Annotated in this window: 53 protein-coding genes (1 of these 53 running past the window's edge); 21 read left to right on the plus strand and 32 right to left on the minus strand. The window is 36.7% G+C overall.

Annotated features, from left to right (window positions below; all coding sequences use genetic code 11):
- The coding region (locus tag F4W09_RS13990; protein WP_151505107.1) for an acyltransferase family protein at positions 1 to 705 on the plus strand (705 nt) is incomplete at its 5' end.
- 7 nt (positions 706 to 712) lie between these two features.
- On the opposite strand, the gene galE is transcribed toward F4W09_RS13990, so the two are convergent.
- The 11 genes from galE to F4W09_RS14045 all read right to left on the minus strand — a co-directional run bounded on the left by galE (position 713) and on the right by F4W09_RS14045 (position 15,329).
- A complete protein-coding gene (gene galE, locus F4W09_RS13995; RefSeq protein ID WP_151505108.1) occupies positions 713 to 1,732 on the minus strand; it encodes a UDP-glucose 4-epimerase GalE in 1,020 nt (339 codons plus the stop codon).
- A 96-nt stretch (positions 1,733 to 1,828) separates the two neighbouring features.
- Positions 1,829 to 3,703: a polysaccharide biosynthesis protein gene (locus F4W09_RS14000; protein ID WP_151505154.1), complete on the minus strand. Its 1,875-nt coding sequence runs from the start codon at positions 3,701 to 3,703 to the stop codon at positions 1,829 to 1,831.
- A 1,502-nt stretch (positions 3,704 to 5,205) separates the two neighbouring features.
- Complete coding sequence (locus tag F4W09_RS14005) at positions 5,206 to 6,390, minus strand: DegT/DnrJ/EryC1/StrS family aminotransferase (RefSeq protein WP_151505109.1); 1,185 nt, start codon at positions 6,388 to 6,390, stop codon at positions 5,206 to 5,208.
- A gap of 10 nt (positions 6,391 to 6,400) precedes the next feature.
- Positions 6,401 to 7,003, minus strand: a complete 603-nt coding sequence (locus tag F4W09_RS14010) for a GNAT family N-acetyltransferase (protein ID WP_151505155.1) — start codon at positions 7,001 to 7,003, stop codon at positions 6,401 to 6,403.
- Positions 7,004 to 7,007: 4 nt separating this feature from the next.
- Entirely contained in the window at positions 7,008 to 8,048 is a 1,041-nt protein-coding gene (locus F4W09_RS14015; protein WP_151505110.1) for a GNAT family N-acetyltransferase, read from the minus strand.
- Positions 8,038 to 8,652 (minus strand): sugar transferase, encoded by a 615-nt coding sequence (locus F4W09_RS14020; protein WP_151505111.1) that lies wholly within the window; start codon positions 8,650 to 8,652, stop codon positions 8,038 to 8,040. The genes F4W09_RS14015 and F4W09_RS14020 overlap by 11 nt, the downstream gene beginning before the upstream one ends.
- Positions 8,653 to 8,654: 2 nt before the next feature.
- Positions 8,655 to 9,788, minus strand: coding sequence for a glycosyltransferase family 4 protein (locus tag F4W09_RS14025; RefSeq protein WP_151505112.1), 1,134 nt, complete (start codon positions 9,786 to 9,788; stop codon positions 8,655 to 8,657).
- A gap of 636 nt (positions 9,789 to 10,424) precedes the next feature.
- Complete coding sequence (locus tag F4W09_RS14030) at positions 10,425 to 11,300, minus strand: glycosyltransferase family 2 protein (protein WP_151505113.1); 876 nt, start codon at positions 11,298 to 11,300, stop codon at positions 10,425 to 10,427.
- Complete coding sequence (locus F4W09_RS14035; RefSeq protein ID WP_151505114.1) at positions 11,290 to 12,396, minus strand: EpsG family protein; 1,107 nt, start codon at positions 12,394 to 12,396, stop codon at positions 11,290 to 11,292. Before F4W09_RS14035 ends, F4W09_RS14030 begins: the two co-directional genes overlap by 11 nt.
- Positions 12,383 to 13,498: a glycosyltransferase gene (locus F4W09_RS14040; protein WP_171492439.1), complete on the minus strand. Its 1,116-nt coding sequence runs from the start codon at positions 13,496 to 13,498 to the stop codon at positions 12,383 to 12,385. Before F4W09_RS14040 ends, F4W09_RS14035 begins: the two co-directional genes overlap by 14 nt.
- A 313-nt stretch (positions 13,499 to 13,811) precedes the next feature.
- Entirely contained in the window at positions 13,812 to 15,329 is a 1,518-nt protein-coding gene (locus tag F4W09_RS14045; protein ID WP_151505115.1) for a lipopolysaccharide biosynthesis protein, read from the minus strand.
- 496 nt (positions 15,330 to 15,825) lie between these two features.
- Between F4W09_RS14045 and F4W09_RS14050 the strand changes: the two genes are divergently transcribed.
- Both F4W09_RS14050 and F4W09_RS14060 read left to right on the plus strand, forming a co-directional pair.
- Positions 15,826 to 16,932 (plus strand): polysaccharide biosynthesis/export family protein, encoded by a 1,107-nt coding sequence (locus F4W09_RS14050; protein ID WP_151505116.1) that lies wholly within the window; start codon positions 15,826 to 15,828, stop codon positions 16,930 to 16,932.
- A 273-nt stretch (positions 16,933 to 17,205) separates the two neighbouring features.
- Positions 17,206 to 19,389 carry a polysaccharide biosynthesis tyrosine autokinase gene (locus tag F4W09_RS14060; protein ID WP_151505117.1) on the plus strand — a complete coding sequence of 728 codons (2,184 nt, stop codon included), beginning with the start codon at positions 17,206 to 17,208 and terminating at the stop codon, positions 19,387 to 19,389.
- 211 nt (positions 19,390 to 19,600) lie between these two features.
- Here F4W09_RS14060 and pgi read toward each other — a convergent pair whose 3' ends face one another.
- Genes pgi through tviB form a run of 16 tightly spaced genes read right to left on the minus strand, consistent with a single transcriptional unit; the run spans position 19,601 to position 36,131 of the window.
- Positions 19,601 to 21,274, minus strand: coding sequence for a glucose-6-phosphate isomerase (pgi, locus tag F4W09_RS14065; RefSeq protein ID WP_151505118.1), 1,674 nt, complete (start codon positions 21,272 to 21,274; stop codon positions 19,601 to 19,603).
- Entirely contained in the window at positions 21,271 to 22,536 is a 1,266-nt protein-coding gene (locus F4W09_RS14070) for a nucleotide sugar dehydrogenase (RefSeq protein WP_151505119.1), read from the minus strand. The genes pgi and F4W09_RS14070 overlap by 4 nt, the downstream gene beginning before the upstream one ends.
- A 22-nt stretch (positions 22,537 to 22,558) precedes the next feature.
- Entirely contained in the window at positions 22,559 to 23,437 is an 879-nt protein-coding gene (galU, locus tag F4W09_RS14075; RefSeq protein WP_151505120.1) for a UTP--glucose-1-phosphate uridylyltransferase GalU, read from the minus strand.
- Between the two features lie 27 nt (positions 23,438 to 23,464).
- Entirely contained in the window at positions 23,465 to 24,085 is a 621-nt protein-coding gene (locus F4W09_RS14080) for a sugar transferase (RefSeq protein ID WP_016165669.1), read from the minus strand.
- Between the two features lie 7 nt (positions 24,086 to 24,092).
- Positions 24,093 to 24,929, minus strand: coding sequence for a glycosyltransferase (locus tag F4W09_RS14085; protein ID WP_151505121.1), 837 nt, complete (start codon positions 24,927 to 24,929; stop codon positions 24,093 to 24,095).
- Positions 24,929 to 25,972 carry a glycosyltransferase family 4 protein gene (locus F4W09_RS14090; protein ID WP_151505122.1) on the minus strand — a complete coding sequence of 348 codons (1,044 nt, stop codon included), beginning with the start codon at positions 25,970 to 25,972 and terminating at the stop codon, positions 24,929 to 24,931. Before F4W09_RS14090 ends, F4W09_RS14085 begins: the two co-directional genes overlap by 1 nt.
- Positions 25,973 to 25,983: 11 nt before the next feature.
- Entirely contained in the window at positions 25,984 to 26,919 is a 936-nt protein-coding gene (locus tag F4W09_RS14095; protein WP_151505123.1) for a glycosyltransferase family 2 protein, read from the minus strand.
- The gene (locus F4W09_RS14100; RefSeq protein WP_244948577.1) at positions 26,909 to 27,982 is read right to left on the minus strand and encodes an O-antigen polymerase; all 1,074 of its coding nucleotides are present in this window, start codon (positions 27,980 to 27,982) and stop codon (positions 26,909 to 26,911) included. Before F4W09_RS14100 ends, F4W09_RS14095 begins: the two co-directional genes overlap by 11 nt.
- A 31-nt stretch (positions 27,983 to 28,013) precedes the next feature.
- Complete coding sequence (locus F4W09_RS14105) at positions 28,014 to 29,189, minus strand: glycosyltransferase (protein ID WP_151505124.1); 1,176 nt, start codon at positions 29,187 to 29,189, stop codon at positions 28,014 to 28,016.
- The gene (gene wecB / locus F4W09_RS14110; RefSeq protein ID WP_244948578.1) at positions 29,186 to 30,250 is read right to left on the minus strand and encodes a non-hydrolyzing UDP-N-acetylglucosamine 2-epimerase; all 1,065 of its coding nucleotides are present in this window, start codon (positions 30,248 to 30,250) and stop codon (positions 29,186 to 29,188) included. Before wecB ends, F4W09_RS14105 begins: the two co-directional genes overlap by 4 nt.
- A complete protein-coding gene (locus tag F4W09_RS14115; protein WP_151505125.1) occupies positions 30,247 to 30,813 on the minus strand; it encodes an acyltransferase in 567 nt (188 codons plus the stop codon). Before F4W09_RS14115 ends, wecB begins: the two co-directional genes overlap by 4 nt.
- Complete coding sequence (locus F4W09_RS14120) at positions 30,810 to 32,189, minus strand: lipopolysaccharide biosynthesis protein (RefSeq protein WP_151505126.1); 1,380 nt, start codon at positions 32,187 to 32,189, stop codon at positions 30,810 to 30,812. Before F4W09_RS14120 ends, F4W09_RS14115 begins: the two co-directional genes overlap by 4 nt.
- 7 nt (positions 32,190 to 32,196) lie before the next feature.
- Positions 32,197 to 33,276, minus strand: a complete 1,080-nt coding sequence (locus tag F4W09_RS14125) for a DegT/DnrJ/EryC1/StrS family aminotransferase (protein WP_151505127.1) — start codon at positions 33,274 to 33,276, stop codon at positions 32,197 to 32,199.
- Position 33,277: 1 nt separating this feature from the next.
- On the minus strand, positions 33,278 to 33,856 hold the full coding sequence (gene wbpD / locus F4W09_RS14130; RefSeq protein ID WP_151505128.1) for a UDP-2-acetamido-3-amino-2,3-dideoxy-D-glucuronate N-acetyltransferase: 579 nt from the start codon (positions 33,854 to 33,856) through the stop codon (positions 33,278 to 33,280).
- Positions 33,853 to 34,803 carry a Gfo/Idh/MocA family protein gene (locus F4W09_RS14135; RefSeq protein ID WP_151505129.1) on the minus strand — a complete coding sequence of 317 codons (951 nt, stop codon included), beginning with the start codon at positions 34,801 to 34,803 and terminating at the stop codon, positions 33,853 to 33,855. Before F4W09_RS14135 ends, wbpD begins: the two co-directional genes overlap by 4 nt.
- A 32-nt stretch (positions 34,804 to 34,835) precedes the next feature.
- Positions 34,836 to 36,131: a Vi polysaccharide biosynthesis UDP-N-acetylglucosamine C-6 dehydrogenase TviB gene (tviB, locus tag F4W09_RS14140; RefSeq protein ID WP_151505159.1), complete on the minus strand. Its 1,296-nt coding sequence runs from the start codon at positions 36,129 to 36,131 to the stop codon at positions 34,836 to 34,838.
- 199 nt (positions 36,132 to 36,330) lie between these two features.
- Here tviB and F4W09_RS14145 point away from each other — a divergent pair, with 199 nt between their 5' ends.
- From F4W09_RS14145 to F4W09_RS14165, 5 genes are all read left to right on the plus strand, one after another.
- On the plus strand, positions 36,331 to 37,437 hold the full coding sequence (locus F4W09_RS14145; RefSeq protein ID WP_151505130.1) for a polysaccharide biosynthesis/export family protein: 1,107 nt from the start codon (positions 36,331 to 36,333) through the stop codon (positions 37,435 to 37,437).
- The gene (locus F4W09_RS14150) at positions 37,437 to 37,865 is read left to right on the plus strand and encodes a low molecular weight protein-tyrosine-phosphatase (protein ID WP_016165683.1); all 429 of its coding nucleotides are present in this window, start codon (positions 37,437 to 37,439) and stop codon (positions 37,863 to 37,865) included. Before F4W09_RS14145 ends, F4W09_RS14150 begins: the two co-directional genes overlap by 1 nt.
- A gap of 18 nt (positions 37,866 to 37,883) precedes the next feature.
- Positions 37,884 to 40,067 carry a polysaccharide biosynthesis tyrosine autokinase gene (locus F4W09_RS14155; RefSeq protein ID WP_151505131.1) on the plus strand — a complete coding sequence of 728 codons (2,184 nt, stop codon included), beginning with the start codon at positions 37,884 to 37,886 and terminating at the stop codon, positions 40,065 to 40,067.
- 223 nt (positions 40,068 to 40,290) lie between these two features.
- Positions 40,291 to 40,995 (plus strand): BamJ family beta-barrel-assembly machinery protein, encoded by a 705-nt coding sequence (locus F4W09_RS14160; protein ID WP_104441276.1) that lies wholly within the window; start codon positions 40,291 to 40,293, stop codon positions 40,993 to 40,995.
- Between the two features lie 217 nt (positions 40,996 to 41,212).
- Positions 41,213 to 41,902 carry a BamJ family beta-barrel-assembly machinery protein gene (locus F4W09_RS14165; protein WP_151505132.1) on the plus strand — a complete coding sequence of 230 codons (690 nt, stop codon included), beginning with the start codon at positions 41,213 to 41,215 and terminating at the stop codon, positions 41,900 to 41,902.
- A gap of 90 nt (positions 41,903 to 41,992) precedes the next feature.
- On the opposite strand, the gene murJ is transcribed toward F4W09_RS14165, so the two are convergent.
- Together murJ and ampD are read right to left on the minus strand one after the other, a co-directional pair.
- Positions 41,993 to 43,543: a murein biosynthesis integral membrane protein MurJ gene (gene murJ / locus F4W09_RS14170; RefSeq protein ID WP_171492440.1), complete on the minus strand. Its 1,551-nt coding sequence runs from the start codon at positions 43,541 to 43,543 to the stop codon at positions 41,993 to 41,995.
- Between the two features lie 84 nt (positions 43,544 to 43,627).
- Complete coding sequence (gene ampD / locus F4W09_RS14175; protein WP_044739759.1) at positions 43,628 to 44,203, minus strand: 1,6-anhydro-N-acetylmuramyl-L-alanine amidase AmpD; 576 nt, start codon at positions 44,201 to 44,203, stop codon at positions 43,628 to 43,630.
- Positions 44,204 to 44,351: 148 nt separating this feature from the next.
- On the opposite strand from ampD, the gene nadC reads away from it, so the two are divergent.
- Together nadC and F4W09_RS14185 are read left to right on the plus strand one after the other, a co-directional pair.
- Positions 44,352 to 45,197 (plus strand): carboxylating nicotinate-nucleotide diphosphorylase, encoded by an 846-nt coding sequence (gene nadC / locus F4W09_RS14180; protein WP_044739760.1) that lies wholly within the window; start codon positions 44,352 to 44,354, stop codon positions 45,195 to 45,197.
- A gap of 128 nt (positions 45,198 to 45,325) precedes the next feature.
- A complete protein-coding gene (locus tag F4W09_RS14185; protein WP_151505134.1) occupies positions 45,326 to 47,164 on the plus strand; it encodes an LTA synthase family protein in 1,839 nt (612 codons plus the stop codon).
- A 4-nt stretch (positions 47,165 to 47,168) separates the two neighbouring features.
- Here F4W09_RS14185 and F4W09_RS17155 read toward each other — a convergent pair whose 3' ends face one another.
- Together F4W09_RS17155 and rph are read right to left on the minus strand one after the other, a co-directional pair.
- Positions 47,169 to 47,330, minus strand: coding sequence for an ABZJ_00068 family colistin stress protein (locus F4W09_RS17155; protein ID WP_171284955.1), 162 nt, complete (start codon positions 47,328 to 47,330; stop codon positions 47,169 to 47,171).
- 157 nt (positions 47,331 to 47,487) lie between these two features.
- Positions 47,488 to 48,204 (minus strand): ribonuclease PH, encoded by a 717-nt coding sequence (gene rph / locus F4W09_RS14190; protein ID WP_016165692.1) that lies wholly within the window; start codon positions 48,202 to 48,204, stop codon positions 47,488 to 47,490.
- A gap of 193 nt (positions 48,205 to 48,397) precedes the next feature.
- Between rph and F4W09_RS14195 the strand changes: the two genes are divergently transcribed.
- Positions 48,398 to 49,024 (plus strand): TetR family transcriptional regulator, encoded by a 627-nt coding sequence (locus F4W09_RS14195; RefSeq protein ID WP_044739762.1) that lies wholly within the window; start codon positions 48,398 to 48,400, stop codon positions 49,022 to 49,024.
- Positions 49,025 to 49,104: 80 nt separating this feature from the next.
- On the opposite strand, the gene F4W09_RS14200 is transcribed toward F4W09_RS14195, so the two are convergent.
- Positions 49,105 to 49,722 carry a thiol:disulfide interchange protein DsbA/DsbL gene (locus F4W09_RS14200; protein WP_016165694.1) on the minus strand — a complete coding sequence of 206 codons (618 nt, stop codon included), beginning with the start codon at positions 49,720 to 49,722 and terminating at the stop codon, positions 49,105 to 49,107.
- Positions 49,723 to 49,899: 177 nt separating this feature from the next.
- Here F4W09_RS14200 and ubiG point away from each other — a divergent pair, with 177 nt between their 5' ends.
- The 10 genes from ubiG to ssuD form a co-directional block, all read left to right on the plus strand.
- The gene (ubiG, locus tag F4W09_RS14205; protein ID WP_016165695.1) at positions 49,900 to 50,616 is read left to right on the plus strand and encodes a bifunctional 2-polyprenyl-6-hydroxyphenol methylase/3-demethylubiquinol 3-O-methyltransferase UbiG; all 717 of its coding nucleotides are present in this window, start codon (positions 49,900 to 49,902) and stop codon (positions 50,614 to 50,616) included.
- Complete coding sequence (locus F4W09_RS14210; RefSeq protein WP_044739763.1) at positions 50,613 to 51,302, plus strand: HAD family hydrolase; 690 nt, start codon at positions 50,613 to 50,615, stop codon at positions 51,300 to 51,302. The genes ubiG and F4W09_RS14210 overlap by 4 nt, the downstream gene beginning before the upstream one ends.
- A 33-nt stretch (positions 51,303 to 51,335) precedes the next feature.
- Complete coding sequence (locus F4W09_RS14215) at positions 51,336 to 52,082, plus strand: YciK family oxidoreductase (protein ID WP_016165697.1); 747 nt, start codon at positions 51,336 to 51,338, stop codon at positions 52,080 to 52,082.
- A gap of 175 nt (positions 52,083 to 52,257) precedes the next feature.
- A complete protein-coding gene (locus tag F4W09_RS17160) occupies positions 52,258 to 52,413 on the plus strand; it encodes a hypothetical protein (RefSeq protein WP_171492441.1) in 156 nt (51 codons plus the stop codon).
- Between the two features lie 242 nt (positions 52,414 to 52,655).
- Positions 52,656 to 53,051 (plus strand): RcnB family protein, encoded by a 396-nt coding sequence (locus F4W09_RS14220; protein ID WP_016165699.1) that lies wholly within the window; start codon positions 52,656 to 52,658, stop codon positions 53,049 to 53,051.
- Positions 53,052 to 53,300: 249 nt separating this feature from the next.
- Positions 53,301 to 53,660, plus strand: a complete 360-nt coding sequence (locus F4W09_RS14225; protein WP_151505135.1) for an RcnB family protein — start codon at positions 53,301 to 53,303, stop codon at positions 53,658 to 53,660.
- Positions 53,661 to 53,794: 134 nt separating this feature from the next.
- On the plus strand, positions 53,795 to 55,147 hold the full coding sequence (argA, locus tag F4W09_RS14230; RefSeq protein WP_151505136.1) for an amino-acid N-acetyltransferase: 1,353 nt from the start codon (positions 53,795 to 53,797) through the stop codon (positions 55,145 to 55,147).
- 441 nt (positions 55,148 to 55,588) lie between these two features.
- Positions 55,589 to 56,554: a sulfonate ABC transporter substrate-binding protein gene (locus tag F4W09_RS14235; protein WP_151505137.1), complete on the plus strand. Its 966-nt coding sequence runs from the start codon at positions 55,589 to 55,591 to the stop codon at positions 56,552 to 56,554.
- A gap of 18 nt (positions 56,555 to 56,572) precedes the next feature.
- The gene (locus F4W09_RS14240) at positions 56,573 to 57,568 is read left to right on the plus strand and encodes an aliphatic sulfonate ABC transporter substrate-binding protein (protein ID WP_151505138.1); all 996 of its coding nucleotides are present in this window, start codon (positions 56,573 to 56,575) and stop codon (positions 57,566 to 57,568) included.
- Between the two features lie 27 nt (positions 57,569 to 57,595).
- On the plus strand, positions 57,596 to 57,671 hold the 5' end (the start) of the coding sequence (ssuD, locus tag F4W09_RS14245; RefSeq protein ID WP_016165704.1) for an FMNH2-dependent alkanesulfonate monooxygenase. 1,100 nt of this gene lie beyond the right edge of the window; the window shows 76 of its 1,176 coding nt (coding positions 1-76); the start codon lies at positions 57,596 to 57,598; its stop codon lies beyond the right edge, outside the window.

The following is a 57,671-nucleotide window of genomic DNA, read 5'->3' on the forward strand; positions in this document are numbered from 1 at the left end:
AATATAACACTATTATATGGTTTTTTAGCGCCAAGTGAATATATCAATGTGGGGGCATGGAGTATAGGCAATGAATGTGTTTACTATGCTTTCACCCCCATACTGATTATGCTGTACAATAAACGAAAATTATTCGGTAATTTAGCCCTCTTAGCGGCAGTTATAATCGGAATATATTTTGCATTTTTTGCCCTTGATCATCATTTAACACTCGCACAGCAGTGGAAAATTTATATTAATCCATTTAATAATTTATTTTTATATTTTAGTGGCTTAGCGTTGTATTACAATTTTAACGAATTGAAAATGAAGCTGACTGCACCTCTGCTGATTCTCATATCAATCTGCCTGCTCTGGTTTTATCCCGTTAGCGGAGATCAGATTGAAATTGTCACAAATTTTAATCGTATTATTTTCTCTATTGCAGCAGTGACCTTAACGCTTGGTTTTTATAAGCTAGAAATCATTACAATGCCCTCAAGTCTTTCAAAAATTCTATCGAATATTGGGGAAGCAACCTATGGCATTTATTTAATACATCCTGTCGTTTTTCTCTATATTACTCGCTTTTTTAATTTAAATTCTTATTTAAATATATTGCTCACGATTATTTTAACCCTATTGATTTCAAATCTTCTTTATTATTTTTATGAGAAGCCTTTTATCAAAATCGGTAAAAGGCTTACTACACGATCAGTCACTTAAACTGCAGTTATTGATCATACCCTTGCGGGTTCTGTTTTTGCCAATTCCAACTGTCGGCCAACATATCTTCCAAACCATATTGCGGCTGCCAGTTCAATTCTGTCACTGCACGAGTATTATCTGCGAATGAGGTGGCAACATCCCCCTCACGTCGTGGTGCAAATTCAAATGCAATCGCGATCCCATTGACTTGCTCAAAGGTATTTTTAATTTGCAAAACTGAGGCACCCTGCCCCGTACCGATATTCCATGCACGACAGCCTGTAGCCGCTAAACGATTATTCAATGCACATAAATGCGCATTAGCTAAATCCACTACATGGATATAATCACGAACGCCTGTACCATCTATTGTATCGTAATCTTGACCAAAAATAGCCAGTTTTTCACGACGACCCACAGCGACTTGCGTTACATAAGGCATCAAATTATTTGGAATTCCTTGGGGATCTTCACCAATTCGACCACTTTTATGCGCGCCTACAGGGTTAAAGTAACGCAACAAAGCAATCGACCAACGCTTATCTGCAACACTGAGCTTTTGTAGTAACTGTTCAACAATCAGCTTGGTATAGCCATAATTGTTAGATGGCATACCCGTCGGCATTTCTTCATTCAATGGCGAAGTATTTGCCTCATCATAAACAGTCGCAGAAGAACTAAACACCAACTTAAATACGCCAGCCCGCTCCATAGCTTTGACCAAATTCAGACTGCCCGTAATATTATTATCAAAATAAGTCAAAGGAATCTGCTGGCTTTCACCTACTGCTTTTAAGCCTGCGAAATGAATCACCGCATCAATTGTATACTGTGCAAAAAGTTGATCTAGTGTTTCACCATCTCGAATATCCCCCTCGACAAAATCGAGAGATTTTCCAGACAATTGTTGTACCCGCATTAAGGATTCAACCGAACTATTTGAGAGATTATCTAAAACCACAACGTCATGACCTGCGGTTAATAACTCAACACAGGTATGTGAGCCGATATAACCGGCTCCGCCTGTGACTAAAATCTTAGCCATTTTTTTTCCTTGCAAAACTTTCAGTAAGCCCTAAATTAAGCTATCAAATGAATCCTGTAATATCGAAATTATACTCATCAGGCAAATTTCTATAATTTAGTTAATTATAACTTGATTACTCCGTTTATACCCATCGACATAATGCTCAAGTTGAGTCAACAACCAATCTATATCTGGTTTTGCTGCATCCATTTGATTTATTCTATCAAAGACTATTTGTAGTTCTTGTAAGGGATAATCTTTTTCAAAGGAACGACGAATCCGCGCATGCTCTGTATACTCTGTATTCTCTTGGTCAATCAACAGTTCCTCATACAGTTTCTCTCCTGGACGTAAGCCACTATAGATGATTTCAATATCACCACTCAACGACCCAGTTTCTCGTACAGTGAAACCACTTAGTTTAATCATTTGTCGTGCCAAATTCTGAATGCATACAGGTTCCCCCATATCCAATAAGAAGACATCTCCACCTTGCCCCAGTGCACCCGCCTGAATCACCAATTGCGAGGCTTCAGGAATTGTCATAAAGTAACGAGTAACTTCTGGATGGGTCACAGTAATGGGGCCCCCTTTGGCAATTTGCTGTTTAAATAAAGGGACGACTGAACCTGAAGACCCTAAAACATTACCAAATCGAACAATACTGATATGTGTATTTTTCTGTATTGCAGCGACAGATTGACAATATAACTCTGCCATCCGCTTCGAAGCCCCCATCACATTGGTTGGTCGAACCGCTTTATCTGTCGAAATTAATACAAATGTTTCTACCCCTTTTTTTACTGCTGCATTGAGACTACATGCCGTACCAATCGCATTATTTTTCAATCCAGCAAGCGGATTACATTCAACTAGAGGCACATGCTTGTATGCTGCTGCATGGTAAACCGTTTGAACACCATACTGTTCAATCTCATACTCTAATTTGGCTTGATTCCGCACAGAACCCAAAACAGGAATGATTGTCACATCACAGTTCGAGTGTAATTCTTGATCAATGTTATACAGTGCGAATTCGTTCAGTTCATAAAGAACTAGTGCTTTTGGCTTATTCTTAATAATTTGACGACATAATTCAGATCCAATAGACCCACCTGCACCTGTCACCATCACAACTTTATTTTCAATATTCTTGGTCAATAAATGCGAAATCGGGGGAATAGGATCACGCCCTAACAAATCAATAATATCTACTTCCTGAATATCAGAAACGGTAATTTCACCATGAACCAACTGGGTCAAACCAGGTAGTGCCGTAATTTTTAAATTACACGGCTCAAGCTCATGAATAATCTCTGCTTTTCTTACACGCTCCACTGAAGGAAGTGCCAACAAAATTTCGTCGATTCTATCTTTCTTCAACCGTTGTAATGCTTGAGCAACTGGATAAACAGGGATACTGCCAATAATTCTTCCTTGTAAGGATGGATCATCATCAATAAAGAATACAGGTAGATACTGACCTGAACATTTAAGTGCCGCCTCAATTTGCTGACCAGCTGCACCTGCACCATAAATTGCAACTCTTTTACTGCCAATTTCAGCACAATATGAGGCTCTAACTAAAAAACGAATATATACCCTACTCAACCAAACCCATGTAAACATCATAAATCCGAATATAAATGGGACAGACATCGGAACGAATGTTGCAGTACTTGAACGCAGTACATATAAGGCGATCATCGTCATCGCGACAGCAAGTGCTAACTTCCATATCAGGATTTCTTCAAAAGTATGGACAATAAAACGATAAACTCCTGTGATCATCAAACTTAAGACTGCAATAAAACTGATCAAGATAATGCCATATGTCGCATCTGATATAATTGGAGTTTGAAAATCAAACAAACGAATCACATAGCACAACCATAAAATGACAGGGAAAGCCAATAAATCCAAAAAACTTAAAAAAACTTGCTTATATAATCTTGGCTGTGCAGCAAATTGATGAATTATATTTCTCACCATGATGATCCCCTTTACAGGATTGCATCTTTATACCCATTTTTATGTCAATAAAAATGCATGTTTAAATGGGATAGCCTTATGAGGACATCCTATTGTCCTTATTTGGTTGAACTTTTTATTACATCAATCGCCTACACAATCTTCTTAATTACATTCACGGTTTTTTAAAAACTCTTTTCTCTTAACATAGAGGTACCAAGAACATTAAATTTGCTTCACTTAGATATTGAGCATTCACTAGACGTACTTTAAGTCTCTAAGCAAACCTTCTGGATCAAGCAAACGAATGACATAGCACAACTATAGAATCACCACAAATGCGAATAAATCCCCAAAAATTGGTAAAATTGATAAATTAATATTTGTTTTTAATTAAATTGATACATTTATCAAAAAATATAATTATTTTATTAAATTAATCAGCGCTTAATGAAAAAGCATGACAAATTACAACTTTGAGTTCTAAACAAATTTAAACAATTACAATCCGGACAACTACTCACTGGTTAAACTTTTACTCTGAAGTCTCAGATTAAAGAGCGGACTGAAACGGTCTTAAATGCAGAGATTAAAAAATATCTGGACGTAAATCCTAAAAAATCAATTGTAGAAAGGGCTACTCTCGCAAAACCAAAAAGATTCTGGTTCATTTAAACTAGAAGTCCTACGTGGACGAACGAGCAATTTTCAGCCACAACTCGTTAAGAAAAATTAAATTATTTGAAGAAATCGGCAGTAAAGTTAGCTCCCTATTTATACCCGACAAACTATCGGAATATTTCGGTAGCATATTGTCCGTATTTATGGGTAATCCCAGTAAAAATAACATTGACCCTGGAGAGTATTCTCAACAGATAATCTCTCTAAATTATTAAAATATTCTTGTTGAAATGCGGTCAGACTTAACTCACTATTTTCAAAGTGTTGTCTGATTCGATTGTAGTAAATCTCAATATATACAAACTAGATATCATTGGTTCGTTTGCAAGTAGACAATACTCTGCCGTGTACCACATGAACTTTTGATACATGAATGAAACTTTTAGTTACTGTAATCCCAACAGTCTCTACGCATAAATATTATTTTAATTCAGTTAATTGTGTAATAGCACTCTAAAATCAGAGTACAGTCTCGTAAGTCTGAGAAGCACAGCTTCGCAAGGTCATAAACATAACAGCTGATAGATTTTCCTCGTGAACAGCACATACCAATTGACAGTTTATGTGTGGGCTAGTTTTCCAACCACGAATAAGATGACTAAATTAATTCAATATTACCCATGATTATGACTAGCCTTCTTTAATTCAAATAGAAGCCATGTTGACTGTCTAAATAGTAGAAATAGGCGATCCTATAAAATTTGCGTTATAAGCAAACGATAATTTGAATCGATTTACATGACTGGAACAATAATACTGTCCAAGATAGCCATCTGAAATTTACATTATTTTAAAAGAACTGTGTATACAATCTTTTGTCGAGGATCACCTTAATTGGTTTAATTTTTTATTGCATTCATCATCTGTATAACCTGCTGAATAGCATTCACAGTTTTTGTCAGATTATCTTCTGTTAAGGTCGGATGTACCAAAAACATTAAACTGGTTTCACCTAATTGTTGTGCGTTCACTAAGCGTGTTTTTGGTCTCCAAGGAGTACCATCAAATGCTTTTTCTAAATACACTTCTGAACAAGAGCCAATAAAACATGGCACACCTTGTGCATTTATTTCATTCAAAATACGGTCACGGGACCAACCTGTAGGTAATTGATCAATATTGACCTGTACATAGCACTTGTAGTTGGCATGTACATAATCTTGATTTGGATAATGTACGGAGAAATAACGACTATTTTGAAATACAGCCAATATACGCTGCGCATTCTGCGTACGTTTTTTTGTCCATATTGGCATTTTTTTCAGTTGCATGCGCCCGAGCACGGCCTGCATTTCCATCATGCGCCAATTGGTTCCAAAAGAGTCATGTACCCAATGGAAACCAGGTGGGTGTTGTTTATGGTAAATGCTGTCATAATTTTTACCATGGTCTTTATAAGACCACATTTTTTCCCATAAGTTCTCATCATTGGTGGTAACCATCCCGCCTTCACCACCAGTACTCATAATTTTGTCCTGACAGAAAGACCATGCCCCAATATGACCAATCGAACCCGCTGATTTTCCTTTATATTGTGCCCCATGTGCTTGAGCACAATCTTCAATGACAAATAACCCTTTTTCTTCCGCCAACTGCATGATTGGATCCATATCACACATCCAGCCCGCTAAATGTACACAAATAATGGCTTTGGTATTCGAAGTTAATACCGCCTCAATGGTCTTTCGAGAAATATTCTGAGAATCCAGCTCAACATCTGCAAAAATAGGATTAGCTCCTGCTGTAACAATACAACTGGCAGATGCAAGAAATGTTCTAGATGTAACAATTACATCATCACCAACACCAATATTTAAAGCTTTTAAAGCAACATCAAGTGCTACCGTACCATTTGTTAATGCTACGGCATATTTGGTTTGAGAAAATTGCGCAAATTCTTTCTCAAACTCGCGACATTCTTTTCCAGTCCAATAATTCACTTTATTTGAAAGTAGCAGATCTTTAACAGCATCTGCTTCTTCTACTGTGAAGCTTGGCCATGGTTCAAATGTAGTATTTAGCATCATTTTTTCCCTAAATATAATCTTGGGAATTGATATTCGGTGTGGTATCTACAGGACATACCGCATGGATAAACTCAGCTACATTAGGTAGAGCATCAAATTCATGCTTAAGAATTGCTATATCGTATACATCATGCCATTCTCCCTTACGAAAAATCGCTTCACGTTGTCGACCTTCAATCTTCCAACCACATTTTTTAACATAAGCACCCATACTTGGCCCATTGAAGTCTAAAACTGGACCATATAAACGTCTGAGTCCGACATTGTAAAATGCCCACGCCATGGTCAACATAATGACTTCTGTCCCAAAGCCTTTTTTATTTTTTTCTGGCAAGATTTTTATTGGCATATTCGCTGACTGATTATGCCAATCAATCTCCCATAACCCCGTGATACCAATTGCTTCATTCGTTTCATTATCTACAATAATTAAGCGATAATTTGAACTATTTGTATTTGACTGAATCCAATTATTTTGGGAAAACAGAGATACAGGAAATGACCATCCTGTTACACTTCCAGCCACAAAAGGATCATTCATCAATTTTTGCAATAAAATATCATCGTGTAACTCGATTGGTCTAAGCGACACATTTTTAGATTTAATCATGACATTATTTCCCATTTGGTTTCCGATAAAGCGGAAAGTATTCTGTTAACTGTCCAACCCTGCCATTTTTATTTAACAATTTGATATAAACATCAGAGTTCACGACAATACGATGCGTTTTAAATACATGCTCATTTGAACTGAATCCTTTTTTATACTCATATAATGAATCCAAACTTGCCCCAAAACCTCCGCCAAGATGCAAAATACTGTATCTCTTTTCACGCCCCCAAGCTCTTGCGATGTGTACAATCAGCTTAGCAGGTTGTAAATTTCGATAAGCATCAAGAGTACCGCCTAAATGATATTGGATAATTTTACTTTCTTGGCAATACGTAAAGATTGAAGCAGCTATCGGTGTTTCATTATCATAAGCAGTAATTAATAAAATTCTGCCTTTTAGATTTTTTGCTAACGCTATAAAATATAAATCATCAAATAAATAAAAGTCTGATGCATTTACATGCTTCATAGTTTCAAGGTAAATTTTAGAAAAGATTAAAGCATTATTTTCATTAAGTTCTTCAATCTTTGTGTATATAGACTGTTTTAATGCCTTTTTAATGCCTCGTTGATGTCTCTGTTGAGTTTCAGACCAATGTTCTTCTTCTGTTTTACTCAAATCTGAAGATAATGTTGGCCCATGCTCAACGATAGTGCCAAATTTACTATTCCATTCAATATTTAAAATTGGATGTAATCGAATAAACCAAGAAACACAATTGTGCTCCTTTAAAAAATTAATGGCATTTTGTAATAACTGATCAATCTCTTGATTTGTTAATACACTATCTCCTAATGGACCACCATAACCATATGGCGAGGTAGCATCCCAAAATATACTATCTATTCTCCTAATAATTAAAGGAAAAAGTAACTCATTATTACCAAACTTAATCATTAAGCCTTTAGCCTGACCATCATCTATTACTGCTGAAGATTTAAGCCATCCACTTAAATGATAGATATCAAAATTAAATTTCTTTACTGCAGTGTCCCATTCATCATCAACATCGACTAAAGAGCAGTTCACATTAGAATCCATTTTCATCACCCTGTTTATCCCCTGTAAATTTAGGCATAGAGTGACCTGATTCATCATTTACATTTTCTTTAATTAGAACAACTTTGATCGTTTTCAGCATAATTTTGAAATCCAGCCAAATGGATTGATTTTCAACATACCAAATATCAAGCTTCAATTTTTCATCCCAACTAATGGCATTACGCCCATTCACTTGTGCATGACCTGTCATGCCGGGGCGCACATGATGACGTTTGGCTTGTTCTTTACTATAAAGAGGTAAATATTCCATCAATAAAGGACGTGGACCTACAATACTCATATCACCTTTAATCACGTTCCATAATTCTGGTATTTCATCCAAACTTGTAGATCGCAATTTTTTGCCAAAAGGAGTTAAACGTTCAATTTCAGGTAAAGGGTTCCCTTGGGCATCAATAGCATCATGCATACTTCTAAATTTAATCATTTCAAAAGGTTTGCCATGTAACCCTGGACGAACCTGACGGAACAAGACAGGAGTGCCTAAATTCTTTTTCACCTTATATGCAACATATAAATATAATGGCGATAGTAAAGTGAGCGCAAAAGAAGCAATCACAATATCTAGGAAGCGTTTTATCATTTTCAGACTCCTAAAATATTTTGTAATCGTTGATTTACTTGTTCAACATCAAATTTATCGAGTGCGATTTTGTGGCTTTCATCTCCCATAAATCTGATTTGTTTAGGATTCTCAATGAAATAAATCATATTTTCAGCTAAAGCTTTGGAATCCCACCTTGGAATAATGAAGCCATTTCGATTTTGGATTACAGTTTCTCGGCAACCTGGGACATCTGTAGTAATAATTGCACGGCCTATTGCCATTGCTTCTTGTGTGCTGCGAGGTACACCCTCACGATAAGAGGGCAACACAAATACATGACTATTCGTAATCCAGTCTTTTACATTATTCACCCAGCCTAAATAATGTACAACATTGGAAGCAATCAAATCATCTAATTCTGATTGTTGCAGTGCTCCAATATTAAAAGTATCTATTTGTCCAAGAATCGTAAACTGTGTTTTAGGATATTGTTTTTTCACCAATTTAGCGGCTTGAACAAACTCATGTATTCCTTTTTCTTTAAGCAACCGACCAATGAATAAAAATTTAATAGGAAGTGAAATATCATCAACGGGTTGATATGGATATTCTTGTAAATTTAAACCTATTCCGCCTAGGATCACTACTTTTTTTACTTTTATAGAATATTTTTCCAATAAATCTTTAGGATCATCTGGATTTAAGAAAATAAGTTGATCCAGCATTGGCAATGCGATTTTGTAGAGAAAAACCTGAATGTATCGGATAAATTTAGTTTTGTGGCTTAGACCCTCTGGCTGCTCTGTAAAAGTGTAACCTAGCCCCTCAAGCATACCGATGACACAAGGTACTTTTGCTAGTTTCGCAGCTATAGTCCCAAAAATGACTGGCTTAGAAAAATATGAGAAGACCACATCAGGATTTATATGCTTTATTTTTTTAAAAAGTTGATAAGTTGCGACAATATCTGCCAGTGGATTTAATCCACCACGGTTTAAAGTATATGTAACAGGAATAGCACCTAGTTGTTCTATTTTATTTATATCTTCTGCATTGTATTGAGATGTAAAAGCATAGATTTGATGCCCCTGCTTTAAGAGGCTACGGATTAAATCTGCACGAAAATCATAAATGCTAGATGCTATCGTGCCAATAAACACTATCGTACTCATAATTTTTCAGCTTTTTTAGTTTTTTTTAAAAATTATTCTTTCCGTATTTAAGTGACAAACATAGAACATTTTTCTAATAATGTGTTCCAATTGCCACTTTTACATCTCTAATTAAAATCCTTTTTTTGATCTGTGTCTTTTAAATAATTCTCTATTTTGTTGCAAAAAGTTTTAAAAATTAAAGTTCAACCAAGTAACCAAATCCAAAATATGACTTAGTCATAAAGTCTATCTAAATTTTTCAAATTTATTCAGAATGGTAAATGAACATACATCTCATAAAACTTTGAGCAAAGTTAGCAACTCTTTGTAAAAAATTAAAATTTCAAATATATGCATTAAAAAGCATTGAATTTCGATACCAGACTAAACTGATTTACCCTTACCTAGCGTTAGGTTCGACGTGCTGCAAGCTTTGTAAGTCAAAGCACTAAAATTCTAGTGACTGATTCGGGGCTGATTGTAAACTCATCAATTACGAGTGCAATAATTTTTAGAATCAGGTTATCCATCAAAAAATATATTGATGAATAGCCCTTCAATAATGTCTTGCTGCAATCAAACTAATTTTATTAATTTGCATTTGATTGTGGTTATGGAAGTAGCTTATCTACTAAATTAACTTTATATAAGCTCCTACTTTCTATTCACAACTAAATTTAATACTTGTTGCATTTCCTTTGCATCATCATCAGATAAATCTCGATTTCTTCTCTTCGAGAGATTCTTCCCCAAGCCCAAAAAACCAATTGTATAAATAAAAAGATATTTCAAATTAAAATAGATAAAATTATAAACTTTATTATTCATTTGATAATAATTTCTTATTTTATGTTCATCTGAACATGTTTTCAAAAGATTATCGATAGAGATATTTCCAAATTCACGATAAAAAAGAAGTAAATCTGGAAGGATTGCTATTTTTAAATCATTTTTACCATATGCACGACACCACAGCTCAAAATCTTCAGCACGAGGATAGTCTAAACTATATAAATTTCTTAGATACCATTCTTTTCTAGCCATTACAGTTGGATGAGCTATATGAAACTTAAAAGGTTTAGATATTTCAGTAATAAGTGAATTGACACTTCTGAATCCACAGACTCTATTCTGATCATCTATAGAGACCAAACCCGTAGAAACAAGATCAACTTGATCATTTTCTAAAAGATATTTTAATTGTACTTCCAAGCGACTGGGATGCATAATATCATCCGCATCCATCCTTGCTATAAATTTACCTTCAGATTCCTTTATTAATTGATTTAGACGATTGGGTAGTTTTTTATTTTCACCATCACAGAGTACTTTAATCCTTCGATCACTACCTGCAAACTCTTTAGCAATCTTCAAGGAATTATCCGTGGATCCATCATCCACAAGAATTAACTCCCAATTTGTATATGATTGACAAAGTACAGACTGAATGGCAAAAGCCAAGAACTTTTCAGCATTATAAAATGGAATACCTACACTAATAGTAGGTGTATTTTCAGATTCATTTATCATAGAAATAAAAACCAATGTAAATTAGAATCAAGATTAAAACATAATGAATTTTTATTTTTTCCTTAACAAAAGGTGAATAAAATAATGGTGAAATTAGTAATGGAATAACACACCATGAAAACAATCCCCAACGATCGGAAAATGGCAGTTGAAATGCCATAAAAAATATAACACTTGCAATAATATAATAAGAAACAAGAATATTATATTGATAAGATAAATCAATATCAGTCAACTTATTTTTAACATACAGAGATACAAGTAGAAAAAAAGTATTAAATATTACAAACTGCGGCCTAAAACCTATGATGTAATCAGAAACTTCATCCGAAAAATAATCTGCATGTCTATCTTCACCTAAAAAATCTAAAAACACTGATGAAAAGTTTAAAAAACCATAATTAAAGTAAGATAAAATTATAGAAAATAAATAGATAAAAATTAGTAAATTAAAAGCTCTAATTTTACTCATGATAACAGAACAAACAAATATTAAAATTGGTATAATTGAGGTCAAATGAAAAGCTAATGATAAAAATATACACAATAAAATTATAATATTATTTTTCTTACCAACCCATAAAGAATAAGCTAATAACAGAAAGGCTAGTGATACACCTTGCCTGATCACATTAATACTCATACTTAAATAAAAGAAAAATGAAATGCATGCAAAGAAAGTAATAAGAAGATTTGATTCAAATTTTTCAGTATAGTTCTTTAATGCTTTGTAAGTAATTATATAAAATACGAAGGATATTAATAAAAGAAAATAAGTATAACCCAAATTGAAATATCTTAGAGTCGAAGCAATCAAACCGAATAAAATACCATCACTAAAATTCAACTCAGATGTTTCATTCCAAAGTATATCAAAATAACTAACTGTGTCAGCACCTACATCATATTCCCTAAGACCCACGAGTAATATTAAAAAAATTAAAGGTAAAAAAACTAAATATTGACCTAATTTATTCTGTAGTAAAACATCCTTCTTAATTTCATATGATAAAGCAGAAGCCAAGACCAAGCAGGCTGTACAAAAATAAATTAAATTGTATAAATTTAAAAAAGCAGTATTATCAATTAATATCATTAGAAATACTATCCATATTATTATACAGGGCTAAAAGTTCGACGGATTTTTGTTTTATATCAAAACCCTTCTTAGCAAGCACTTCGACATCACTACCAAACTGATTACTTACTGGATTTATATATTCAAACGCTTTAATCCATCCTTCAATGTTATTTAAGTCTTTAAAATCAATTAAGTTTACACCCAGATCAACTTCTTTTGATATCTTAGAGGATATTATAGACTTTAAACCAATTGCTTGACTTTCCACCAACACTACTGGAAATCCTTCATGTAATGATGGCATTAACATGACATCAGCACCAGCCATTAAGTTTGGTATATCATCTCTAATACCTAATAAATACACATTTTTATCTAAAGTGTAATCTTGTATCATTTGCCTAATAGAGTTCTCTAAAGGACCTTGACCTACAATCAAAAATCTAAAAGTAATATCTTGCTCTTTTAATTTTCTAGCAATTTCTAACGACAATCTATGGTTCTTTACCTCACTTAACCGGCCGACTTGAATAATTTTCAACCCTTGAATATCATGTTTAATGCTTTTCCAATAATTTTTATTTTTTTCTGCTATTTGTCTATATAATTTTAAATCGATAGCATTATTTAATAACCAAACATTTTCTGTTGTCCCAAATAAATATTCCGCTGCTTCTTTACCACAAGCTATTTTTTTTGTTGATAATATTTTATTTAAATATATTGCAAATTTTTCATATAAAAAAGCTAAAACTCCAAATTTACCATTACTTGTATTATGCGAATGTGAAATTCGATGCTGAATACCAGCCCTTTTTGCTGCTAATAGATGAAAAGCATTACTTAGCAACATATGTGCATGTACAATTCGATATTCAGAATGTTGCTTTAAAAAACTTGTTAGTTTAAACATACGTTCAATTGGATTCTCGGCAAGAATTGGAAAAATTCTGCCACCCAATTCTTGAATTTCATCATCATAATCACCTTGTTGAGTCGTAAATTTAATAAAGTCAAATTGAACTTGGGTGCGATCAATATGACGATATAGATTCATCAGCATAGTTTCTGCACCAGCACGATCCATTTGACCAACTATATGTAAAACTCTAATCACTAAAGATTCCTACCCATACATTTTAAAATTTTCGGTATTAATCTGATTTGCATTCCTGACAGGGATTTTATATATTCAGGATTTTGCTATTGTTATATTGCAACTGCAAAATCAGTCTCTTTATGTTCAAATTCAACAACAGTTCAATATTTATTCGAGCTATTTAATGCTAGTTTTTATTAGAAATCCTTATTATCCAGTATTAAAAAATGATGTTCTATAGAATAATCAATCAGCTAAAACATCAACGATTCAAGAAAACTATAGAATGAATCTAAGCTTATCAATTTTAATATCAGTTACTACTAAAATATCACTTTATCTTTGATTTTAAATAACTTTTAATCAATTCCTTATGCATTTTTTCGATACCTAAACCATATATTAGCGAAATTACTACTAAAGTTTCTAACACAAAAACGGTCAAAAATCCAACAAAACCACTTAAAACAACAAATTCAGCTATCACCTTGAGGACTAAAATAATTGTAACGGTAGTAATCATTATATTAACTAAAACCTTCCTTAAAAATTTAGATAGATCAAAATCAGTGATCAGTTTTTTTACTATCCATAAGTTTAAAAATGAAGCTAATGCAGTATTAATGACATAAATAATATAAGCATAATAATAGTTAAAACCAAATTTAAATAATAAATAAACCAATGGAACTGATGATAGAATGAGAGTACCAGTTAAAATGCTAAATTTTTTCAAATTACCAGTAGCATGGATCAACATAACAATTGGATAAAAAAACACCTCAATTAAACTTGAAGTTAGTACAAAAATAGTAATGACTTTAGTATAAGCAGGCGGAGATCCCAACCAAAACTTTAAAATATAATCAATATTAAATATAATGGGGGCACAAAATATCAACATAAAATAATAAGAATATTTTGCCGAGTAAAATGTTAACGTATTCATTCTATCAACATCATAATCAGCATAACTACGCATTAATTGAGGTTTAACAGCAACCGATAGATTACTAGATAAGCTATATAACGCTGCATTAATTTGATAACTTATCTTTATACTTGCCACTGCTATCAAACCAAAAAAGTTATTCATCAAGAGCATTATTCCCTCAACTTTAAAAACCACGCAAAAATTTAAATACAACTCCCAACCAATAAAATTTATTATTTTTTTAAGAAAATCATTATCTATATAAAATTTAATCCTTGCTTCAACAATATTTAATTGACTATAAATTACATAAGTTAATCTTGTCAAAAAAACTATACAAACAAAACCTGATGCATAATATAAAAGCTTATCATGAGTAAAGAATATTAAAATATAAGCCAATAGTAATTTCAAAGTTACATCAAGTATAGAAATCAAAGCATATATTCCAAATTTTTCTTTCGCCATTAATATAGACTCAAATGGAATAGTAACAACCAAAATAAATAGAGATATTATTGACAAATGAAAAACTTGCATAGAAATATTTATTTTTTCAGCGGGTAATTTTACAAAAGAACCAATTATAAAAGCACCAAATATTTCAATTAAAATACAAAAAAGCAATGCAATGAAAATATGTAGGAAAAATGCTGTAGAAAATATTTTTTGAATATAGGGTATATCACCCTTTCCCACCTCTATATTTAGGAAACGATTTGTTGCATTTGATAATGCAGCCTGAAAAAATGAAATTAATGCAATAACTCCTGCTATTGCTCCATATAGACCAAAATCCTCTATTCCAAGATTTTTTAATAATATTCTAGTTGCATATAAGTTCAGTACGACCGTAATCAAAAGCCTAATGTATAAAGCCAATGTGTTATTTAAAATTTTTTTATTTTTAGACATAATTTAAAATCAACTTTTAAATATTAAAACATATAAAAATTGCTTCATCTAATTTTTTGCAAAACCAAATAAACTGGCCTATGATTGCGATAAGTTTTTTATTTTAATATGCTTGCCTGTGAATTCCTTATATTACCTTACTAGCATTTAATTCATAATTAATCAATAATTGAGTAAACTTTATACCACTTTATCTAATGCATTTTTAATTATATTAAAGAAATCATACAATCAATAAAATGCTGTCACTAAGTACAAGACTGTAATTATTATCGATCAGAAAATTTCAATCTTTTTCCATCATATCCTGCTTGTATCATATATACAATTACTAAGTCTTGTTGACACCACATCTTTACTACTGGACTGTAGTTAAGCTTGCACTATTATCAAAAATTATAATTGCACAGGATAATTTGATGTATTAGTATATTTATTAAACAATCTCAATCACCCCCGATTGAAATATATTTATAATAGTTTATAGGGGTACAGAGTGAAATTACTACAATATATTGGCCTCTTAGGGTTCACACTCAGCACTGTCGGTTGTGCTCTAGCACCAGGCCTTCAAACTTATAATTTACCTGAACAAGGTGTCTATCAAACTGAACTTGGTAGTACAGTGCATGTCATTCAACTCAACCAAAATACTTTACGTGACTTAAATCAAACTTCAGATAACGATCTGCAAGATTATTCTAGCTTATTTCGTCATGCCCAACTCTCATACAAGTTGAGTCCAGGCGATATTCTATCCATTTACTTGTGGGCTTATCCTGAAATTACCCCTGCAGCGAGTAATGTTTCCAGCGAACAATCGATTCAAGCCAATGGTTATCAAATTGATCAAAGCGGCTATATTCAATTTCCAATGATTGGCCGCTATAAAGCCGCAGGAAAATCACTCCCTCAAGTGAATCAAGAGTTGCGTAGTCAACTCTCTCATTATTTAAAAACACCTGATGTGATTGCGCGTGTCTTATCTTATCAAGGCCAGCGTTATTCAGTCCAAGGTAACGTGATGAGAGGCGGCCAATTCTTTCTGAGTGATCAACCTGTCAGTGTTTATACCGCTCTTAGTATGGCTGGTGGAATTAATACTCAATATGGCGATAACACCTCTATTACATTGGTACGCCAAGGTCGAACTTACAAGTTGAATAGTATTCAACTCGAAAAGTCCGGTTATTCTTTACACAATTTGCTCATCCAACCCAATGATACACTTTATGTAAATTCTAAAGAGGACCAGAAGATTTATGTCATGGGTGAGTCTGGCAGGAATCAAGCTTTGCCCATGCGTGATCAAGGCATGACCTTAAGTGATGTTCTGGGAGAAAGCTTAGGCATTGATTCAAATACTGCAAGTGCTAAACGAATTTATGTACTCCGTAGTGACCCGAAGCATCAACAAACTGAACTGTATCATATGAATTTAATGAGTCTCGGTAATTTCGGTTTAGCCAATCAATTTAGAATGCGTAGCAATGATATTGTTTATGTTGACGCTACAGGCTTAGCCCGTTGGCAACGTATCATTACCCAAATTTTACCGTTCTCTAATGCTTTGTATAATATTGATCGATTGGGAACTAACTAATACATATTCAAAATATTCTTATGGGCTGTATTGGAAATATTTGTCCTTGTCCAATGGCAAAATACGTTTCCAAGCAGAAATTTCTTCAATTGCATATTGGACAAGCATAGCCCGTTTCTCAAAGGGAAAATATTTCGTTTGAGTTACTGATAAGGTAAGAATATTTCCAATCCTTACCAGCATGGTCGAGCCGTTTTTGATGACACCTATCAATTTATACAAACCTGTATAAATGACTGGAAACAATAAATTTAACCCATAGATAATAAAATTATGAGCCAACATACCAATAAAGTAGAAACAAGTGATTTAAAAGAACTATTTTTTTCACTCATCGCTCAATGGAAACTGATTGCGTTATGCACCATCTTAAGCTTGGGGTGTGCACTGCTTTATTTAAGAGCTACACCTAACACTTATGCTGTGAGCGCTTTAATTCAGGTGGAAGACAGTAAAGGGGCTGGTACCGCTGCCTTACTCGGTAATTTATCTTCCATGGTAGACCAAAACTCACCAGCTCAAGCTGAAATCGAGATTCTAAAATCTCACTTAGTACTCGGGAATGTAATTCAACATCTCAATCTAGACTTACAAGTCTCTGGTACAGAAAACACATTTTTCGGTCGTTTACTCTCTCCACACATTTATAAAACCCAGTACAGCACTCAATCTGTCTTGTTTAAAGATAACGAGAAAGCATTCGAAATAACACAATTTAAAGCCCCAGAAAACTACGAAGATCAAAGCCTTGAACTCCGCTTCACAGATCATCAATTCAGTTTAACAGATCCCAAAACTGAGCAAATTTTGCTTACAGCCAAGGTCAATCAACCGAATAGCATTCGTACTGCTGATGGCGTATGGAATATTACGATTCACACTCAAGATCAACTCAATGATACCTATCTCATTCAGAAAAAATCTTTACCTGCCGCAATAGATAATATCCTCACCAATTACTCAGTTGCAGAAAAAGGCAGGCTCACTGGTATTCTAGGGCTAAACTATCAAGGCACAGATAAAGAGCATATTATCAAAGTACTGAATGCTATTTTAGCCTCATATAGCCAACAAAATATTGAACGTCGTTCTGCAGAAACCGCACAGACACTGAAGTTCTTAGATGAGCAACTACCTGAGCTAAAACAACAACTTGATGTTGCAGAACGTGAATTTAACAAATTCCGTGAGCAATACAATACGGTTGATGTTACCAGAGAGTCTGAGCTTTATCTTACCCAAAGTATTAACCTTGAAACTCAGAAAATCGCCCTACAACAAACACGTGCTGAATTGGCACAGAAGTACACAGCTGCACACCCTGAAATGAAACAAGTTAATGCTCAACTTGAAGCAATTAACAATAAAATTAATGAACTCAATACAACACTTAAACAATTACCCGACTTGCAACGCCGCTATTTACAGTTGTACCGTGAAGTCGAAGTTAAACAACAACTCTATACCAACTTATTAAATTCTTACCAACAACTGCGTATTTCCAAAGCAGGTGAAATTGGCAATGTTCGTATTGTCGATACTGCAATCAAACCAATTAAACCAATTTCACCTAAAAAATTACAGATTTTAGTTTTATCTATTTTCTTAGGTGCTTTCTTCGGTACACTTTTAGCCTTTCTACGCAACATGCTACGTACAGGCATTAAAGATGCGGCTCAAATTGAAAATGTATTAAATCTGCCTGTATATGCAACTGTTCCGCATTCACCTGCACAAGAAAGCCATACTAAACTGCTTGAAAAGAAGAAACATATTCCTATTCTTGCAGTTAAAAATAGCGATGATATTGCGATTGAAAGCTTACGTAGCATGCGTACTGCTATTCAATTTGCGCTCAATCATGCACCTAACAATATAATTATGATTTCTAGTCCAGCACCAGAACTAGGTAAATCCTTTATTGCCACTAACCTTGCTGTAATTTTAGCGCAAACCAATAAGCGTATATTGTTGATTGATGCTAACCTGCGTCGTGGGCATTTACACCAATATTTCAATCAAGATAATCAAGCTGGTTTAGCAGACTTTTTAAAGGGTCAGCAGCCACTGGAACAAATCATCAAACATACAGAAGTTGAAAATCTATCGTTTATTACATGTGGTGAAAGCCCAGCAAATCCTTCAGAGTTATTAAGCATGGAGGGCTTTAAAAATCTACTCGAACAGCTCTCTGGTCAATTCGATCATATTATTATCGATACACCACCAATTTTGGCGGTGACAGATAGTATTATCATTTCACAATATGCAGGTGTGAATCTTGTGATTGCACGTTATGCAAAAACCCAAATGAAAGAGTTAGATCTTGTTATTCATCGGTTTGAACAAGCCAATACCAAAATTACGGGGATTATCATCAATGATATTCAACGTACTGTAGATTCACATTATGGTTATAACTATGCTTATGATTATAAGAGCTCGAAAAAAGTTTAATTTATTTTCAAAATCCATTCATAGAAAGAACGAGCATCATGCTCGTTCTTTCTCACTTATATGATCAAACCTAGCGCAACATAATAGTCGAATAAAGTTGGATAGATCCTCCATCCCCTCCAGCATCTTCTAATGCTCACTTATGCAGAATATTAAACGATCCTCAACAAATATGAGAATCAATTAAGCCACTTTACCTGTGACTAAAATTTTAGTCATGCGTATTGCCTAATAAAGCTTTCAGTAAACCCTGAGTCGAAGCATCAAACTGTACAATATCCGTTTGCTGACCATTCAGTACGGGCAATAATTGATTGGCTATTTCTTTGCCTTTTTCCACGCCCCATTGATCAAAGGGATTAATATTCCAAATCACCGATTGCACAAACACTTTATGTTCATAGAGTGCAATGAGCATACCTAAAGTTTTTGGATTCAACTCATTCACCAATATTGTTGTGCTTGGCTGATTTCCCTCATATTTTTTATAATCAGGGAGATTTTCTACCTCATTCTCGCACAATGCTTGATTGCCAAAGGCCAATAATCTAGATTGAGCTAGACAGTTAGAAAGTGCCAAATGATGTTGCTCAATTAAGGCTTCTGCATTTTCAACATAAGTAAATTGTTTGGCATTATAGCGCTGTACAGGTGCGATAAAATCACAACTGACCGCATGTGTACCTTGATGTAACAACTGATAAAACGCATGCTGTGCGTTTGGACCTACCTCTCCCCAAACAATCGGACAAGTCGAAGATTCAACTTTTTGATGATCACGTTGTAAAGACTTACCGTTAGATTCCATCTCAAGCTGTTGTAAATACGCAGCAAAATATTTCAAACGACCATCATAAGGAAGAACGGCATGGGTTTGCATGTTCAGATAGTTGGTATTCCATACCCCTAACAACCCCATCAGCACAGGAATATTTTGCTCAAATGGTGCATTTTGAAAATGCTGATCCACCAAATGCGCACCTGACAACAATGCTTTAAAGCCTTCAACCCCAATTTGCAAAGCAATCGGTAGCCCAATACAAGACCAAAGTGAATAACGCCCACCAACCCAGTCCCATAATAAAAACTGGTGATCTGGATGAATTCCCCAAGCCGTCATTTTGTCAGGTTTAGTCGATACACCAATAAAATGACTTTTTAGAACACAATCACGTTGCCCTAAAGTTTTCTCCAGCCATTGGCGCACAGTTTCCGCATTCGATAAGGTATCAATCGTTCCAAATGATTTGGAGGAAATAATAAACAAGGTGGTTTCAGGTCTTAGATGATGCAAGAGCTCTGAAAGCTGGCTGCCATCCATCGTCGAAACAAAATGTACATTTAAGGGTTTCGCTGTTTGGACTTTAAAATCCGATAAGGCATGAGAAACCATCAAAGGACCCAAATCTGAGCCACCTACCCCAATATTTACCACATCTTGAATGACTTCACCCGTCACGCCACGATATTGCCCCGCATGAATTTTTTCGACCAAATTAAACATCCGATCTAATTGTTCATGCACTTGCTGAGATAACTCTGGAAAAACTTCAGAATCTTGAGGCAAGCGTAACGCCCAATGCATCGCTGCACGTTGCTCTGTGTAATTAATGGCCTCAACGGAGAATAACCGACTGATCCAAGCTTTTAATTGTTTTGCTTCTGCTAATAAGAGCAATGCCTTTATCACAGGCAAATTGACACGGTGCTTACTAAAATCGAAAAGTAAATCTTCACAATACAGACTGAAGTTTTCAAAGCGTTGTGCTTGTTCTGCAAAAAGCTGGTTCAAATGAATCGACTGCATTTCTTCCGCTAACTGATGTAGTTTTTGTTCAGTAGAAGGAAATGCTTGCTTAGGAAAATTTTCGATATTTTCTCTCATATTCGACCAACTCCCTCATATGCAAAACCCTGCGCTTTGACATATAGAGGATCATAAATATTACGTCCATCTAGAATAAGTGGATGACGCATGAATTGCTGTAGTTTTTTATAATCAGGACTAAAATATTCTTTCCATGCGGTGATCACACATAAGGCATCCGCATCTTGAACTGCATCATAAACATCTGTACACAAAATTAAATCTTCACGATGACCATACTGTTGATATATTTCTTTCAGCGCTTGTGGATCATGCAGTTTCACCTTGGCACCTTGCGCCCAAAGTGCATTCAGCATGGCATGAATTGGGGAATTATGAATACTCGAGGTGTTTTCTTTGAATGATGCTCCCCAAATTGCAACAATTTTATTTTTTAAATCCGAATGGTAATAATTCCAGAGTTTACGAAATAAAATTTCTTTTTGCTGCTCATTGATATCCAAAACTTGCTGCAACAGACGACTTTTTGCACCACTTTTCGAAACTTCACTGGATAATGTCAAAATATCGTGAGAAAAATTTTCGCCACCAAAACCGGCTCCAGGTGCTAAATAAGCCGAGCCTATTCGCGTATCAGCCCCCATCCCCTGTTTAACATTGGTAATATCAATGCCCAACTTTTCAGCCACCATCGCCAAATCATTGATATAACTTATCCGAGTCGCCAACATGCCTGAAATACTCAGTTTAGTAAATTCTGCGTCTAGAATCGGCATGAACAAATATTGATTAGTTGTACTAAACATCGGTCGTAATAATTCTTCAACCAAAGTTTTAGCCTGTTCTTCTTCCACCCCCACAATAATCTGCTTCAGATGAAGTACACTATTGATGGCATTACCTTCCTGAATCACATCTGGTAAGTAGACCCAGTAATCTTGAGGCGAGATCTCGCTAAGCTTGTTTGTACCATTTAATCCAAAAGTTGCAGCATTAATCATCAATCTTGGATGAATAATCGGTTTCATAGCCAATGCTTTAAGGGCCTGAACCGCTAATCCAATCTCAGTTGGGCTATAACAAAAGAAATAAACATCTACGTCTAAAGGAAGTTCAACGACAGAACAATAAAGAAGATGCCCAAGTTTATGCTGTCGATTAAGACGAAAATTGACTTCTTCGTCTAAATACTGAACCCTTTTCTGATGGGAATGCTCATTATTTTTATGACTGCACCAATACACTTGATTGCCATATTCGGATAACAATACTGCCATGACACCAGCATTCAGTGTCGCACCTAATATCGCAACTTTCATGATTCACCTACAAAGCTTATTTTTATTCGACATTCAATTCGGCAATCAACTGCTTAAACTCATGTCCTAATTTTGGATGAGCAATACCATAATGTAAAACAGCCTTTAAGTAACCAAGTTTACTGCCACAGTCAAAAGTTTCCCCTTTCATGCGATAGGCTTCAACAACATCAGTGGTCTGCAACATGGCAATCGCATCTGTTAACTGGATTTCATTGCCTGCCCCTTTGGGGGTCTGCTCTAAGAGCTGCATAATTTTTGCAGGCAGAATATAACGTCCCACCACTGATAAATTCGATGGCGCAGTTCCAACCGCAGGTTTTTCTATAATGCCCTGCATGGCAATACTTTCACCTTCTGCAGGAGATTTAGCTACATCCACAATACCATATTGATCTACCATATGCTCAGGAACTGCTTCAACCATGATTTGTGCTGCTTGAGCAGCTTCATAACGCTGAATCATGCAGGCAAGATCATTTTGATCCGATTTTTCTTTGACCAAAACGTCTGGCAATAAAACTGCAAAATCATCACTACCAATAACACTTTTAGCACAAAGCACAGCATGACCTAAACCTAATGGTTGTGGCTGACGTACACCCACAACACTCACATGCGCAGGTAAAATTTCAGTAATTTCTTTTAGAAGATCGGTTTTATTTTTCTGTGCCAATGTCGTTTCAAGTTCAAAATTTCGATCAAAATAGTTTTCGATAGATGCTTTGGATGAATGTGTGACTAAAATAATTTGTTCAATTCCAGCCTGAACCGCCTCACGCACAACGTATTCAATTGCTGGACGGTCAACCACCGTGACCATTTCTTTAGGAATTGACTTACTTGCAGGTAAAAAACGCGTACCTAAACCAGCAACAGGTAAGATTGCTTTTTTAATCATGAAATTGAACTCGAATCATTACTAAATTTAAGACTTAACTTGATCTTCAGATTTTTTTGGTGCGTTACCTTGAAATAAAGATGGGCCCACATGACCAGGGGCATTAATCCCTTCACGCTTTGCCATCACTGCAACCGTTCTAAACATAATTTTAAAATCGACTAAGGTATTATGATTGTCTACATACCAAACATCACACTTAAAGCGTTCTTCATAATCTAACTCATTACGTCCACTGACTTGTGCAAGGCCAGTCATGCCTGGTCGAACTTCTAAGCGACGTGCTTGTTCTGGTGAATAAAGCTCTACAAAGTCTTTCAACATTGGTCGTGGACCAACAACGCTCATGTCACCCTTTAATACATTAATGAGTTGTGGCATTTCATCTAAAGACGTTGAACGTAATTTTTGCCCAAATGGTGTAATACGTTTTTCATCAGGTAAAGGATTACCATGCTGATCAAAAGCGTCCTTCATAGAGCGGAATTTGATCATTTTGAAAAGTTTACCATTTTTACCAGGACGTTCTTGGCAAAAAAAGATTGGTGACCCCAAATTTTTTCGTACTTTATAACAAACAATGAGGAAAATTGGAGACAATAATGTTAGTGCAATTAATGATATAACGATATCAACCAGTCTTTTCATTGCTATCTTACTCTGTTTTTTCAACTTTCTTACGTAAAAACGTATTATAAATTTTACCTAGCAGATTCGCTGGCATAAGTCTAAACGTAGACCGTACAATGAAGTAGATAGTAGCATAAAACGGAGACTGAATTTTGAGTTGTTTTTTTAAATCTAGTAACTGTTTTTCACTTTTAATATATTTGAAACCTTTGCGACGTGCATGCATACCATTACCAACCCGCGCATAAAGAATCACATCGGATAAGTTAGCAACTTGATAATTGTTGCCAATTACACGAAGCCAAAGATTGTAATCTTCCATAAATAAATGATGCTGATATCCTCCTAAGGTTAAAATCACATCGCGTTTATAAGCGACAGTCATGTGATTAAAAGGACAGCGATTTTGTGCAAATTTCTTTATTTTCTCATAAGTTGTAGGTACAGCTTTGAGTACATCCGCATCTGAAATATTTTGATCAAACTCTAAAATCTGACCACCAAACAAAACTACATCTGGGTTCTGTTCTATAAATTGAATCTGCTTTTCAAATCGATCAGGCGTACAAATATCATCTGTATCCATTCGAAAAACCCACTCATTTGAACAATTCTTCAATCCTTCATTCAACGCATTTCCAAGGCCTACATTTTCAGGAAGTGGAACAACATTTAAAGCAGACCCAATCAGAGTTTGCCATTTCTGAACACATACACTAAGTTGCTCACCAAGTGGACCATCTAAAACTAGTACAATTTCAGTAGGTTTAAACGTCTGTGAGTCCCAAATACTCACAAAACATTGATCTAGAAATTTAGGATTCTCTTTATGATAGAGAGACATTAAAATAGAAAAATTCATTATAGGCTAGCCAAAAAGTTTTTCCAGACACTTAATACAGACTCAACTGAATAACGTTCAGCATCTTGTACAGCCTGAGATGATAAGCTAATTCGTTTACATTCATTATCAATTAACTCCTGAATTGCATTAGCTAATAATTCATAATTTTGGTTTTCAACTAGTAAACCATTTAAACCATGTTTAATAACTTCTGCAGGCCCATGAGGACAATCATAAGATATAATTGGTAAACCAAAAGTTTGAGCCTCAATCAATACCATTGGAAGCCCTTCAAATCTCGAAGACATAACAAAAAAAGCTGACTTTTTATAAATTTGATCTACATTAGAAACTGCACCTAATAAAAATACATTAGATAGTTTTTCATCAATTATTTTATTTGTTAATAAACTGTGATCTTCACCAGTACCATAAATTTTTAGTTTCCACTTTGGGTTATTATCCGAAATCAGTTTCCAGGCATCAAGTAATGAAGAAAAATTTTTCTGATAAGTTAATCTTCCAATAGAAATTATATCGAAGCAGTTAGCATTATATACTAAATTTTGATCAATACTATATGGAGATATATTACAAATCTTTGTAAGCTTATTTTTAAAAAAATGATATGACTCTTTATCATGATCAGTTAGAACAACAACACCATCAATATTTCTATATAAAATTTTAGAAAAAACTTTTACCCAATGTGGTCTAATATCAAAAGCAACATGTTCCAAACTAACACTTTTAGCACCATTCTTTCGAAGAAGTGACAATAACAAAGATAGCTTCCCCATATTATGAAAAATGAGGATATCGGGCATAAAAGACTTAATATAAGATTGGGATTGATTGTAAAAATCAAAAAAATTTCCTGCTGCTTTAATAACATTAACATTATCACTTAGATGATATGCAGCATCATTAAAATCGGTATCTCTATTTATAATAGCTACTTCAAAATTTAAATCATTAGAAAAAAGATTAGCCAAATTACAAGCCACGCGCTCAGTTCCAGACTTATGCTTAAGAGAGTTAATAAAAAATAAAATTTTCATTCTTGAAGCCTTCAAACCTTGATTTTAAATATAAGTCTCTTAAGCATATACTGTAATTGAAACCTAGAAGTAATAACTGTCATAAAAATCATACTTAACATTTTTATATAATTTTTATGAACCTTAGAGTTAAAAGCCTGTCTTAAATATTCATTTGATTTATCAAAATTAGACTTATGCTTTTTGTATTTGTCTAAATACTTAATAACATCAGCCTCACTATAGCGATCAATATTGAATTTTTTACGTTCGTCAAATAACTCTAGCACATAATTTGACATTAATCTCTGCTGAAATCCAATTGTAGAAGTTGTATTTCCATTTCGAACCCTAACAGAATACTCGTAACTATCTAAGTTAATGAACTTAAATCCCTCAGAGAGCATTCTAAGTAAAAAGTCATAATCTTCTGCACCGGGAATTTCACGATAACCTTTTAATTTCTTATAAACTTCAGACTTAGCAAGCCATATATGTAAAACAGGTGAAGTGAGTTTTATTGTTTTCTTGATGGTAAAAAAATCTGTTGGAAATTTCACATGACCAATTTTTTCATCATTTTCATTAATTGTATAAACATGGTTTCCAACTAAACTATATTCAGGATTATTTATTAAAAAACTATACTGTTTTTCTATACGATCAGCTGAACAAATATCATCTCCATCCATTCTAGCGATATATTCACCTCTAGCATATTCCAAGCCATAATTTAAAGTTTTGACGATTTTCGAGTTAATTTTATTTCTAAGAATTAGAACACGAGAATCTAATTTTGATATATTCTGAACAATTTCATATGTACGATCTGTTGAACAATCATCAATGATTATAATTTGCAAATTACTATAAGTTTGATTAAGAATAGAGTTAATTGCTTTTTTAACATAAAGTTCAACATTATAGACAGGGATAATAACACTAATTAGTGGCATATTACTGGTCATTTTTTCCCTCCATATTGCTCAAAATTACTGCAATAGTTAACACCATGATTGGAAATAGATAAAGCCCTAAAGAAAAGCCCATTAAAAAAAACAATCCTAAAAAAACAAAAAGATTACTTTTACAAGATTTATTTGAAACTTTAAACAAAAAGAAAGTAAAAATATAAGTTAAATAAACTATAGTTCCTATAATTCCTGTTTCAAATAACAAAATAACGAGAATATTATGTGCACCAATTCCTATAGCATCAAAAGTCTGAGACAAGCCATTACCAAAAAGATATTGGTAAAGAGTAAAATTATTTTCAGCATAATATATTGCAGAATCTAAGATATAAAGTTTTGATAAAAAACTACCATCAGTAATTAGACTTATATTTAAAATACAATACAAAAAAATCAAAAAAGTGGTTAAGTAAAAAAAAGGTTTAATCAATACAGTATAACGGCTAGAATTAACGAGATAGTATAGAAAAGCAAGAATTGCACCCAGTATAGCAGATCGAGAAAAAGTTAAAAAAATTAAAATAAAAAATAAAATTGCATGAATTTTCAAGCGTAAAATAATACTGATAAATAGCAAGCAGAAAAGATGCAAAGCAACAAAATTTGAGTCGCCAAAAATAAAACTATTTAGTTTATAAGGATAAAACCACTCATCATCTATTCCACTAGGATTAAATTTATAGATAGGAAAGGATATTCTATAAATCATTTCAGCAAAATAATAAACAAAGGAAATATTTAAAAAATAAATAAAAGGCTTTAAGCTTTTTAAATTTCTACAAAAGAAATAAAAGATTGGGAATACAAATATAGAAATCACTGCATTCAACACCATACCTATATCTGTTTTTCCCATAACCGAAACAAACATTAAGTAAAGTATAAAAAACATTGAAGAAAAAATATATGAGTAATTAACAAAATACTTCTTAACAAAATAACCAAGAAGTATACCCAAACCCAATATAATATATACGGGTTTAAGCAAAAAATAATAAAAATAAAAAACAGAGCCAAATAAAAAAAAGCTCAATTTAACATTATTCAATCCAATCATAAGAAACTCATATATATTACTTAAACTTAATCTATTTTAATTCTTTTATTAAAGACATCAATCTTTCGAATTGGAAGTCAGATGTTAATTCAACAGGGATTGAAGTAGAAATTTCTTTGTTTCCTGATATATATCTAGCAATTTTTTCAGAATCTCTTGTAGCCACACCTAATTTATATTTATTTATTAAAAATGCTAATTCCCCATCCTCATCACACAGTGCGATAATTGGCTTTCTTGCAGCAACATACTCATAAAATTTACCTGTTAATACACCTTTCTCAAATGCATTCGTCCCTAATGCTATAATTAAATATTCAGCACTTTTTTGAATCTCAAGTATTTGATGTCTAGGTTTTTTCTCAAAATTTAAGATATTTAGATTAGGGTATTTTTCTTTATAAGCTTGAACTACATTTTTTTCACTTCCATAAAATTCTATTTTTTTATCCGATTTTAAAATATTCAATGCTTCAAACAAAGGATTGATGTCCCGCAGTCCTGCATATAATCCGCCTGTATAAATTAAACCTGATGAAACAATTCCTTGATTTTCATTTTCTGAATTTTCTAATAATAAGCCATTTCTTATGACATTTATATTAGCATTTAAATATTCCTCCATTACTTTCTTCATATGATTTGTTACTACCAATATATTATCAGCATTATTAAATATCTTTTTCTCAAACCACTTATCAATTCCTCGCATAAACATTGGCATTTTTCTGTATGTAGTAGTAGCCCATAAGTCTCTATTGTCAGCAAACCACTTAATATCTGGATATTTATTCTTAATATCCCTAGCTACACAATGCAAAGAAAATGGCAATGCCATAGAAAGAATCAAATCAGGCTTATGTCCTGCAACAATATTTTTTTCTATTTCTTTGATATATTTTTTTTTTGAAAAAAAATAATGGTCAGGATACATAAAATATACCATTATTTTTTTAATAATATTAAATTTTTTAAAATTTGGATTTTCAAAATCTAGAGCTGATATTATTGAATGAGGGCCTACATCTATGATATTAATATTTGATATATCTGCATTATAATCTTTTGAGACATGGTTATCCTTATAAGATGTAAATACTGTAACCTCATGACCCTGATTTACTAAAAATTTCGCAAGCTGATACGGCCTAACAGCTCCAATCATATTAATAGGAGGGAAAAAAGCTGCTATTATAAAAATTCTCACAGTTTCATCTCCAATACTCTTACAATATTTTCAGATGTGTTGCCATTTCCATAAATATCTTTAATAGAAATCTTATTAGGAAGTTCATTTATTAGAGCAGAATTAATTAAATCTGTATTAGAACCTACAAGTACATTATAGCCATTACTTACAAGCTCCACCCATTCTGTTTCTTCTCTCAATGTAATACACAGTTTATTGTGAAAATAAGCTTCTTTTTGTACCCCACCTGAATCTGTTACGATAAGTTCACTATGCACTTCTAACCAGACCATTTCTAAATATCCAGTCGGATCTACTACTGTAATATTTGAAGGAATAATTAAGCCGTATTGTTTAATTTTACCTACTGTTCGAGGATGCAGCGGTAAAATGATATGTTTTTGCGATAGCTCCAACCCCTTAAAAATACTAGTTAATTTTTCTATATCATCTGTGTTTTCAGCTCGATGAATTGTGCATAGAACAAATTCACCTAAGTTTAATGCATCAAACCATACTGGCTTAACCATTTTTTCTTTATAATATAGGGCAACATCATACATAATATCACCGACCACAAAAATTTTATCTTCACAAATACCTTCTCGGAGTAGGTTTTCTTTAGCTCCTAAACTTGGTACAAATAAATAATCGCTAATTTGATCTGTTAATATACGATTAATTTCCTCTGGCATTCTTCGATTAAAAGAACGCAACCCTGATTCAATATGTGCAATAGGAATATGTAGTTTTACAGCAGCCATGGCGCCAGCTAATGTCGAATTGGTATCACCATACACTAAAACCATATCAGGCTTTTCAATTAGAAGTATTTCTTCGATTTTTTCTAATTGTTGTCCTGTCATAGCCCCATGTGATTTTCCGCCAGTCTGTAGCATATATTTAGGCTTTGGAATATCCATTTCTTCAAAGAAAACATCTGACATATTTTGATCATAATGCTGTCCAGTATGAACAATAATTTCTTCAATCGTAGAGCTTCTATGGACTGCTCGAGAAAAGGCTGCAGCTTTAATAAACTGTGGTCTAGCGCCTAGTACTGTTAAAATTTTCATCATCTAATTTCCTTTATTACCTTAGCAGGCACACCCGCAAGTATGATTTTACCTTGCAGAAAACTTTTTGTAACAACAGCACCTGCAGCAACTACAGTGCCCTCTCCAAGCTCAACACCAGGTAAAATTATACTATTCATTCCTATCCAACATTTATCCCCTATAACTACATCTTTTCCATCCGTATGTGATTCTAAATCTTCAAGCTGATGATTTGCTGTAATTATTCCAACGTTAGGAGCAATATAACTTCCTCGCCCTATGTAAATATGGGCGTTAAAATTCTGAAAATACGTTCCTGGAGACTGAAAATTATTTAAATCATCTGGATGAAAATGAATATTCGACGGATTTGATATCAAACAAGTTAAACTTGTAGGAAAAGGCATAGGTCGCCCCAATCTAAGTATATTTTTCACCCAAATAGATTTAAAAGCCATTGAATAGCCACTTAAACTATTGTCAAAATATCTACCCTTTAAATATTTTTTATCAAAAAATAAAGTTAAAAACAGGTAAATACAAGGTAATACAAAATAGATTATTTTTCTTAATACTTTTTTCATAGCTCGAACATCCTTAAAACTGAAGCTGTTAAGATTCCCAATATAATTGCAATTATAATAAAAAAAACAACTTTTTTGATTAAGAGAATATGATCTTGTATTTTAAGACCTGCAGCATTAGAAAAAACCATATAGCAAATTCCATAAAATATACCACCTGAAATTGCATATGCTTCCAATAGGTAAGATGGGTTTAAATAGAACTGCCCATACAACATTCCAATACGTAATATAAAACCGCTTAAAGTTAATAAAAGCATTTGCTTCTGACGACCAACAATATGCATAATCATAGATATAGGTGAAGCTATTAGCTGAAAGCCAAACCAAGGTATCATCCAGCTTATAATTAAACCAACTTTTTCCCATTCTTGACCAAATACATATTTAGCTAAGATAGGGCTAACAAGACCTATAAAAATTAGACTACTAACACCATATTTGAATAAGTTTTCCAATATATTTATGGTGTAATGAGTAATAGTTTTTTCTTGTACAGCTGCTGGTGCATGAGCTAAATATACTTGTGAAACAGCTCCCCCGATTAGTTGGATAGGTACAGCCATTACTTGCATCGCTATCATTAAATAGCCAACTTCTGAACCTACTGCAAGTGTAGCAATAATAATTATAGGAAGTTGAACTCCAGCGGAATTAGCTAAAGAATCAAAAGTTGAATATTTAGGAAACTGGTCATTCTTTTTAAAAATGGTATACAATTGAACAAATGTTATACTTTTGATAATAGTATTTGCTTCATTCCAAAAATTTTTAGCTAATTTTCCAATTCCAGCTGAAATCTTAATAATTTGACCTAGAACCAAGCCCCAAGCCGCTCCCCCGAAAATTCCAAATAAGATTTGCGTGGCTATACCACTTACCGATTGTACAATTCTTGTTCTAGCAATTATCGTAAAATTTTTCTTTCGAGTTGCCCAATACTGAAGGGCTGTATATATACCTGAAAAAAAAACACCTAAAGGGATTAACCAAATTATTTGGCTCAAACTGGGTTGTTTTAATAAAGTAATAATTTCTGTATGAAATAACCAAATTATAAAACTAATTACTATACTAATAGTAAAATTACTAATTAATGCCAGTACAACTAATATTGCTGCCTCTTTATCTTCTGAGGGAATTGGTATTGCAATTTCGAAACGCAAACAACTAGCTACCGTAAATATACCTAAGATAGAGGCATAAACAGCAAATATAGAAAACTCAGCAGGACTATATAAACGCGTTACAAAAGGTAAAGCCACTATAGTCAAACCTTGAGCAAAAGCTGTGCCTCCAACAAGGACAGATACAGCTCTTAAAAAGCCTCCTTGAGCATTTAGCTTATTATTTATCTTTACAAGAAGGTGTTTCACCGTTAGATCAACCTAAAGCCCGAATAATTTTCTCTTGAGCTTCAACAGTCAAATAAGGATGCATTGGTAAACTCATGACTCTTTTAGCAATAGCATCACCTATAGACAAAACAACATCTTTATCAGCCACAGCAGGTTGCTTATTAAGTGGAATTGGGTAATGTACGGCTGTCGGAATACCCTGAGCTTTTAATTCTTCTTGAACTTCTGAGCGATTTTCTACTTGAATCGTATACTGTGCCCATGCACTGGTATTATATGGTTCAATATATGGTGTAGTATTAATACCTACATCATTAAATAACTGATTATAAAGCTCTGCCACTCTTTGACGCGCTTGCATCTCATCATCCAAAATTTCCAATTTTGGTAATAAAATTGCAGCCTGAATTGTATCTAAACGGCTATTCACACCAACACGAATATGGTGGTATCGCTTATCTTGACCATGTCGCGCAATCTGACGGATTACTTTAGCAAGCTCATCATCATTGGTAAAAATAGCACCGCCATCTCCATAGCAACCTAATGGTTTACTTGGAAAGAAACTAGTACAAGCAACTGTACTTAGGTTACAGCTTCTACGACCTTTATAAGTCGCACCGAAACTTTGCGCAGCATCTTCAATCACAGGGATACCATATTTTTCCGCAATTGTATTGATTGCATCAAAGTCTGCACATTGTCCATATAAACTTACAGGAATAATAGCCTTGGTCCGAGGTGTAATTGCAGCTTCTAATTTTTCAACATCTAAATTATAAGTCTTCGGATTTACATCAACATATATAGGTTTTGCACCTAAGAGTGCGACTGTTTCAGCAGTAGCAATATAAGTGAAGCCTGGAGTAATCACTTCATCACCCAGCCCAATACCAAATGCCATTTGTGCAATTTGCAAGGCATCTGTTCCATTGGCGCAAGTAATACAATGTTTAGCACCCACATAGGCAGCAAGTTTTTCTTCTAACTCAGTTACTTCTGGGCCTAAAATATATTGACCATGTGCCAATACGTTTTGAATGCCCGCATCAATTTTATCTTTAATTCGATTTTGCTGTGCTTTTAAATCAATAAAGTCAATCATATTAACCCTGCTTTGTCAGTGTCGTTCCATCGAGTTGATAAACTGCTCCAGTATGAGAACAGGTTACTTGAGCTTGTCCCTGCAAAGGCAAATCAAGCTGTTCACCAAACTCACTCATCCAGCCAATTTGTTTAGCAGGTACACCCACCATTAGGGCATAAGCAGGAACATCTTTATTTACTACAGCACCAGCCCCAACAAAAGCATAAGCACCAATCGTGACACCACAAACGATGGTACAATTTGCGCCTAGCGTGGCACCTTTTTTAACTACAGTGTCACGATATTGATCTTTACGCTCAATAAGGGAACGTGGGTTATACACATTTGTAAAGACCATGCTTGGCCCACAAAACACACCCTCTTCCAAAAATACATTATCGTAAACCGATACATTATTTTGGACTTTACAATGGTCACCAATCACGACACGGTTACCAACAAATACATTTTGACCTAAGGATACACCTTTACCAATTTTGGCTCCGCCGCAGACATGAACAAAATGCCAAACACGCGAATCATCACCAATTTGTGCGCCATCATCGACTATGGCAGTTTCATGTTGATAAAAGCTCATGCTTTTTTCACCTTTGCCAATAGTGGATGCGGATTTAATGGGTTTTCAACAACAGGAGAAACACGAATTACTTCAACTGTTTCGATCGCTGCACGATTTTCTTCAACACCATAACCTTTACCTTCTAATACACGTTGGTAACTCTGTGTATGTAAATCGGTAAAGCCGCCTGAAAACTCAAGCTCTTCATTTTCAATGGTAATACTACGATAAGTTAGCTTTTCACCTTGCACAGCATTTTCTGGAAGGTTATTTGCATCAATTGACAAGAACCAACGTACGCGTGCACGTTCATATTCTAAATAACCAGAGGCAGTTTTTTCATCACGAAAATGCACTTCATTTTTAACAATTTTGCCAAAAATAAAATGCAGCATGTCGTAGAAATGCACACCAATATTAGTTGCTACGCCACCTGACTTTTGATCCAATCCTTTCCATGATTTTAAATACCACTTACCGCGAGACGTCAGATAGGTAAGATCAACATCAAATACTTTGTCGACTGGTGCAGCTTGAACTTTATCACGCAATGCAATGATTGAAGGATGTAAACGTAATTGTAAAATTGAGTTTACCTTGGCACCATACTGTTTTTCATATTCAGACAACATATTTAAGTCTTCTGAATTTAGCACCAATGGTTTTTCACAAATAACTTCGATGCCATTTTTCAAAGCATATTTCATATGTGGGGCGTGTAGATAGTTTGGTGAGCAGATCGCTACGTAATCTAGCTTTTCACCTTTTAATTTTTGATCTTCTACATAAGCCTCAAATTCCTCAAACTCAGTAAAAAATTCTGCTTCTGGAAAATGACTATCCATGATACCCACAGAGTCATTTACATCCATAGCCACGGCTAAGGTATTACCAGTTTCTTTAATAGCTTTTAAATGACGTGGTGCGATATAACCAGCAGCACCAATAAGTGCAAATTTTTTCATGTTTTAAACTTCAATTTAATAATAAGCTAAAATTAGAGGCGGAATACAGTAAAGCCTGCATCTAACATTTCTGTACGATCAAAAAGACTCTTGACATCAGCTAACACAGGCTTTTCACACTTTACATAACTGCGTAATTCATTAGCAGAAAGTGAACGAAACTCGTTATGACCTACGGCAACAATGACACTATCTACAGGATTTTGGGCATCCACTTGTCCAAGCTCAATACCATATTCATGTCTAACTTCATCTGCATCTGCCCATGGGTCTGCCACTACTACCTGTGCTCCCCAGAGCTCTAACTCTTTAATAAGATCCGCTACTTTGCTATTCCGGATATCAGGACAATTTTCTTTAAAAGTTACTCCGAGGACACCAACTTTTGCACGAGGCACATCAATGCCATTTTGAAGCATTAGCTTAATCGTATTACGAGCAACATAACGTGCCATATTGTCATTAATACGACGACCTGCAAGAATGACTTGTGGATGGTAGCCAACTTCTTCTGCTTTATGAGTCAAGTAATAAGGGTCTACACCAATACAGTGTCCACCGACTAAACCTGGACGGAAAGGTAAAAAGTTCCATTTGCTACCTGCGGCTTCTAAAACATCTAAAGTGTCGATGCCGATGCGGTCAAAAATTACCGAAAGTTCATTAACAAGTGCAATATTTAAATCGCGTTGTGTGTTTTCAATGACTTTTGCAGCTTCTGCAACCTTAATGCTTGATGCCTTATGCGTACCAGCGGTAATAATACTTGCATACACCGCATCTACGATATTGGCTACTTCTGCGTTACTACCACTCGTTATTTTTTTAATTTTTGTTAAAGTATTAACTTTATCACCAGGATTAATTCGTTCTGGACTATAACCTGCAAAGAAATCCTGATTAAATTTCAAACCAGAAACTTTTTCTAAAATTGGTATGCAAACTTCTTCTGTAGCACCAGGAAAAACCGTCGATTCATAAACAACAATATCTCCCTTTTTTAAGGCATATCCCACTGTCTCGCTTGCTTTTTTTAATGGAGTCAAATCTGGACGGTTAACCTGATCTACTGGAGTTGGAACAGTTACGATAAAAAAGTTACTTTTTTTAAGATCATCCAAATCGGCACTAAAGTCTAGCTGTTCCGAATTTTGAAGCTCCTCAGTAGAAACTTCTAAAGTATGGTCTTGTCCACTTCTCAACTCATCAATACGATGTTGATTAATATCAAAGCCTATAACTGGATATTTTTTCCCAAACTCTACCGCCAACGGCAAACCCACGTAACCTAAACCAATAATTGCTATTTTTAAATCAGAAAGCTGCAACATCTGTCTGCCTTGTCGTGCTTGTTAATATATACATATGATATGCCCTTTCGAGACCGCCCTAATATACCAGAAATACCAATGCCGATAACGTAAATGTTTACAAACAAGTTATACAATTTGTTATAGTTAAGGCATTTTAAATTAGATACACTTCATCTCATCCAAAGATTGAAATATTTTTATAATAGGGTTCCGAGTGAAATTTTTACAATATATTGGCCTTTTGGGGTTTACACTCAGCACTGTCGGTTGTGCTTTAGCGCCTGGCCTACAAACATATGATTTGCCTGAACAAGGAATCTATCAAACTGAGCTTGGAAGCTCTGTGAATGTTATCCAATTAAATCAAAACACCCTACGCCATTTACAGCAAAATCAAAATACTGATATACAAGATATTTCTAGCTTATTTCGTCACTCGCAATTGAACTATAAACTTAGCCCTGGCGATATTTTATCTATCTATTTATGGGCTTATCCTGAAATTACTCCGCCTATTAATACAGCCGTCAGTAATGATCAATCCATTCAAGCCAATGGCTTCCAAATTGATCAAGCAGGCTATATTCAATTCCCAATTATTGGACGCTACAAAGCAGCGGGGAAATCACTTAACCAAGTCAATCAGGAACTACGTAGTCAACTTTCACGCTATTTAAAAACCCCTGACGTAATTGCCCGTGTCCTGTCTTATCAAGGACAGCGTTACTCTGTCCAAGGCAACGTGATGAAAGGTGGACAATTCTTCCTGAGTGACCAACCTGTAAGTGTTTATACTGCACTTGGTTTAGCTGGCGGGGTAAACACCCAGTATGGGGATAATACCTCCATCACATTAGTGCGTCAGGGGCGTACTTATCAGTTAAATAGCATTGATTTAGAAAAAGCAGGTTATTCGCTGCATAATCTTTTAATTCAACCCAATGATACGCTTTATGTAAATTCAAAAGAAAATCAAAAAATTTACGTAATGGGTGAGTCTGGCAAGAACCAATCCTTATTAATGCGTGATCAGGGTATGAGCTTAAGTGATGTCTTAGGTGAAAGTCTTGGTTTAAACCCCAATACTGCCAGTGCAAGTCGTATTTATGTGTTGCGTAGTGATCCGCAAACGCAGCAAACCGAACTTTATCATATGAATTTGTTAAGTTTAGGGGATTTTGGTTTAGCTAATCAGTTTAAAATGCGCCGCAATGATATTGTTTATGTTGACTCCACTGGCTTAGCGCGTTGGCAACGTATTGTGACCCAAATTCTACCTTTCTCTAATGCTTTATATAATATTGATCGCTTGGGGAACTAATGCACATTCAAAATATTCTCGTGGTCTGTATTGGAAATATTTGTCGTAGTCCGATGGCTGAATATTTTTTAAAACAGGAATTCCCTCAACTTCATGTTGAATCGGCTGGAATCTCTGGTTTAATTGGTCATAATGCCGATGATAAAGCCATCTTATGTATGCAAAGACATGGTATTGATATGCAGGCACATGTCGCCAAAAAACTAAATGCAGAATTAATAAAAAAATCCGACTTAATTTTAGTCATGAGTCAAAATCAGCAAAAACATATTGAGCAGACATGGCCATTTTCCAAAGGAAAAACCTTTCGACTTGGCCATTGGCAAGGTAAAAATGTTCCTGACCCTTACCAGCATGAGCAAGCCGTTTTTGATGATACCTGTCAGCTTATACAAAACTGTATAAGTGACTGGAAGAAACATATTTAACCCATTGATAGCAAAATTATGAGCCAAAATACCAATACAGAAGACACAATTGATTTAAAAGAGCTGTTCTTTTCGTTAATTGCTCAATGGAAACTGATTGCATTATGTACCATCTTAAGTTTGGTGTGTGCATTACTTTATTTAAGAACAACTCAAGACATCTATGCGGTTGATGCACTGATACAAGTTGAAGATAGCAAAGGGGCAGGCACTGCAGCATTACTGGGTGATTTATCGTCAATGGTCGATCAGAAGTCCCCTGCTCAAGCTGAAATAGAAATTCTAAGATCGCGTTTGGTTTTAGGACAAGTCATTCAACAACTGCATTTAGATTTTAGTATATCATCAACCGATGACACTGTTTTCCATCGTTTGTTGAATCAAGATACCTTTCAAACTGAATATCAGCCACAGGCTGTCACTTTTTACAATAACGAACAGTCATTTCAGGTTCGAAAATTTGATGTCCCTGCTGAATATCTCGACAAACCACTACTTTTGAGTTTTGAGAATAAGCAATTTACCCTTACAGATCAAAAAACAGATGAAGTCGTTTTTAAAGGGACATTGAATCAGATCAACCAAAGTCGTTCATCTATTGGAACTTGGAATATTGGCATTTTTAGTCGTGATCCATTGAGTTCAAGTTACAATGTTCAGAAAATGTCTTTACCAGCCGCTGTGGATACGGTTCTGCAGAATTATTCTGTGGCAGAAAAAGGAAAACTTACGGGCGTACTTGGGCTTAATTATCAGGGAGCTGATAAAGAGCACATTACCAAAGTTCTGAATTCTATTTTGGTTGCTTATAGCAAACAAAACATCGAACGTCGTTCTGCTGAAACAGCACAAACTTTAAAGTTCCTCGATGAACAACTACCAGAGTTAAAACAGCAACTTGATATTGCTGAACGTGAGTTTAACAAGTTCCGTGAACAGTACAACACCGTTGATGTCACGAAGGAATCTGAACTTTATCTCACTCAAAGCATTAGCCTTGAAACTCAAAAAATTGAACTGGAACAGAAGCAGGCTGAACTTTCAGAAAAATACACTGCTGAACACCCAGCAATGCAACAAATCGGTGCTCAACTGGCTGCAATTAACAGTAAAATTAAAGAGCTGAATGCAACGCTGAAACAATTACCCGACCTACAACGTCGTTATTTACAGTTATATCGTGAAGTTGAAGTTAAACAGCAACTCTACACTACATTGTTAAACTCTTATCAACAGTTACGTATTGCCAAAGCTGGTGAAATTGGTAATGTGCGTATTGTTGATACCGCAGTCTTGCCAATTGAGCCAATTAAACCTAAAAAATTGTTAGTACTCTTGCTATCGATTTTTGTCGGCGGGTTTATTGGTGTATTAGTAGCATTAATACGAAATATGCTGCGCACAGGAATTAAAGATTCTGGTCAAATTGAGACTGAACTTGATCTGCCTGTCTATGCGACTGTGCCACGCTCACCTGTGCAAGAAAGTCGTATTAATATTATCAAGAAGAAGAAAAGTATCCCGATTCTTGCTGTCAAAAATAGTGATGATATTGCGATTGAAAGCTTACGTAGTATGCGTACTGCAATTCATTTCGCCCTCAATAATGCGCGTAATAACATTATTATGATTTCAGGTCCTGCACCAGAACTTGGTAAATCATTTGTCTCAACCAACCTCGCGGTTATTTTGGCGCAAAGCAATAAACGTGTACTATTAATTGATGCAGACTTACGCCGTGGTTATTTACATAAGTACTTCCATCAAGATAACCAAGCAGGGCTCGCTGAATATCTCAATGGTCAACATCCGTTAGAGAAAATTCTCAAAATAACAGAAGTTGAAAATTTATCGGTGATTACTCGAGGCAAGAGTCCCGCAAATCCATCTGAGTTGCTCAGCACTGAACGCTTTAAAAGTTTATTGGAAAACTTGTCTACTCAATTTGACCATATCATTATCGATACGCCACCTATTTTGGCGGTTACCGATGGTATTATCATTTCTCAATATGCCGGTGTTAATCTTGTTATTGCGCGTTATGGTAAGACACAAATTAAAGAGCTTGAATTGGTTGTTAACCGCTTTGAACAGGCAAGCGTTAAAGTGACAGGTATTATCTTGAATGATATTCAACGTACAGCTGGCACAAGTTATGGCTATAACTATGCCTATGCCTATAAAAATGCGAAAGATGATTAATACTTAACAATCATTTTTTATTTAAAAGGATCAGCATCATGTTGGTCCTTTTTTTATTTGTATAAAAAATGTTTTAGGTAATCAGCCTGTTATAGCTTCTTGACCTATACAGGCATATAGTAATATCCGAATATAGAATCGGTTGAAATACCATCTAAGCATTAAAAAGTTTGCTAAAATAGCGGCAAATTTTTGATTACTACAATGAATTTTGGAAAACCCTATGAGTAAAGCCTTACCCATCGCTGTTGCTGTAATTTTAGGCGGTGCTGCACTTGTTCCAGTTTATTATGCAACCAAACACCCTGAAGCCATCACATCAAAAGCCTCTAAAAATGCTTCTGCTGTTGAAAAAATTAGTTATGCTTTAGGTTATGAAGTCGCACATCAAACACCTCCTGAACTTGATATCAACAGCTTTGTAACAGGCGTACGTGAAGGTCATGCTCGTACACAACCTGCATACACGGAACAAGAATTGCAGCAAGCTTATCAGCAATTCCAACAAGAAATGCAAAAGAAACAAGCAGATCAAGCCAAAAATGCACAGAGCGCAAGTGACAGCTTCCTGACAGAGAATGCCAAAAAGCCAGGGGTAAAAACGACCGCTTCTGGATTGCAATATATTATTACTCAAGAAGGTACAGGCAAGCAGCCATCGGCTGACTCTGTCGTGACAGTTCACTACACCGGTAAATTGGTTGATGGCAAAGTATTTGATAGCTCCATTCAACGTGGAGAGCCAATTGAGTTCCCACTTAATCAAGTGATTCCAGGTTGGACTGAAGGCTTACAATTGATGAAGGAAGGTGGTAAAGCCACTTTATTTATTCCTGCTAAATTGGGCTACGGCGAACAAGGTGTGCCAGGCACGATTCCAGCCAATAGCACACTAATTTTTGATGTTGAATTAATTAAAGTAAAGTAAAGTAAGAAATTAAGGAGAGCTGAGCTCTCCTTCTTTGACTTTAGAGATTAAATTTTGCATAAAACGCGGGCATTAAATCGAATAGATTCGATCTACTCCATATGATTTTTAATCCTCACCCCATTCAAATTTAACGCAGAAAAAATAAAAAGTACTGTCGTCAATATTCCTTAGAGTTTTGAATATTCCGACACGAAAAAGACTTTAGGACGATTGAATGAAAATACACATGCTTTTGGCATCAACACTGTTATTCAGTGCAGCAACTTTCGCGAAACCTATTACCACCAGCAGTTCAAGCGCAGAACAGATTGGGTATAGCTTTGGCTATTTAATGGGTCGCACCAATGCCGAATCGTTGAAAGATTTAAATCTTGAAGCCTTCATTCAAGGGCTCAGAGAAGCCGCTCAAGGCAAAGAAGCTTCATTGACTGATGAAGAAATGGCACGTGTCTTAACCCAATATAAAAAACAGGCAGAAGCCCAACAGTTGATTGAATTAAGAAAGAAAGCTGAAGAAAATAATAGAATCGGCTCAGCCTTTCTTGCAGAAAATGCCAAAAAATCAGGCATACAAACCACTGCGTCAGGATTACAATATCAAGTCATTCAAGCCGGTACTGGAAAAACACCTAAAGTCAGCTCAAAAGTTAAAGTCGATTATGAAGGTCGCCTGATTGATGGTACTGTTTTCGATAGCTCGATTGCACGTCAACATCCTGCCGAATTCCAAGTCAATCAAGTTATTCAAGGCTGGACCGAAGGCTTACAATTAATGAAGGAAGGGGCAAAATATCGCTTCTTTATTCCTGCTCATCTCGCTTATGGTCAGATCGGTTCAGGCGATATTATCGAGCCAAATAGTACCTTAATTTTTGATGTCGAATTATTACAAGTACTGCCTTGAAAAAAAGGGACTGATATCAGTCCCTTTTTACTATAGATAACCTTGAAAAACAGCGAATGCTTTGATTTCAGTCTCGATCAAAAATGATCTTTATGGACGTAAATCGCGCGGACGGAAACCCATTACAATTAATCCGATCAGGTAAGCTATAACGCCCACTACACATAGGCCAATCACTTCTGCAACACGCACCCATTGTGACATAGTGCCATCATACCAAGTTAAACCATATGCCAAGGCAGCAATCATGACAATGTTGGCCACGGCATATTGTAGAAAAAGCTTTTTCCAATGCGGGCCAAAACGGAAAATATGGCGTTTATGCAAGTAGAAGTACAACATCCCCGCATTGACTAAAGCTGAACCAGATGAAGCCATTGCCAATGCCATGTGTTCAGCATGCCAATCAATCAATTTAAAGAAACCAATAAATACCACGTTTAAAATGGCATTTGCTGCTACCGCCATTAAACCCACGCGTACTGGTGTTTTGGTATCTTGCTGAGCATAAAAACCGGGTGCAAAAACCTTAATCAGCATAAAAGCAATAACACCTGCACTCATACACTGTAAAGCCAGCGCTGTCATTTGTGTATCTTCTACAGTGAACTCACCCCGCTGGAACAAGGCTTGAATAATTGGTGTCGAAAGCATAAACAAAGCAATACTGGCAGGAAGCCCAACCAACACAATAACCTTGGCAGCCCAATCCATCATTCCACGGAATTTATGTTGATCTTGCTCCGCATGTCGTGCCGACAACGACGGTAAAATAACCGTCCCAATCGCCACACCAATCAGCCCCAACGGTAATTCTGTCATGCGTTCCGCACTATACAGCCACGACACCGAACCATCCTGCATAAAGGATGCCCAAATGGTATTCAGCAATAAATTAATCTGAGTGACTGAAACACCAAACAACGCTGGCAGCATCAACTTCATGATGCGGTCGACACCTTCGTGCTTAAAATCAACCTTCGGTGGAATTAATAAATTTTTGCGCCAAAGTTCTGGAATCTGAATCGCAAGCTGTAACACCCCCGCCACGACAACTGACCATCCCAAGGCCATAATCGGTTCAGCCATATACGGTGTAAGCCACCATGCTCCCGCAATCATTGCCACATTCAGCAGGACTGGGGAAAATGCTGGCGAAGCGAATGAACCATAACTGTTCAAAATGCTACTGGCAAAGGCGGTCAGAGACATGAACATTAAATATGGAATAGTGAGGCGGAACATGCTCACCGCAAGATCAAACTTCTCTGGATCGGCATGGAAACCAGGTGCATAGATATACAAAATTGCTGGTGCAGCCACCATCGCAATAAACGTCAGCAAGGTCATGATCGTCAGCAAGCCGCCAAACACACGGCTAATCAGAATCTGGACTTCTGCATGTGCCTTACTGGTTTTATATTCAGTTAGTACAGGAATAAAGGCTTGTGAAAATGCCCCTTCTGCAAATAAGCGCCGAAAGAAATTGGGGATACGGAACGCAACCACAAATGTATCGAAATCCTTCCCTGCACCAAAGACATTGAGCAAGACGATATCGCGGACCAATCCGAGTACGCGAGACAACATGGTCATTGCACTGACAATAAAGGTCGACCGCCAAAGCGCCATCGTATCCACCCAATAAAAAAATTAGTCGCTATTGTAATGAAACTTGTGAAAAAAAATCGTTGTTAAATGATTAAACTCAACGGAAATGTCTTTTTATTTTGCATTCTTAATCTGATGTACCAAGCTTCTGAACTTCACCCAATCAAAGTAAGGACCTGGGTCCGTTTTACGCCCTGGTGCAATATCAGAGTGACCAGCCACATGCTGTTTTATCGCTGGATAAGCCTGTTGCAGACTCACCACGACTTGCGCCAAAACCTGATATTGCAGACTTTCAAAAGCACAGTCATCACTGCCTTCAAGTTCAATTCCGATAGAATAATCGTTACATTCCTGTTGCCCCAAATAGGATGAACGTCCAGCATGCCAAGCCCGTTGTGCTAAATTCACAAATTGCAGCACCTCGCCTGTACGCAGAATCAGCAGATGCGCTGAAACCTTCAGCTCTTGAATGGTTTCAAAATAAGGGTGTAGTGTTGCATCCAACTGGTTCTGGAAAAATTGCTGGATATAGCCTCCCCCAAACTGCGACGGTGGCAAGCTAATGTTGTGAATCACCACCAATTCAATTTTTGCCTCTGCTGGTCGCTGATTAAAATTCGGCGATGGAATTTGCTTCGCACCGATGAGTTGACCATCGACAACCTGAAAAGAGGAGAGCTGCTGCATAATCCATTCCTAACTATATTGAAGCTTTATTTATAACTCCACCATGCTAAAACTTTCATCATAAAATCTCAAATCTACGGCATAAACTATAAAGAACAATGTTAAGATAACGCGCAATTTTCATGGGTTAAAAAGACACGGAAAGACTATGAGTATTTCTCCAACGCTGCTTGAACAATCAATTCAAATCAATATTCAACAAGCACTCCAAGAAGACATTGGTGATGGGGATATTACGGCCTTATTAACCCCTGAAGATGAGCAAGCGACTGCGACCATCATTAGTCGTGAAGACATGATTCTCGCTGGTCAACCATGGGTAAATGCATTAATTCAGGCATTTGATGCTTCAGTTCAGGTGACTTGGTTAAAACAAGACGGCGAACAAGTTGCAGCCAATGAAGCGTTTTTAAAACTCGCAGGCTCTGCACGCAGCTTACTTACGGTTGAGCGTCCTGCGCTGAACTTTGTTCAAACCTTATCGGCTGTCGCGACCAAAACTGCTGAATATGTCAAACAGCTTGATGGTTTAAACACCAAATTGCTCGATACTCGCAAAACCCTACCAGGGTTACGTATTGCGCAGAAATATGCCGTTGCAGTAGGCGGTGGGCAAAATCATCGCTTAGGCTTATTTGATGCATTCTTAATTAAAGAAAATCATATTATGGCAGCAGGTGGTATTGCCGAAGCAATTGCCAAAGCCCATCAGATTGCACCAGGCAAACCTGTTGAAGTTGAAGTTGAAACTTGGGATGAACTCAATCAAGCGCTTGAAGCCAAGGCAGACATTGTGATGCTGGATAATTTTAGTCAACAGCAAATGATTGATGCCGTCCAACATGTCGCAGGTCGTTGCAAATTAGAAGCCTCGGGTAACATCACCATTGATAATTTACGCCAAGTTGCCACGACTGGCGTTGACTATATTTCAATGGGTGTACTGACCAAAGATGTCAAAGCAATTGATTTATCAATGCGTTTTAATGGCTAATGATTAATCCGATTTTGGTGATCACTGTTCAGGCTGATCACCAATTTTGAATCTATATAAAGTGCATTGAAAATAATCTTGAAAGTTCTATAATTCCGAACTGCCTTTCTCCTCCCTCAACATGTGTTATGAATATCTGGAAACAGCAAATTCTATTTTTGCTGATGGCCCTCGTGTCTGTGGCTTTTTTCTGCCTTTATCCTGCCCTTCCTCGTATCCTGAATAATCCTGAGCAATATTTTCAGCTGAATGGCGCAAAAATCGTCATATCGGTGCTGATTAATTATGCCCTGATTTCCTTTATTTACTTGTTGTTCAGAAAAACCTTTATTACCATTTTTTTTAGTCAGTTTATTTTTTTATTGCTGATTTTTATCAATACACAAAAAGAAAAATACTTATCGGCCAGTTTGGTGCCTAGCGATTTCTTATTGATTAAAGAAACCTTTGTTGTTGCACCTGGGTTACTTAAATTTTCAGTACTCTCAGGGGTTGCTGTATGTATCGCCCTCATGGTCTTTCTCTACCGTAAAGAACAATTTGAGAAAAAGCGGTTGTTTTTGTCGAACGCATTATTATCCCTTTGTAGTTTGGGCGTTTTAATTAGCGCAAATTTCAGCAATAACTTTAGCCAGTTATGTCAACAAAACCAACTCGGCTGGCTATGTGAATACCGACAAGCCTTTCCTAATACCAAAGGCGATTGGATTGGTGATCATCTCACCATTCAAAAAATTGGTTTTATTCCCTTCTTTTTTTCAAAGTCGATGGATAGCCTAAATACTCGGTTGTTTAACACCGAAAATATTCCAGCACCGACCATCAAAGCCCTATATACACCTTATAGCACAACCATGCCTGTGCTTAAGCCTGAGCAACAGCCCAATATTGTAATGATCATGAGCGAGGCACATTGGGATGCACGCCAATTAAGTCAAAACATTCCCCAAAATATCACCCCAACACTCGATCGCTATCAAACTTCGAGTTTACTTTCACCAAGTTTTGGTGGCGGTACTGCCAATGTGGAATTTGAAGTCCTGACCAGTTTGAATATCTACTTAAATCATAATGAATTGATGTATGTGTCCAAACTGAAACGTCCTACTTATTCTTTAGCTACTTATTTGAATAGTTTGGGTTATGACACCACGGCCATGCACAATAGTGGTAAGTTTTTTTACAATCGCAACACAGTTTATCAAAACTTAGGTTTCAATCGCTTTACTTCGCTGGAAAATATGACCAGTGCACAAGATCGTGCCAAATATATCAATCAGGCAGGTTGGGCAAACGATGATTTGCTCTATCAATCGATTCGTAACCAACTGAAACACACTGAACAACCGCAGTTTATCTATGCCATTACCGTCGAAAATCACTTTAACTACAATGATGATCGCTATGGTAAGGATCATTTCAACATTAATCAGCCAGAATTGAGTGAAAATTCCAAACGTCAACTGAATACCTATCTGACTGGCTTACAACGTGCGGATCAACATGTTGAAAAGTTGCTGCAAGATTTAAAACAACAGGAACGCCCAACCATTGTGATTTTCTTTGGCGATCATTTGCCGAATTTAGGTCAGGTCTATGATGACTTCCACTTCTTCGCTTCCGCGCAAGAAAAAACAGAAAAGAAAGATGTGAAGTTTTTCAGCACACCTCTCGCTGTCTGGAGTAACTACCCAATTGATCGCAGTCTTTTCCAGCAAAAAAATATTGCAGCACATTTTCTTGCTCCTAAGGTGCTGACAGCAGCTCAATTGCCTCTGCCCCCTTATTACCAATTTATCCAAGCTGTAAACGCCTGTTATAGTGCCATTCATCAAACTGGGGTAGAGCTAAAACCTGAATGTAAATATCCGCATCCACAGTTGTTAAACCAATACAAAGATTTAAATATGGATGTGTTGAATGGAAAGAATCATAGTTATCAACTACTGACTCAAAAGGCATCGTAAGTTTTTATGATGCTGTTGAATCTTTTGACGTTTGCTGATCTTGTTGTGAGGGATGAACCGTTTGATCCCAAGCAGAAGCTGTTTGTTTTAATTCAGTCGGACGCGGATCACACGCCATGAGTGCAAAGGTCACCACTGCACAAAATAGGATAAAAAATTGAGCCATAAATCCATGCTCCAATAAAATGAATGGCATGGAGTTTACATCGCGATCATGGGTATAAAATTAAGCGCATGTTATGGATTGAGCTTGATTTGATTAGGTTTTGTAATAAAAAAGCACCCATCTGGGTGCTTTTTTTATTTTCGAATGATCAAACGTATTACCAGCCCAAAGCTTCTTGCTGCTTCTGGATCAAGGCTTGAATACCTTGTTCAGCCATTTCTAACATCGCATTGGTTTGAGCACGGGTAAATGGTTTATCTTCCGCAGTACCTTGAATTTCAATAAACTCGCCTGCTTGCGTCATGACAACATTCAAGTCGGTCTGACAATTTGAATCTTCTTCATAACATAAGTCCAATAAGACCTCATCCTTGAATATACCGACAGAAATAGCTGCGACCAAACCTTTTAATGGATCATGTTTAATTTTCTTTTGTTCAAGCAAAACATTCATGGCATCCACTAATGCAACTGCTGCACCTGTAATAGCAGCAGTGCGTGTGCCGCCATCAGCTTGAATCACATCACAGTCGATAGTAATAGTGTTTTCACCCAGCTTTTTCAAGTCTACCATGGCACGTAAACTACGGCCAATCAAACGCTGGATTTCTTGAGTACGTCCAGATTGTTTACCACGCGCCGCTTCACGGTCACTACGGGTATGCGTTGAACGTGGCAACATTCCGTATTCTGCGGTTACCCAACCTTGTCCTTTGCCTTTCAAAAAGCGCGGTACAGAATTATCAATACTGGCGGTACATAGCACTTTGGTATGGCCAAATTCAACCAGCACAGAACCTTCAGCATAACGTGTGTAATTGCGGGTAATTTTTACATCACGTAATTGATCTAGAGTACGTTGGTCGATACGCATAATTCGCCTTTAATATTGCCAGAAATTCGTTGCGCACAAGTATAGCAGATGCAATCTCATCAAATGGTATATCCACAACCCTGTCATGAAAAAACTCAAGGCAATAACATGACACCGCTTTTAGCACCGAATTACTGCTGTTTTTCTGGTCAAAAAATTTGTTAAACTCCAGCAAAGCCATTCGAGAGTCCTTATGTCGATACGAGATGAACGTAAACAACAAAGCCGCCAAGCACTATTAGATGCCGTCTTAAGTTTAAGTTCATCAGGAATGTCTTTTAGCAGTATGAGCCTACGCGAAATTACTCGCCATGTCGGTTTAGTGCCAACCGCGTTCTACCGCCATTTCTTAGATAAAAATCAGCTTGGTTTAGAATTAATTGACCAGATCGCTCTACAACATAAACGAGTCTTGCATGAACTCAAATTAGCCTCCTTACTGCAACAACCTAGGAATATCGAGCCCCGTTTGGATCAATTCTTTACCGCGGTACAACAGCATCCCGAATGGTGGATTTTTATTAGTGCAGAACGTTGGGGAGGCAATGCTTTATTACGTTATGCCATTGCCCGAGAAATTGAATATCTCATTGAAGATTTAACTGATGAGTTGAGTGAAGTCGAACCAACTTATGCCTTGAATGACCTTCAGGTATTGTCCAACTTACTGATTAATTCATCTTTCAATTGGGCCATGTCTTGGATTAATTTTATGGTCGCAACAGACAATCCGCAGCAGCTACAACAACGCCAGCATTTTAAAGCTCAAACCATTGAACAAATTGAACTGCTCTTTCGAGGAATCATTCATAAGAAATAAAAGCTTTTGCCTATCCTTAACCTCGAAAATCTCTCATAAAAAAACCTGCATCGTTGCAGGTTTTTTTAACACTTCACAAATTATTTGGCTTTACGCTCTTTCTCAACCAAGTAGCTCACGACTTGGGTCACTTTGGCATCTTCACCTTGTACCACATATTTACCATTCACCACGACCGCAGGTACACCTGTTAACTGATACTGTTTTGCCAGTTGATTGGCTTGTGCGACTTTAGAGGTAATCATGAATGAGTTAAACATGCTGTTAAATTTAGCTTCAGGTACACCATATTTGGTAAAGAATTTCGCCTGAGATTGCTGATCAAAAATTTGCTGACCATTCACATGGATCGCATGAAACAAAGGTAAATGGGTCTTCTGACGCACACCTAAGGCTTCAGAAACATAGTAACCACGTGCACCTTGTTCCCACACTGGGTTCATTGCAGCTGGAGTACGCACAAAACGCACATCTTTTGGAATATTTTTTAGCCAAGTCTGCATATGCGGTTCTAACTTAAAGCAATGTGGGCAACCATACCAAAAGAATTCACGCACTTCGATTTTTCCTGGCACTTCAACTTTGCCTGGGTTGGCGACTACGGTGTAGTCCTTACCTGCAACAAAATTCGCTGCCATAACACTACCAGAAAATGCAAATACGGCCGTTGCAAGGCTACCCAAAAGGAATTTTTTCATTGCGTTTGTTGTCCTCTAAATCATTATGATGAGCTTATGCGAAAACTATAAAACAATTTAGTCGATTTCGTTTTCCTTCTGTGAACTTTTTTACTGCTTTTATCGCTTTTTTTAGAATTAACGCTACACTAGCCATATTGATCTTTATACCAAAACAACTTGATTGAGGTGGCGCAAATGTCGCAATTAAATGTTGATCCGCAAGAAATTGCCAAATTTGAAGCCTTCGCTGCTATATGGTGGGATCAGCATTCTGAATTCCGACCACTCCATCAAATTAACCCGCTACGCCTCAATTGGATTGATGAGCATGCCAATGGTCTTGCGGGGAAAAAAGTGCTTGATGTTGGCTGTGGTGGCGGCATCTTGGCAGAAAGCATGGCACGCCGTGGTGCAAATGTGCTGGGCATTGATATGGGTGTAGCACCACTCAATGTCGCACGAATTCATGCAGAACAAGAAGGCGTACAAAATATCGAATATCGCCAAATTCCAGTTGAAGAATTAGCCAAAGAACAAGCAGGTCAATACGACGTGGTGACCTGTATGGAAATGCTGGAACACGTGCCAGACCCTGCTTCCATTATTCAAGCCTGCCAAACACTAGTAAAGCCTGGTGGGCATGTCTTTTTCTCGACCATTAACCGTAATCCTAAGGCCTATTTATTCGCGATTATTGGTGCAGAATATATTTTAAGAATGTTGGCCAAAGGCACACATGATTATCATAAATTTATTAAGCCATCGGAATTGGCGCATGATATTCGTCAAGCAGGACTTAACCTGAAAGACATGACAGGATTACATTATAATCCGCTGACGAAACGCTACTGGTTGGCGCCGAATGTCGATGTGAACTACATGGTCTACACTGTAAAAGCAGGTGCAGAATGAAAGCCGTTCTGTTCGATTTAGATGGTACCTTAATTGATACCGCTGCGGACTTTATTCGCATTATTCAAGACATGTGCCGTGAAGAAGGTCGTGCAATAGTTGAGGCCGAACTGATTCGTACTCAAGTGTCTGAAGGTGCTCGGGCGATGGTCAAACTGGTCTATCCAGAACTTGAAGTCGATGACCCTATTTTTCTGGCACACCGTCAACGCTTTCTAGACTTGTACGGCGCTGAGATTGCAGTAGACACCGACCTGTTCGCAGGCATGTATCCCTTATTGGAACAATTGGAACAGCAGAATATTCCTTGGGGGATTGTCACCAACAAGCCCCGCGGACTCAGCGAGTCTTTACTGACTGCGCTGAATCTGACCGAACGTTGTGCAGTATTGGTTTGTCCTGAAGATGTCAGTAAAACTAAGCCTGATCCTGAACCGATGTATCTCGCAGCACAACAATTGCAACTGCCTGCAGAACAATGTATTTATGTCGGTGATCATCCGCGTGATATCGATGCAGGTCGCAACGCTCAGATGTATACCATCTTGGCGGCGTATGGTTATTTACCATTGGCGCACAAAGATGACCTCGCGGCATGGCAGGCGAATTGTATTGTGAATACTGTGACCGAATTACAACATGTGATTCAACAAAAACTCACGCTCAACAGTGCTATAAATACATAAACTTGATGAAGTAAAAATAAGAAGGAGGTGACCATGAAATATTCTGAATATCAGCCTCGCCCTGATCTACTTAAAGATCGCATCATTTTAATTACTGGGGCTGGTGATGGCATTGGTCGTGCGGCTGCACTCAGTTATGCCTTACACGGAGCAACTGTAGTCTTGCATGGTCGTACCTTAAACAAACTGGAAGTCATTTATGATGAAATTGAAAGTTTGGGTGCGCCACAACCTGCAATTTTGCCGCTGCAATTGTCTAGTGCTTCACCGCGCGATTATGAATTATTGTACGACACTTTAGAAAAACAGTTTGGTCGTCTGGATGGCATTTTGCACAATGCAGGCATTTTAGGTGAACGTACCGAGCTTGAACATTATCCGATTGATGTATGGGATGATGTCATGGCTGTTAACCTGCGTGCACCCTTCATTTTGACCCAAGAACTGTTACCTCTGCTGCAAAGATCTGAGCATGCATCTGTCGTATTTGCAAGTTCTGGAGTTGGACGTCAGGTTCGAGAAAAATGGGGAGCTTATTCGGTGTCTAAAGTCGCGATTGAAGCGGTAAGTCAATTGTTTGCCAAAGAAAATCAGCATCCCAATGTCCGCTTTAATTGTATTAACCCTGGTGCAACACGTACAGCGATGCGCGCCAAAGCCTATCCAGATGAAGACCCAAAAACTTTGGCAACGCCAGAATCGATTATGCCAGCATACTTATATTTGATGGGCGATGATAGTCTGCACCTTAGTGGGCAAAGCATTGATGCTCAAGATTAATCTCTTGACCGTTTAAGCCTAAACTAAAAATCCTTTGCTTTCGGCAAAGGATTTTTTTATAGCTCAATAATCGTTTTATTTTATCAATTTAATAAATATATTCGGTTTTATAAATCAAAACATTCCTCCTAAACTCTATCGAAATGCTCAACCACTGATCTAGGAGATAATTTTCATGACCGATTTAAAACACAAAGCTAAATTGATCCGTTCAATCCAATCCCTGCAACTACCTGAAACGTTCATACATGCTTTGGAAGATGCCCAACAAGCACCGAGCATCATTGAAGCAGTTGATTGTTTACAGCACTGGGCTGAACAGTGGAATTAGAGAGTGAACAATCTGGTAGAAAGATACGTCTACTGAAAATTGGCTGAGATATTTCCCCTGTAAATCGACAGTGCGGATAAAATTGCCCACGCAGAACGATTTCCAAAATAGATGATTTCATGGATAATATTCTTAATTTATCTGTTTTTTTAAAGAATTAATCCAATTCCTTCACAGTTTCTCTGCATTTTTTTCGTACATTAAGAACTGTGAAATGAATACATCTATAACGAGGGGTCAACATGAAAAAGACGATGGCGATATTGACCATTTCTTTCAGTGCATTGATGGCAAGCAGCCTGAGTTCTGCTGCACCCCACTTTGATCATCGTGGCGATGACCATCCACGTAGTAATCAAGGTAAAGGGCGCGACTTTCGTGATTTTGATCAAGATGATGAACGCATGCAAGATAAACGCCGCATGCGTGAAGAACGTGGGGTAAAACGTTTACAGCAGCATCAATGGCAAACGGGTTATGTCATGCCACAGCATTATCGTGGTAACGGCTATAAAGTTGATTATAAAGACCATAGTCTCCCTAAGCCCGCACGTAATCAACAATGGTACAAAATCAACAATGACTATATTTTAATCGATTCGGGCAGTAATGATATTTTACGGATCGTGAATGATTAAATACTCAACTTAACGGTTCTATTTTCGCCAGTCTTACATCACGTTAGACTGGTTTTTTTATAGCTGTATTTTTAAAACGCTTCGATTCACTGTGCTGAAAGGCTTGTGCTTAAACGCTTAGATGCTGTTTACAATCTTCTTTTTTTCTTCATTAAATTCACATTTGCACAATAGTGCTCTCATTGTTTCTCTGCTGTTGTTCGTTACTTTAATCTCATCGAAAGACATAAACAGACATTGAGGTACATCATGAATAAATTAGTTTCTGCTGTAATTTTTACCTTGGGTACTGCGGTGACCGCATCTGCGATTGCTGCTCCAGCTTATGAACATCGTTACGATGAGCGCCGCTACGCAGAACAACATCATGATTGGCACAAAGAAGATGGTCGTTGGCAAGATCAGCGCTATCAACGTATTAATCCAAGCCGCGATTGGCGCGTAGGTCAAACGCTACCTCGTGGTTATGATTCTTCACGTTATGCCGTGGATTATCGTGATGCAAAACGCTTACACAAACCTGCCCGTTATCAACAATGGTACAAAATTAATGGCGATTACGTGCTGGTGAACAAACGCAACAACCGCATTATTCGTATTTTGAACTAATACTTAGAGTCCATATAAATTCCTTCCCCTCTGTCGACACCTTAACCAAAGTTAAGGTGTTTTTTTATCTAAGATTGTTCGCCTGTCATTTTTTTGATTAGAATCTACTATTGATCGGCTTTTTTGAGATAGGCATGCAAGCGAATTCGAACGATGTTTCACAAAGCACAACCTTACAATATGTGCACTGGTTTCGACATTCTGCACCCTACATCAACGCACACCGTAACAAAACCTTTGTCATTATGTTTGATGGTGAAGCGGTTCAGCATGAAAACTTCCAACATATCATTCACGATATTGCCTTGCTCAATTCATTGGGTATTCGACTAATTCTGGTACATGGCGCGCGTCAACAAATTAATCAGAATTTAAAAAGCAGTGGGCTCAGTACACCATTTCATCAACACCGTCGCATCACCACCCGAGAATCTCTGGGCTGTGTGATGAATGCCGTAGGTTCGGTTCGCCTACAAATTGAAGCGTTATTGTCTATGGGTTTGGCCAATTCACCCATGTATGGTGCGCGCATTGATGTCGTTTCAGGTAATTTTATAACTGCTAAACCCTATGGCATCCGCGATGGCATTGATTTTCAACTGACAGGAGAAGTCCGCAGTGTCGACACCGATGCCATTCAAAAACATCTGCAACAACACAATATTGTGATGCTCGGCCCAGTGGGATATTCCACAACGGGCGAAGTCTTTAACTTACCTGCCGAAGAAGTTGCGACCAAAACTGCCATTAGCCTCAAAGCAGATAAATTGATTTTCCTTGGCAAACAACATGGTCTGCTCAATGCCCAAGGCCATTTACAACGCGAAATTACCCCGCAAGGTCTAGATCAATACATTTCACAATCTCAAGACCATAATCCTGAACTGGCACAGCAACTCCGCAGTGCACAAAACGCCTCACTCAAAGGCGTGCATCGCGTGCATCTGATTTCTTATACCTATGACGGGGCTTTACTTGAAGAACTGTTTACCCGTGATGGTTCAGGCACAATGGTCACAGATGCACATTATGAAGATGTGCGCATGGCGAATATTCAAGATGTCGGTGGACTGATCAATTTGCTGCGACCACTCGAAGAAGAAGGAATTCTGGTTTACCGTTCACGGGAACGACTGGAAACGGAAATTGAACAATTTGCAGTGATTGAACGTGATGGCATGATTCTGGCCTGTGCAGCCCTGTATCCAATCCCTGCTCAAGAACACGAATTACGTAGTGCTGAAATTGCCTGCGTAGCTGTGCACCCAAGCTACCGAAAATCAAATCGTGGTAGCCAAATTCTGCACTATTTGGAAGGCAAAGCCCGCAGTATGGGCATACAACAGTTGTTCGTCCTGACCACACGAACAGCGCACTGGTTTTTAGAGCATGGCTTTGAAACCGCCAATGTCGATGATTTACCCAATGCACGTCAGGCGTTGTACAACTATCAGCGCAATTCTTTAGTGTTTAAAAAGCGAATTTAAGTCGCTTTACCCATTTCAAGAACATTTCACCTGAATCACAATGACTTTACCCAGCTCACAAAAGGCGAGGTAAAGTCTATCTAAGATTGATCTTTGCATCCGAGCATTCACCTATTCATGTGCCATCGCCTTAGCAGCATTTATGCAATGTATATCGTCTGGTGTGCTAATTCAGGCTGAAAGCTATATTCCACTACAGCATAAACTTATACAAATACATTAATTACAAAATAAATCTAATATTTTCAATAAATTAAATAAATACAAATTGATATTCTATTTTTCCTCTAAATCAGATTTAACGCTAAGTTTTGCATTTTTTTATTTATCTTTTTTTTTCATGATCAATCCCTGTTTTTTTATTTTTTTCGCAAAAGAAAGCGCTATAGCGTATCTGCTCAACCTTATATCAGCATTTATTCATTGCGGAGCACATCGAACATGAGCAAGCCATATTTTACTTCAACACGTCCATGGATTCTTTTGACTGTTGTGGCAGGTAGCATGCTCATGGCAGGCTGTACCCCGAAAAAAGTTGAAACCACGACTTTAAATATTGGTTTTCAAAAGTACGGCATCTTACCGATTGTGAAAGCACGTGGCACTTTAGAGCAAGCTTTGGCAGCACAAGGCGTACAGGTGAAATGGGTCGAATTTCCAGCAGGTCCACAATTACTGGAAGGGCTAAATGTGGGTAGTGTAGCGTTGGGGGAAGCAGGTGAAGCACCACCTATTTTTGCCCAAGCTGCCAATTCGAATTTAGTTTACCTCGCCAATCAACCACCCGCACCACAAGCTGAAGCCCTAATTGTGCCGAAAAGCTCGAACATAAAAACCATTCAAGATTTGAAAGGTAAGCGTGTAGTGCTGAACAAAGGCTCAAACGTACATTATTTACTATTAAAAGTCCTTGAAGCCAACCAGCTCAAACTCTCTGATATTGAAGTGGTATACCTTCCACCTGCGGATGCTCGTGCCGCCTTTGAACGCGGTGCAGTCGATGCATGGGTCATTTGGGACCCGTTCTTTGCCGCAGCCGAGCAACAGCTTGGGGCACGTGTACTCGCAACGGGTAAAAATCTAGTCAACAACCATCAGTTTTACTTAGCAGATCGCAAATTTGCACAACAACATCCTGACATTTTAAAAACAGTGGTCAATGAATTAAATCAGACCACCACTTGGGTATCACAGCATCAGCAACAGGCTGCTCAGTTGTTACAACAACCGACTGGTTTGCCCGTCGAAGTCTTAAACCGTTCGATTTCTCGCATGGGATTTGGAGTTCAACCTATTTCTGAAGAAGTGGCAAAACAACAGCAATTTGTCGCAGACGCTTTTTATCAACAAAAGCTGATTCCAAACAAAATTGACATTCAAACTGCGCTCTTAAAAGCGACACCATAATAATGAGGAATAGCAAAAATGAACGCCCTTAAAACAATAACTTTCGTTGGCATTACTGCACTGAGCCTTGCGCTGAGTGCTTGCCAAAAATCTGAATCGAGTCAGACCCAAGCTGCCACCCAAAATAAAGCTGAATCGGTAGATACACTTTCTATTGGCTACCAAAAATCTTCCCTAAATTTGTTGGTAGCACGTCAGCAAAAGTTGTTTGAACAGGAATTTCCTCACGCCAAAATTGAATGGAAAGAGTTCCCTGCGGGTCCACAAATGTTAGAAGCTCTAGCTGTAGGCGCTGTTGATTTTGGTGCCGTAGGCAATACTCCTCCCATTTTTGCTCAAGCAGCAGGTAAAGACTTAAGTTATGTCGGTTATGAGCTAGTACCTGCCAACTCTCAGGCATTACTGATTCCCCAAAGTAGCAGTATACAGTCCATTCAAGAGCTAAAAGGCAAACGCATTGCGGTACAGAAAGGTTCAAGTGCGCATGAGTTACTCGCCAAAGTTTTGCAAAAAGCTGGCTTAAGTTGGCAAGATATTCAACCGATTTGGTTACCCCCTGCCGATGCACGTGCTGCCTTTGACAAACAGTCGATTGATGCTTGGTCCATTTGGGAACCCTACCTCAGTGCGGCGGAGCAAGATGCACATGCCAAAGTGCTGATTGATGGGACCGCTTTCCCAAAAACCTACTCCTTTTATATTGGTAACCCAAAATTCATCGCGGCACATCCTCAAGCGACTGCACAGTTTTTACATGGCTTGAATCAGGCCGATCAATGGGTATTAAAAAATCAGCCGCAAGCCTTAACCGTCTATACCCAAAGTACAGGTTTACAGACTTCAATTGCCCAACGTGTAATTGATAAACGCCTGAAACCATCGCCAATTCAGACCCTAACCCCTGAAGTGGTACAAGCGCAGCAACAAATCGCAGATCTGTTCCAACAGGTTCAATTGATTCCGAAAAACATTCAAGTTCAAACCACCGTTTGGGCAGCACCTAAAACCCACTAATCTGTAGAAATTGTAAGGATATTGATAATGAAAATTTTCTGGTTTATTCCCACCCATGGTGACAGTCGTTATTTAGGAACCAGCAAAGGCGCACGCCAAGTCG

This window comes from Acinetobacter tandoii, assembly GCF_008867985.1.
Lineage (GTDB): Bacteria > Pseudomonadota > Gammaproteobacteria > Pseudomonadales > Moraxellaceae > Acinetobacter > Acinetobacter tandoii.

What these genes read in the sequence shown, in the direction of transcription:
- galE (WP_151505108.1), bottom strand. Translation starts at nt 1,732, where the DNA reads ATGGCTAAGATTTTAGTCACAGGCGGAGCCGGTTATATCGGCTCACAT.
- F4W09_RS14005 (WP_151505109.1), bottom strand. Translation starts at nt 6,390, where the DNA reads ATGCTAAATACTACATTTGAACCATGGCCAAGCTTCACAGTAGAAGAA.
- F4W09_RS14010 (WP_151505155.1), bottom strand. Translation starts at nt 7,003, where the DNA reads ATGATTAAATCTAAAAATGTGTCGCTTAGACCAATCGAGTTACACGAT.
- F4W09_RS14015 (WP_151505110.1), bottom strand. Translation starts at nt 8,048, where the DNA reads ATGGATTCTAATGTGAACTGCTCTTTAGTCGATGTTGATGATGAATGG.
- F4W09_RS14020 (WP_151505111.1), bottom strand. Translation starts at nt 8,652, where the DNA reads ATGATAAAACGCTTCCTAGATATTGTGATTGCTTCTTTTGCGCTCACT.
- F4W09_RS14025 (WP_151505112.1), bottom strand. Translation starts at nt 9,788, where the DNA reads ATGAGTACGATAGTGTTTATTGGCACGATAGCATCTAGCATTTATGAT.
- F4W09_RS14030 (WP_151505113.1), bottom strand. Translation starts at nt 11,300, where the DNA reads ATGATAAATGAATCTGAAAATACACCTACTATTAGTGTAGGTATTCCA.
- F4W09_RS14035 (WP_151505114.1), bottom strand. Translation starts at nt 12,396, where the DNA reads ATGATATTAATTGATAATACTGCTTTTTTAAATTTATACAATTTAATT.
- F4W09_RS14045 (WP_151505115.1), bottom strand. Translation starts at nt 15,329, where the DNA reads ATGTCTAAAAATAAAAAAATTTTAAATAACACATTGGCTTTATACATT.
- F4W09_RS14060 (WP_151505117.1), top strand. Translation starts at nt 17,206, where the DNA reads ATGAGCCAACATACCAATAAAGTAGAAACAAGTGATTTAAAAGAACTA.
- pgi (WP_151505118.1), bottom strand. Translation starts at nt 21,274, where the DNA reads ATGAGAGAAAATATCGAAAATTTTCCTAAGCAAGCATTTCCTTCTACT.
- F4W09_RS14070 (WP_151505119.1), bottom strand. Translation starts at nt 22,536, where the DNA reads ATGAAAGTTGCGATATTAGGTGCGACACTGAATGCTGGTGTCATGGCA.
- galU (WP_151505120.1), bottom strand. Translation starts at nt 23,437, where the DNA reads ATGATTAAAAAAGCAATCTTACCTGTTGCTGGTTTAGGTACGCGTTTT.
- F4W09_RS14080 (WP_016165669.1), bottom strand. Translation starts at nt 24,085, where the DNA reads ATGAAAAGACTGGTTGATATCGTTATATCATTAATTGCACTAACATTA.
- F4W09_RS14085 (WP_151505121.1), bottom strand. Translation starts at nt 24,929, where the DNA reads ATGAATTTTTCTATTTTAATGTCTCTCTATCATAAAGAGAATCCTAAA.
- F4W09_RS14090 (WP_151505122.1), bottom strand. Translation starts at nt 25,972, where the DNA reads ATGAAAATTTTATTTTTTATTAACTCTCTTAAGCATAAGTCTGGAACT.
- F4W09_RS14095 (WP_151505123.1), bottom strand. Translation starts at nt 26,919, where the DNA reads ATGACCAGTAATATGCCACTAATTAGTGTTATTATCCCTGTCTATAAT.
- F4W09_RS14100 (WP_244948577.1), bottom strand. Translation starts at nt 27,982, where the DNA reads ATGATTGGATTGAATAATGTTAAATTGAGCTTTTTTTTATTTGGCTCT.
- wecB (WP_244948578.1), bottom strand. Translation starts at nt 30,250, where the DNA reads ATGATGAAAATTTTAACAGTACTAGGCGCTAGACCACAGTTTATTAAA.
- F4W09_RS14115 (WP_151505125.1), bottom strand. Translation starts at nt 30,813, where the DNA reads ATGAAAAAAGTATTAAGAAAAATAATCTATTTTGTATTACCTTGTATT.
- F4W09_RS14125 (WP_151505127.1), bottom strand. Translation starts at nt 33,276, where the DNA reads ATGATTGACTTTATTGATTTAAAAGCACAGCAAAATCGAATTAAAGAT.
- wbpD (WP_151505128.1), bottom strand. Translation starts at nt 33,856, where the DNA reads ATGAGCTTTTATCAACATGAAACTGCCATAGTCGATGATGGCGCACAA.
- F4W09_RS14135 (WP_151505129.1), bottom strand. Translation starts at nt 34,803, where the DNA reads ATGAAAAAATTTGCACTTATTGGTGCTGCTGGTTATATCGCACCACGT.
- F4W09_RS14150 (WP_016165683.1), top strand. Translation starts at nt 37,437, where the DNA reads ATGCACATTCAAAATATTCTCGTGGTCTGTATTGGAAATATTTGTCGT.
- F4W09_RS14155 (WP_151505131.1), top strand. Translation starts at nt 37,884, where the DNA reads ATGAGCCAAAATACCAATACAGAAGACACAATTGATTTAAAAGAGCTG.
- F4W09_RS14160 (WP_104441276.1), top strand. Translation starts at nt 40,291, where the DNA reads ATGAGTAAAGCCTTACCCATCGCTGTTGCTGTAATTTTAGGCGGTGCT.
- F4W09_RS14165 (WP_151505132.1), top strand. Translation starts at nt 41,213, where the DNA reads ATGAAAATACACATGCTTTTGGCATCAACACTGTTATTCAGTGCAGCA.
- ampD (WP_044739759.1), bottom strand. Translation starts at nt 44,203, where the DNA reads ATGCAGCAGCTCTCCTCTTTTCAGGTTGTCGATGGTCAACTCATCGGT.
- nadC (WP_044739760.1), top strand. Translation starts at nt 44,352, where the DNA reads ATGAGTATTTCTCCAACGCTGCTTGAACAATCAATTCAAATCAATATT.
- F4W09_RS14185 (WP_151505134.1), top strand. Translation starts at nt 45,326, where the DNA reads ATGAATATCTGGAAACAGCAAATTCTATTTTTGCTGATGGCCCTCGTG.
- F4W09_RS17155 (WP_171284955.1), bottom strand. Translation starts at nt 47,330, where the DNA reads ATGGCTCAATTTTTTATCCTATTTTGTGCAGTGGTGACCTTTGCACTC.
- rph (WP_016165692.1), bottom strand. Translation starts at nt 48,204, where the DNA reads ATGCGTATCGACCAACGTACTCTAGATCAATTACGTGATGTAAAAATT.
- F4W09_RS14195 (WP_044739762.1), top strand. Translation starts at nt 48,398, where the DNA reads ATGTCGATACGAGATGAACGTAAACAACAAAGCCGCCAAGCACTATTA.
- F4W09_RS14200 (WP_016165694.1), bottom strand. Translation starts at nt 49,722, where the DNA reads ATGAAAAAATTCCTTTTGGGTAGCCTTGCAACGGCCGTATTTGCATTT.
- ubiG (WP_016165695.1), top strand. Translation starts at nt 49,900, where the DNA reads ATGTCGCAATTAAATGTTGATCCGCAAGAAATTGCCAAATTTGAAGCC.
- F4W09_RS14210 (WP_044739763.1), top strand. Translation starts at nt 50,613, where the DNA reads ATGAAAGCCGTTCTGTTCGATTTAGATGGTACCTTAATTGATACCGCT.
- F4W09_RS14215 (WP_016165697.1), top strand. Translation starts at nt 51,336, where the DNA reads ATGAAATATTCTGAATATCAGCCTCGCCCTGATCTACTTAAAGATCGC.
- F4W09_RS17160 (WP_171492441.1), top strand. Translation starts at nt 52,258, where the DNA reads ATGACCGATTTAAAACACAAAGCTAAATTGATCCGTTCAATCCAATCC.
- F4W09_RS14220 (WP_016165699.1), top strand. Translation starts at nt 52,656, where the DNA reads ATGAAAAAGACGATGGCGATATTGACCATTTCTTTCAGTGCATTGATG.
- F4W09_RS14225 (WP_151505135.1), top strand. Translation starts at nt 53,301, where the DNA reads ATGAATAAATTAGTTTCTGCTGTAATTTTTACCTTGGGTACTGCGGTG.
- argA (WP_151505136.1), top strand. Translation starts at nt 53,795, where the DNA reads ATGCAAGCGAATTCGAACGATGTTTCACAAAGCACAACCTTACAATAT.
- F4W09_RS14235 (WP_151505137.1), top strand. Translation starts at nt 55,589, where the DNA reads ATGAGCAAGCCATATTTTACTTCAACACGTCCATGGATTCTTTTGACT.
- F4W09_RS14240 (WP_151505138.1), top strand. Translation starts at nt 56,573, where the DNA reads ATGAACGCCCTTAAAACAATAACTTTCGTTGGCATTACTGCACTGAGC.